Below are 56,940 nucleotides of genomic sequence, written 5' to 3' on the forward strand. Positions count from 1 at the left end.
TGGAGGGGTCGCGATGACCGTGCAGACGCAGAGGGCCGTGCTGGCGGGCGGATGTTTCTGGGGGATGCAGGACCTGATCCGCAAGCAGCCGGGCGTGACGGCGACCCGGGTCGGATACACCGGGGGGGACGTGGCGAATGCGACGTACCGCAACCACGGCACGCACGCCGAGGCCATCGAGATCCTCTTCGACCCCGAGAAGACCGACTACCGCGCGCTCCTGGAGTTCTTCTTCCAGATCCACGACCCGAGCACCAGGAACCGCCAGGGCAACGACATCGGCCTCAGCTACCGCTCGGCGATCTACTACGTCGACGACGAGCAGAAGCGGATCGCCGAGGACACGATCGCGGACGTGGACGCCTCCGGGCTGTGGCCGGGCAAGGTCGTCACCGAGGTGGAGCCGGTCGGCCCCTTCTGGGAGGCCGAGCCCGAGCACCAGGACTACCTGGAGCGCTACCCGAACGGCTACACCTGCCACTTCCCGCGCCCGGGCTGGAAGCTGCCCGTCCGCACAGAGGGCTGACGAGAAGACGGGACGGCGGCCCGGTACCCGCGGAAGCCATCGCACGAGGCTCCGCGCGGTGCCGGGCCGTGCCATGACGCGGATGGACGCCCCGGATGGCGGCGACGGACACCGTTCCTCAGGCTGAATCCGACCGGTCACCGGCCCGCACCGGGCCCAACGGGCTCGACCGCCCGCACCGGCCTGCAACGGGCCTCATCGGACTCGTCGGATCCAGGACAGCGCGGACTTTCCCGTCGAAGGAGCAAAGGCATGCCCCCCAGCAGCGCAAACGGTGCCTCCCGCCGTCGCAAGGACGCCGCCCCGCAGTTCACGGGCTCGGCGGAGCTCGCCGGAAGCCTGCAGGAGATCGTGGCCGATCTGGTCGAACTGCATCTGCAGGGCAAGCAGGCCCACTGGAACGTGGTCGGGCCCAACTTCCGTGACCTGCACCTGCAGCTGGACGAGATCGTCGACGACGCGCGGGAGGCGGCCGACACGATCGCCGAGCGGATGCGGGCCCTGGGCTCCTGCCCGGACGGGCGCTCCGACACCGTGGCGGCGACCACCACCCTCCCGCAGTTTCCCGCGGACGAGCAGAGCGTGGGCGCCGTGGTGGACCTCGTCACCGCACGGCTGCGCGCTGCCGTCGACACGCTGCGCCGCGTCCACGGCCAGGTCGACGGCGAGGACCCGGCCACCGCCGACCTGCTGCACGGGATCATCGAGTCCCTGGAGAAGCACGCGTGGATGGTCGGCGCGGAGAACCGTTCCGCGTGACCGGCGACCTGCCGCGGGCGACCGGAAGCACGGTGGCGTCACGCGTCCCGGCAGGCCCTGGCCCGGAACTGCGCCATGGAGACGGTGACCGCGGATTCGCCCCCGTCGTCCGAGACGTCGTCGTACAGGACCTTCCCCGGGGCCGGCCGGTCCCGGTCGGCCAGGGTGAAGGAGACGCTGCTCGACGACCAGGAGCTGTCCTTGGTCCAGCCGGAAGTGCGAGGGCCTCTCGGACGAACAACTGCGGCTGCGTCCCGTGCGGTCGCCGGCATTGACCCTGCTGGGGCTGATGCGCCATCTGCAGGGGGTCGAGCGGGCCTGGTTCCAGCGGACACTGGCCGGTACCACGCCTCGGTTCTTTCCCTGTCGCACCTACGCCACCGCCACGGCGGCGAGTGGTACGACGAGTCGGACGCCACGCCGGGCGGCGAGGTCCACGACGACTCCCGCGCGGCGTGCGAGGAGTCGCGGCAGGTGTTCGCGAAGGCGACCGCCGACCTCGCGCGCATCGTGCCGAACCCCGAATTCGGTGACACCGGTGTGCGGTTCGTCCTTGAGCACGTGACCGAGGAGTACGCCCGCCACGTCGGCCACGCGGATCTCCTCCGCGAGGCCATCGACGGCGCCACCGGCGAGTAGCCGACCACACCCGCACCGCGGACGTGACCGGCTGCCGGGCCGGCGCCCGGGTGGCCGCCTGGGCACTGGACCACTGCTTCCGGCCGCTCGCCAGGAACGGCACCCGGCCGCCCAGGAAGGACAGGCCCGCCGATCCGCAGTGCGGTGACGGCACCAGGGCGACGGCGAACCGGTAGCGGACCGGGGCCGCTCGTCAGGCGCTCAGCCGCTCCCGGTCGCCCATCACCACCACCGGGTGGAGGCGTGGATCAAGGGTGCGCAGCAGGGCCTTCATGCCGGACTCGGGAACGGTGACACAGGCGGACGTGCCGTCGCCGTGGTCCAGGTGCAGCCATATGCCGCCGCCCTTCTCCACTCCGTCGGGACGACTCCAGTCGAACGGGGGGACACCCGTGAGCCGGTTGTAGTTGATGGCGATGACGTAGTCGAAGTCGTGGACGTGGTCGTCGCCGTCCGCGATCATGGAGGCGAAGGCGTTGTCGTCGTACCAGTACTGCAGGCGGCTGCCCGGATCCTCGAGCGACCCTCCCGCGTCCGTCAGCGAGAACACCCCGACGGGACTGCGCTCGTCGTCCATGCGGTGGTCGGTCGTCCAGCCCAGTCTGCCGTTGTGCGCGGGCCAGCTGCCCGTGCGTTTCCAGGCAGTGCCCTTCTTCTCGTAGAGCACGACGGTGCTCTCGGCGGAGTCCGGGCCGGTGCCGTAGACGACCACGGCCTGGCGGGCGTCGGCCGGTACGCGCTTGCCCATGCGGCTGCCCACGCCCGGAAGGCGCGGGCCCGCTTGCGAACCCGGCGAGCCGGACGCCGCCGGGTTGTTGACACCCGGGGCGCCGACGTGAATGCTGCGCCCGTCGGTTCCGGAGCATGCCGCGGTGCCGGCCAGCAGCGCACCGCAGGCGAGAGCCACGGATATGGCGTGGCGCGCACCGCCGCGCCGCGCCGGAGGAGAACAGGGCCGTATCTCAGCAGATGTCCGCATGAGCAGGATCCTGTGCCGGGATGCCCCGGCATGCACCCCGAAGACGGCATCCGGCCTAGCGGCGGGGTTGCCCACTGCTGACAGGTCGGGGCAGCCCGGCGGAGAGCATGACCGGCACCCCCAGATCGGTTCGTTGAACCAGAAGGCCGTCGCGTGCTGTTGCTCCCGATGGGCTCGCTGGAAGGGAAGCGTCGAGCGGCCGACGTGATCGACTGTCGCGTCGATGATCGCACCGTGGTGATCGGGCAGGTCAGACATGGATCGAGAGGTCGACGCACGATCGGAGCACGATCGGGGACAGCTCCCGGGCGCCCCGGCAGGCCCGTCGGCAGCCGGTCCGCGGCCTGCCGCAGTCCGGGGCCGGACGGTCGGAACGATCAGCGCGCGGTGGTGGAGGCCGCGGTCATGCGGGTGGCAGAGGCTGCTCCGCCCAGACGGTCTTGCCGTCGTGGGCGTACCGCGTGCCCCACCGCTCGGTGAGCTGCGCGACCAGGAAGAGCCCGCGCCCGCCCTCGTCCGTGCTCAGGGCCCGCCGCAGGTGGGGCGACGTGTGGCTGGTGTCGGACACCTCGCAGATCAGGCAGTGCGTGCGGATGAGGCGCAGGGTGGCGGGGCCGGTCGCGTACCGGTAGGCGTTGGTGACGAGCTCGCTGGCCACCAGCTCGGTGGTGAAGGCCAGTTCGGACAGCCCCCACTCGGTCAGTTTCGCCGCGGTCAGCTCCCTGGCACGGGCGGCGGCGGTCGCTTCCAGGGGCAGCTGCCACGAGGCGACGTTCTCCGGTTGCAGCACCCGGGTGCGGGCGATGAGCAGCGCGATGTCGTCGTTGGGCCGGTGGTCCTTGGGCAGCAGCGCTTCGACCACGGTGTGGCAGGTCTGTTCCAGGGGTTCACTGACGTAGGTGAGACACGCGTGCAGGTTCTTCAGCGCGGCGTCGACGTCGCCGTTGCGGGCCTCCAGCAGACCGTTGGTGTACAGCGTGAGCAGGCTGCCCTCCGGGAGGTCGACCTCGTACGTCTCGAACGGCAGGCCCCCCAGGCCCAGTGGCGGCCCCGCGGGCAGCTCGAGCACGGTCACCTCGCCGTCCGGGCTGGACATCAACGGCGCCGGGTGGCCGGCGCGGGCCAGGGAGCAGCGCTGGGAGATCGGGTCGTAGACCGCGTAGAGGCAGGTGGCCCCGAGCACCTGCTCGATCGCCGTGTGGTTGTCTTCGGCGTTCGCCTCCAGCTCGGTGGCGAGCAGGCTGACCAGATCGTCCAGGCGCGCCACCACCTCGTCCGGTTCCAGGTCGAGGCTGGCCAGGGTGCGTGCGGAGGCCCGCAGACGGCCCATCGAGGCCGCGGCGTGGATGCCGTGGCCGACCACGTCTCCCACGACGAGGGCCACCCGGGCCCCCGACAGCGGGATCACGTCGAACCAGTCGCCCCCGATCCCCGGTTCACCGCTGGCGGGAAGGTACCGGCAGGCCACTTCCACGGCCGGCAGGTCGGACGCCACGCTGGGCAGCAGACTGCGCTGGAGGGTCAGAGCGGCGCTCTGCTGCTGGGTGAAGCGGCGCGCGTTGTCGATGCAGACGGCCGCCCGCGAGGTCAACTCCTGGGCCACCGCGGCGTCGTCGTCCTCGAAGGGCTCCGAATGGCGCGACCGCCACAGGCTCACCACCCCCAGGACGAGGCCGCGCGCGACCAGGGGCACCGCGATCAGCGAATGGACGCCGAGACCGGAGGCGATCTCGATCCGCCGCCGGTCCATGGCGTACCACTCGGGGCGGAGCGACAGCAGGCCTTCGAGGATCGGGCGACGCTCGGCCAGGCACCGCGCCTGCGCGGATTCCGGGAGCAGCGGGACCACTTCTCCCTCCTGGAACGGAACCCGGGGTTCCGGTGGCGCGAGGGCGGCGCGGAGCAGCGGACCTGCCGCGCCCGCAACGGGTTCGTCACCGAGCGTCACCGGCTTGAGGAGGTCCACCGAACAGTGGTCGGCCAGGCCGCGGACAGCCACCCTGGCCAGCTCCCGGGCGGTCTGCGTGACGTCCAGCGAGGTTCCGATCAGGCTGCTCGCCTCGTTCAGCAGGGCGAGCCTGCGTTGCGCCCGGTGGCGGTCGGTGATGTCCTGGATCGTCTCCGCCACGCCGAGAACCCGGCCCGAGGAGTCCTCCATCCGGAACGCCGAGACGGACACGATCCGTTCCCGGCCGGGATCGTGGCGTGCCCGGGCGGACTGCTCCGTGAAGATCAACGGCTCGCCGGTCTCCAGGACGTGCCGTACCCGCTCATCGGCCGGACCCGCGTCCTCGTCGACCATGAACTCGCGGGGGTGGCGGCCCACCGGTGCCTCGGCCGGAACGCCGCTCGCCTTCTCGATCGCACGGTTGACCCGGATCACCGTCCGGTCCGGGCCGTAGGTGACCAGGCCGATGGGGGAGCGCCGGTACAGGCCGTCCAGCAGCGCACGGTCCCGTTGCCAGGCGATGACCTCCGCGGCCGGCGCGCCGACCAGGAGCCACTCCCTGCCGCCCCCTTCCCGGGTGATCGCACGGGCCCGGAAACCCATCCGCACACGGTGTCCGTCGTGGTGCCGGACGGGCAGGACACCGAACCAGCCTCCCGCCTTCACGGCGTCCAGGACGACGGACCGCACGACGGGCAGGTCGACGGCGTCCACCAGGACGTCCTGCCACGCCCGGCCGAGTACCTTCCCGGCCGGATAGCCCAGCAACTCCTGCGCGCGTGCACTCCAGCCGACCACGGTGCCTCGATCGTCGAGCACGGCCGAGGCCCCACGCCCGAGGGCGAACGGGTCCTCGGGACTCTCGCTGAAATGCGTCGAGGGCATCCCCATGACCACCACCTTGCCTCCGTGCCTTCGATGGTCCTCCCCGTGCCCTCCGCCCGCGACTCTCTGCTCGACGCGCCGGAAACCGTAGGTGGCGGTGGGGGCCCGCGCGGCCTCACATCCGGGATCTCAGCACGTCGACCTCACAGCCCGGCGCGAACGGGTCGAAGCCGTGCTCGGCCAGCCAGCGGACTATCAGCAGGCTGCGCAACGACCACCACGCGTGGATCACGTCGAGGTCGACGTCGGCGCCGTAGCCGGCGAGGACGTCGCCGAGGTGCTCCTCGTGGCCGAGCGTGAAGGTGGCGAGGTCGTACAGGGCATCGCCCCGGCCCGCCTCGGACCAGTCGATGATGCCCGTGACCTCCTCGCCGTCGACGAAGACGTGCGCGATCTGCAGGTCGCCGTGCGTGAACACCGCAGGCCACGGCCGCAGAGCGGCCTCGGCGACCTGGCGGTTGCGGGTGACCAGGCCGGCGGGCAGGATGCCGTTGCGCACGAGCGACTCGCACTCGTCGTCGAGTTCCGCCGCCAGCGCGACGATGCTCCGGCCGGCCCGGCCGGGCCGGGCCGGCAGCGGCGCCTCGTGCAGTTCCCGGATGGCGGCACCCGCCGCGGCCCACGCCGCCGGCGAGCCGGTCGACGGCCCGCCCAGGCGCCCGAGCGTCGTCCCGGGCAGTGCGGCGAGCGCGAGCACGGGCGGCTTGCGCCACAGCACCTCCGGGGTCGGGACCGGCGCCAGAGCCATCGCCTCGACCTCGGCATCGACACGCGCCTGATCGGCGTCCACCTTCAGGAACACGTCGCCGACGCGCAGAGTCGCGCGCTCGGAATGGGCGACGACGACTCTGACCTCATCCATGGCCGACCAGTATCCCGGGGACGTCCACGGACGTCGCCGGGTTTTCCGCGTGCGATCACGCGGCTGTCCGTGCTCAGAGCCGGCTGTACTTGTCGATGTCCTCGGTGAACTCCTCGATCGTGTGCGGGGTGAGAGTCGGCCGGGTGTCAGCGATGGCGGCCATGTAGTCCTCGGTGGTGGCCGCTCGCCCCTGGCGATGCGTGACCTCGTACTCGAACGCCGCCTGTGCGCCCTTGCGGGCGGCGAACTCTATGTCGGCGGGGGTGAACAGCTCACTGGCCCCGACCAGCTGGCCGAGATCCACCGAGTCGCCCGCGGACCTGAGATAGCGGGCCCAGATCGCCGCGCGGGCGGTGGGGTCCGGCGGGCCGATGGGGATGACGTAGTCGAAGCGGCCCGGCCGCAGGAACGCCGCGTCGAGGGAGCGCACCGAGTTGGTGGCGCAGGCCAGCAGCCGCGCGTCGTGCTCACGGAAGACGGGGATGAGCTTGAGCAGTTCGTTGGTCACTCCGTGCCCGGGGTCGACCGCCTTCCCCGAGCGCACGCCGGCGATCTCCTCGACCTCGTCGATGAAGAGCAGCACGGAGTCCAGTTCCGCCAGGTCCGCGAAGGCCTCCCGCAGCGCCGCGGCCAGCCCCTCGCTCGTGTCGGCCGCGAGCCGGGAGGGGAAGAGCTCCACGAACGGCCAGCCGAGCCGCGAGGCCACTGCCTTGGCGAAACTGGTCTTCCCGGTGCCGGGCGGACCGAACAGGATGATCGACTTGGGTGGTACGACGCCGTAGCGGTCTGCCAGCGCCGGTTCGGTCAGCGGCAGCACCACCCGGCGTTCGACGATCTGCTTCTCCCGGTCCATGCCGGCCATGGCGTCCCAGAGCCCCTCGGGCAGCATGCGGCCGCCCAGCGCGGTCAGGACGTCGGCGTTGGCGGTGCCGGGCGGCTCCAGCTTCTCGAAGTAGGTCAGGTCGGCGCGGGACCGGTAGCCGGAGTTCTCCAGAGCCTTCGTCCCGGCGGCACCGGCCGGCAACAGGGCGCTGACGTGGCGCACGCCCAGTGCCCGCAGGCGCCGTTCCAGCTCGGTGAGGAGCGCGCTGCCGATCCCGCGTTCCCGCCAGCGTGCGGCGAGTGCCACCAGCAGGATCCATCCCCGCTTGTCGTGGGCCTGCGCCACGGCCATGCCCACCAGTTGGTCACCGACCACCGCGACCACCGCCGTCTGACCGGCCTTGGCCGCGGCCATCACCTCGGAGACCGGAAACACCCGGTGCTCGTCGGCCTGCCGGCTCTGGTCCCAGATCTGGATGGCCTGGTCGAGATCGTCGTCGTGATAGTCACGCAGATGCCAAGCGGGCATCGCCATCACCTCACCCGGCGCGGAACTCCCATTTTCCCCCATGGTGTGACGTGCGGCGAGCCTGATCGTCCGGACGACGGGCCGACGGGACCCGCGCGGGGTCGGGGAGCGCGCGGGCCGGGGAGCGTGTGGTCAGAACCAGTGCAGGCAGTGCGGTGGGCGGTCGGCGCGGAAGAGGGCGTCGGCGAGGGCGGCCGCGTCCGGGTGGTGGGCTTGGACGTGTCCGGCGCGTACGAGCGTGCTCGGGGCGGTGCCGCCGAGGTAGAGGGAGCCCAGGTCGCGCACGTCCAGGGAGAGGTCGGGCCGCCGGTCCGTGGGGACGCAGTCGGCCTTGCCGTCCCGGACGGTCAGCAGGTGGCGGCCGTGTTCGCCGAAGAACGGGTCGTTGACGTCGAGGACGAGCTCGCCGTCCGTGAACCAGCCGCGCGCGGTCAGGGCACGCGGGACGTCCAGCAGCCGTACCCAGAGCCAGTCGGTGTCGCCGCTCACCTCGCCGGCCCGGAAGTCGGCGAACTGCCAGCGCAGCGGGTGGCCGGGCGGGACGTGCTTGAACACGACCTGGGAGACCAGGTCGTGGCCGAGTACGAACCGGGCCAGGGCCGTGAAGACGGCGTCGTCGGCGGCGATGGTCTCATCGACCGTCAGCGTGCCGGACTCGATCGAGTAGCTGGCGTACCCGTCCGGGACGCCGTCGGCGCCCCGGTGGACGGCGAGGTAGCGCGGCGCCGGCGAGATCGGGGGCTGTCCCGCGCGCAACGCCCACCAGCGGTGCGGCCGGGACAGTGCGCCGGGCTGGGCGCGGCGGTACCGGTCGTACACCTCTTCCAGGATCTCGCCGCACTCGGCACGACGCAGTACCTCGACCGCCCCGTCGTCCGGCGCCCCGTCGTCCGGGCTGTTGTCCGGGCCGCCGGCCGAGCCTGGCGCCGGTGCGTCGGCCCCTGCGTGCGCCCGGGGTACGGCGAGGGCGGCACGGTGACGCGGCACCGTCAGCCGCCCCGTGTACGTCGCCGGTCCGTAGCCGAACCTGCCGTAGATCGGCGCCTCGGAGGCCAGCAGCACGGAAAGGAACTCCCCGCCGGCCCGCAGGTCGGCGAGCTGGTGCCGCATCATCGCGCTGAGCACGCCCCGGCGCCGGTGCGAGGGCAGGACGCCGACGGCGGTCACCCCGGCGGCCGGGACGAGGGTCCCACCGGGCAGGGTGAGCTCGAAGGCGTGCGTGGCCGCGGTGCCGACAGGCCGCCCGTCCGCCGCCACGGCGAGCAGACAGCGGTCCGTTTCCAGCGCCGACCACCAGAGCCCGCCGCCCTCGACCGGAGGTTCCGGGAAGAGCCCGAACGCGGAGTGCACCGTGTCGACGAAGACGTCGAGATCTTCGTCGGTCGTGGGACGGATCTCCATCGTTGCCGCTGCCTCCTCGGGATACCGGCACCACGACGCATGGTGTCCGGCCACAGTGCAGCGCCGACCCGTGGTCGGGGCAAGCGAATTACGGCCGGTGTCGCCGCCGATCGTGTCGAGCACGACGTCGACGCAAGATGCTCACCCAGACCCTCCGACGGCTCCAGGCACACGGACTCATCCGCCGCCACGCCTACGCCGAGGCGCCGCCCCGCGTCGAGTACGAACTCACCCCGCTCAGCGCGACGCTGATCGATCCGATCCACGTGCCGACCGAGTGGGCGAGGGCGAACGGCGACGCAGTACTCGATGCCCTCGACACCGATCCCGAGCCGGTCGCCCATCGCGACCGAGACCCCCGCGAGGGCACCGGCAGGGGCTCGGAGCAACTGTCAGGGCCTGCGGAACGGACCTGCACCGACCCAGCGGTGATAGGCGGCCATGTCGACGTTGCTGCCGCACACGATGGTGACCACGTGCCGGCCGACGAAGCGGTCGCGGTTCTCCAGGATCGCCGCGACGCCGAGCGCGGCTGACGGTTCGACGACGAGACCGGCGTGGTCGAGCAGCATTCGCATACCGGCGATGATCGAGGTCTCCCGGACCAGGACGGCGTCGTCAGCGACCAGGAGGAGGTCGTCCAGGACGGCCGGGATCGGATGCCGGCCGGCGACGCCGTCGGCGATGGTGTCGGTCGAGTCGGTGGTGACGACGCGCCGCCGGTGCCACGAGCGTGTCAGCGCCGGCGCGCCCAGCGGCTGGACACAGATCACCTCCACATCGGGTGCGAAGGCCTTCAGTACATGTCCTACGCCGGTTGCCAGCGCCCCGCCGCCCAGGGCGATCAGGACGGCGTCGACCGACGGCGCGGCGTCAACGAGTTCCAGGCCTATGGTTGCCGCGCCCTCGCAGGTCTCGATGTCCAGACTGTCCTCGACCAGCCGGATGCCGTCGCGGCGCGCGAGGGCCGCCGCCCGCTCGCGAGCCGTCTCGTGGTCGCCGTCCACCAGCTCCAGCCTGGCGCCCAGCGCGCGGATGCGATCGAGCTTGGCCACTGTCGCAAAGCGGGATGCGACCACGGTGACGTCGAGCCCCCGGCCGCGACCCGACCAGGCGAGGGCCTGGCCGAGGTTGCCCGCGCTGGCGCACACCACGGCCGGCGATCCTTGCTCGGCGAGCAGGGCTGCGACGACCTCGGTGCCCCGGGCCTTGAAGCTGCGGACCGGGTTCGCCGTCTCGAGCTTGATGCTCACCGTGCACCCGAGACCGGGTTCCAGCGCCTCGCAGCGGTAGAGCGGAGTATCGAGGAACATCGGGTCGATCACCCGGCGAGCCGCCCGGATCCGAGCAGTGTCGAGGCGCGTCTCCCGCATGGCACAGCAGCGTAGCGCCGCGGCTCGCCGCGAGTTGAGCCCAGTTCAGCACTCAGGCTTCAGCACTGCTACTGCGGCTACGGCCGGCTCGGCGTGTCCACAGCGACAGGTCACTGCTGGTCGCTATGGCAAGGGTCTGCCCCGAGGGCGAGAAGCCGACGGCACGCAGTTCGGAGTAGTTGGAGTGGAAGATGTGCCACCACCGCTCACCGTATGGACCGGAGTGGGGGAGTCCGCTGCCACGGGAGAGCAGGACACGCTCGTTGGGCCAGGCCGGGGCGACGACCTCCAGACGCCAGCCCCCCGCAGTCGTGGTGTGCAGTCCTCCCCCGTAGAGCCCGGCGATGCGCACTCTGCTTCCGGTAACCGGTCCCAGACCAGGACACGACAGATCGGCGTCTGAGTCAGGAGCGCTGTCCTCGGGAGCGGGGTCGCGGTCCCGGGCAGTCTTCTCCCCCGTGACGGCGTCGAAGAGGCCGTGACCGTCGTGCGAGACGACCATCACCAAATCGTCCCCGGTGTCCGGATGCGACGCGAAACCGATCCCGAGCAGTCCGCCGACAGGGGCGTAGGCGATGCGCTGCCAGGGCTCGGGCGCCGGCACCACGGGGGCCGCGAGGAGCCTTTTCCGCATTGCTTGCTGGTACGCGGAAAGTTCCGGCTCCCGGTCCGGCTGCTCGACCAGAGATTGCTTCTTCGTCCGCTTCCTCACGCAGCCATGATTCACGCTTCGGCGGCCCAGCCGCGCTCATAGACCTTTCGCCCAGCCGCCCACGCGGGGACCGTGCAACGTTGGCTCGATCCGCGCCCGGCCAGGGCGGGCCGAACAGTGGGCAGACGCATCCCGAACGCGGAGCAGGAAACGCGGGACGCGCGCGGCGAGCGGGATCCGCTCGTGACCCAACAGGGCGTCCGGCGTATGAGAGTCCTTCATGCGCCGGTGAACAACCCCAGCCCTCGCAGACGGCGCTGTCGGCGCCTCTCGTGCAGTGCCATGAGTCCGAGAGCGTGTCCTGTGCACGCGCCGGCGAGTGTTCCCTGCCCAGGGAACGGTCCGGCGGCGCGGAAACCGCGCACTGGTCTGCGTGTTTTCTCCGGCCCGGCCGAGTGGCAGGCGGTCGTCGATCACCGAGTCGACGGCGGCGACGGGCCGACATTCAGGGCGACTTTCGGTTGCCAGGCAACCTGAGCCGACTTCTTACCCTTTTCACAGATGGCACACAAGCACCTCCTCCCGTGCCTGCAAGACGTGCACGACTCGTCCCGACCAGACGCAGAAAGAGCACCCATGACCAGACACCACCCCAATGCCTTACGGCGTTCGGCGGTCATCGCCGCTGCCGCCCTCACCGTCGGCGCCGCCGGAACCCTCGCCGCGCCCGGCGCGGGAGCGGCGACACCGGCGGGCACGCCGAAGCTCGAACTGATCGCCGCCACCCCCGCGGTGACCGTCGACCGATGGGAGGGCGAGCCGGGGGTCTACCTGGACCTCGGCACTTACATCACGGTCGACGGGGGACCGTTCGAGCTTCGGGTGACGCGCAAGTCCTACAACGACCCCGTCGTCGCGTCGCAGGTGATCCACTCCGGCGGCCGGACGGTCACCAAGACCCTGCCGAAGGGCCTGGTGAACGACTTCTCGGGCCTGCCGGGCTTCCTCAAGGTCAGCATCAGCGACGCGTCGGGCGCGAAGAAGGTCGACACCACGCAGTCGTTCTGCCCGAACAACCGGGCGGGCCGGATCCGGCCGGATGCCCCGGCCACCTCGAAGTACCCCGACGGTTGCTCCGACAACCCGTTCGCGCTCGGTGGTGTGTGGGGTGTCGAGAAGGGCTGGGCGGCCGCCACATCCCAGGGCTTCCGTGGCGACGACGTGGTCGACCTGCCGGTCGGCGTCTACACCGCGAAGGTGTCGGTGGCGAAGAAGTATCGTGACCTGTTCGGAATACCGAACAAGACGCAGACCATCAAGGTGACGGTCCGCCAGCAGGACTCCGGCGGCGGCGAGGGCCTGGCCGGCGCCAAGCGCGGGCTGAAGAACGCGTCGAAGAGCCCGAAGCCGGCCGCCAGGCGTCCGGTCGGCAAGCCGGCCGTCGCCGCCGACATGCCCAAGCCCGACCTGCGCGCCCTCCCCGCGTACGGCATCGCGATCACCGACGGCGCCGAGGGCGGAGCGGGTGCCGTCGCCGGCAAGGACTACCTCGCATTCAGCGCCACCGTCTGGAACGGTGGCCCCTCGCCGCTGGTCGTGGACGGGTTCCGCAAGCCCGGCGCGGAGAAGATGGACGCGTACCAGTACTTCTACGACGCCAAGGGCAAGCAGGTCGGGTACACACCCACCGGCACCATGGAGTGGGACCCGCGGGAGGGCCACCAGCACTGGCACTTCAGCGACTTCGCCAGCTACCGGCTGCTCGGCGCGGACAAGAAGGAGATCGTCCGCAGCGGCAAGGAGGCGTTCTGTCTGGCCAACACCGACGCCATCGACTACACGGTGAAGAACGCCAACTGGCACCCGTACAACACCGACCTCGCCACCGCCTGCGGTGAGGAAACCGCCGTCTCGGTGCGCGAGGTGCTCGACGTCGGCAACGGCGACACCTACAGCCAGTACCGCCCCGGCCAGTCCTTCGACGTCACGGACCTGCCGAACGGCACCTACTACATCCAGGTCATCGCCAACCCCGACAAGCGGCTCAAGGAGCAGAGCACGGCCAACAACGTCACCTACCGCAAGGTCGTCCTCGGCGGCACGCCGGGCGCCCGCACGGTGACCGTGCCGAAGTACGGCCTCATCGACGCTCCCTGATCACCTGGCGGCGGGCGGGGGCAGACGCCTCCGCCCGCCGCCCTGCACCCTTGAGCGCGAGCGCCCGCAGGGCAGGGGCGACCTGTGTGCGCATCATGGAGGCGAACACCTCATGCTGTCCAACGAGGCGTCCCTGTGGGCCCCGCCGCATCCTGGTCGCCGACGTACCCGGGATCACGACTTCCGGATTCACCACGGACGGGGTCTGGAGGGGACGCTGCTCTGGGCCGAGGGGACTTACGAGCCGAACACCTGCAGTCTGCGGGGCACATACCCCCTCAAGTGGGAGACCTACTCCGAGCAGAGCGGAGCAGGCGGAGAGTTCCGCTACCTGGCGGTGTTCGTCGGTTCGTCGGCAGGCGGAGCCGACGACGCCACGGGTACGTAGCTGGTTCGAGGATGACTCTGCGAAGCACAACGAGTGGTCGCGGAAGCGTTTCGCGGTCCGTCGCGTTCCGCGTCACGGTCCTGTAGCAGCAGTCCGAGGAACCGGAAGAGGGCATGGACCGCCGTCTGGTTCTGTTCATCGTCCGATGACGCGGCTGCCGTAGGAGCCGTCCAGGCTGTACGCCGGGCCGTGTCCTGATCAGCTCCAGATGTTCCCCGGAGCTGAAGTCACCAGCGCGACGAGCGCTTGACACGGTCATCGGCAAGGGAATCGGTCATCCGCGGGAACCGGAGGTGGCCCCGTCGGGCAAGACGCGCCCTGGTTGGTCCCGAACGGGTCAATTGGCTTGACCCCCGTCCCGGCCACCCCGCAGTAGCCCGCCGGGTTCTTGTCGAGGTACTGCTGGTGCCGCTTGGGGAACCGGTGCTGCCACAGTGCGGACAGACGGATCAGGCTGTCATCCCCGTAGATGGGCAAGGAATGCGTCCTCAACGGGACAGGCGTGTTCCTGGGGCAGCAGTCGGTCGGACGAGTCCAGGTCACTTCGTCGCACAGCCGTGATCCATACCGCAGCGGTTTCGCCCGACACAGTTCCAGCAGCCGGGCAACGGCCCGGAGGGCTGGTGGTGCCGGGGCGCACTCACACCGAGCAGAGACATCACATGGCTTCCGTAGTTGCGCCACCCGCGGCGAGGCCGGTCGCGGTGGCCTGGAGCAGCCGGGTCAGGCGCGGCTCGAAGTCGGCAGCGAAGTGCCCCCAGCGCGGGTGCCGGGTGTACAGCTCGGCGAGGGTAGGGGTGGGGTGGGAGACCTGCCAGAGGTACGCGGTCTGCCCCAGCGCGACGGTGGTGAGGTCGCGGACCGCGTCTGCGGACATCGTGCCCGAGGCGGTCAGGGCGTCGATGATGGCGTCGTGCGCGGCGGAGGCGTTCGTCTTGTACCGGTAAGCGCGGTCGGTGCCTACGTCGCCCTCGAGACTGAGTGGCACATGGATGAGCAGGTCGCAGAAGAGCGGCTGTGCGGTGAGGGTGGCGGCCACCGCGGCGGCGGTGTCGGCCGGGGTGAGGTCTCGAACGCCGGCCAGGCGGGCGGTGAGCGTTTCCCGCCACTGCTCCCAGCCGCGTTCGGCTAGTTCGAGCAGCAATTCCTCCCTGCTGTCGAAGTAGCGGCGGATGGCGGAGGGGTGCAACCCGGCGGCCCGGGCGGCGGCGGCCAGCGTCAGGTGGCGAACCCCGCCCAGGTCGGCCGCCAGCGATCGTGCGGCGTTGAGCAGATCCTCCGCACGTGAACGTTTCGCTTCAGCGGAGCGTGCGCGGGATTGCATGCGACCGAGCGTAACGCACATCACGTGCGTTATCCCGGGTGCCCGGGTTACCGTAGATATAACGCAAGCTGATTGCGTTACAGACTTTTCCGTCCAGCGGTGTTCAGGCTGTTCGTGGCCCGACGGTGCAGTGCGGCGTCAGCTGCGTCGCTGCCACCAGCGCCGCTTCTGCTCGCCTGCCCGAGGACCGGTTCCGGCCCCATCAGGGGCTGACGTGCTGTGCGGCGGGAAGGCTTTCAAGGCGGAGCGGATGCGGTCGAAGGCGGCAATGGTGTGGTGGTCGCCGGCGGGGAGTGCCACTCCGACGCACACCAGCTTGAAACTGTCCTCGCCGAGGGGTGCGCCGATGAACACCGGTGCGCCCACACACCCTTGCGGCAGGTCTCCGATCCACCGGATGCCGCCGTCGCCTGAGCGTACGATCCGGCCGATCACGACAGCCTGCTCTCGGGAACCGTCCCCGTCGTTGACGTGACCCAGCAGGTAGGCCGCGACCGGCGACTCACCGAGGGAGGCAATGTCCTCTTCCGTGGCGGCGATGCCGTCGGTGATCTCGTCGGTCGTCCAGTGCCAGCCCTTGCGGGCGCCGTGCGCGTGCAGCCCGGTGGAGGGCATGACCGCCACCCCCACATCGCCGAGATGAGTCCACCCCTCCGCGAAGTCGAGCATCATCAGCTTCTCAGCGCTCATCACGGGTGCGCACAGTGCGGGGCGCAGAGTGAACTCAGCCAATTCGACTCGCGCCGGCTCACTGGCGGTCACGAGGTACTGCCGGATGACCTCGCCTTCGGAGGTCGTCTCCACCAGTTCGTTGAACCAGAAGGCCGTCGCGTGTTGTTCCTCTCGGTGGGCTTGCTGGAAGGGAAGCGTCGAGCGGCCGACGTGATCGACTATCGCGTCGATGATCGCACTGGAGTGGTCGGGCAGGTCAGACATGGGTCGAGAGGCTAACGCACGGTCGAAGACAGCTACCGGGAGGGATGGCACGGCCCCCCGCGCGCCCTCCGGTCCTCGCTCTTCGACGTCGGTGACGGGCAAGGGTCTGTCAACGCGGCTTGATGACCCACGTCACGCGGTCCCGTTTCCATGCGTGGAAACGGGACCGGCGAACCGCGGACACGCCAATCTCCGGGGATCGGCTTGCGGCCGGCAGATGTTGTCGGCCATTGATTTCGGAGGGGACGCGCCCCAGTCAGGTCGGCGGAAGCCGAGACTTCGTGGAGCCGGTTCGCTGCCGCACGATCCGGTCGAGAGGTGAGATCCACCGTCCTTGCCCGCTTCCCGGGCAATCCGCAGGGTCTCCTGAGTGAGGAGGCCGGCGACCCGAGCGGTACTGGGTGCCGACGTCGTTGCCCTGGCGGAAGCCCTGCGGTGGGGTACGCGCTCGCGGCCGGGTCAGGCCGGCTGAGGGGTCGGCGGCAGCAGTGCCCGTAGCGGGCCCGTGTCGGGGTGGTCGGCCAGCGCGGCGGCCACCGCGGCGTGCAACGCGGCCTCCGTGCCCGCCTCGCCGTCGAGGTCGGACGCGGAACCGGGCAGCCGTACCGCAGCCGGGCGCGACCAGGAGAACTCCCAGTGCAGCAGTGACCGCGCGCTGAACTCGGCCAGCACCATGCTCTGGAGCGAGTCGCGCAGCACCGGTCGTACGGACTCCCGGAACGCCGCGTCCTGCGTTGCCGCCCCCTGCTCCGACCGCGGCAGCCGCTCCGCCAGCTGCCACAGCCGGCCGTCGTCGATCAGCCGGAGCAGCGCGGGCAGCGTCGGCCGGTCCTCGGTGTGGGAGGCGAGCGCCCGGTGCAGCGGGGTGTCGAGCGCGGCCAGCCCCGCGGCCATCGACGAGCTCAGCAACTGCTCCCACTCCCGGGCCCGCTCGAACTGCCGTACCTCGTCGGTCAGCACGGCGTCCTCCAGCGCGGCCAGGGTCCGGGCCGGGTCGGCGAGCAGGGCGAGGGCCGGGCCGTCGTCGTCCGCGCCGCGGCCGTCGGCGGGCAGTTCCTCGATCCGCCGCACCCGGTCGGCGATCGGCGGATGGGAGTCGTACGGCGAGCCGGGTTCCGTCGGCAGTTTCTCCCGCAGCCCCGCCAGTTCCGTCTCGCGGGCCGTCAGCATCCGGCCGAAGCCGCCGAAGAACTGCCCCCGCGGCGGAAGCTGCCGGGCCGGCAGGCCGAGGGTCGCGTACGCGTCGAGGTAGAAGCCGTGGGCGGCGGACAGGACCGGGATCTCACGGAGCGCCGACGCCGTCGCGTCCCGGCCGGCGATCCGTGCGGCGGCCAGGTCGGCGGCGTACTCCTGCGCGCGGGCCGTCGACAGCGTGGCCCGCATGTAGAGCTTCGCGTACGCCGTGTAGACCGCCGCCATGAGCCGGTAGGTGAGGCCGGCACCGGCGGTGTCGATCTTCTTGGCCTGTCTGCCCTTCGCGGTGCGCCTCGCGGCGGCCTTCTCCTGCCGGGCGCGTTCGGCGGCCTCCTTGCCGTCGGCCCGCGCGTGGAAGTGCTCGACGGTCCGCGCGATCTGCACCCGGCCGCGCACGGCGAGCGCCGACAACCGGGTGTCTCCGCCGGTGAAGTGGCCGTACTCGTGGGCGAGTACGGCTTTCAGCCCGGCCTCGGTCAGCCCGGTCAGCAGCGGCACGCCCAGGTAGAGGCGGCGCGGCCCGGGGCGCAGGCCGAGCAGCCGGGGCTCCTCGCTGACCGCCGCGTTGACGTCACCGGTGAGGACGACGTCGCTCGGCGCGCGGGTGCCCGTGGCCGCCGCGAGCTCCCGCACCAGCGCCCACAGCCGGGGCTCGTCGGCCGCCGTGACCGGGAGGCCGGGCGGATCCTCGCCCCTGGGGGTGCGGAGCATGAACATGCCTCTGACGACCGGGATCGCGAGCAGCAGGGAGACGATCACGATCTTCCCGGCGAAGGCGTCGGGCGCCCACTTCACCGCCGCAATGTCGACGACGGCCGCCACCGCCAGCAGGACGAGGCTCAGCAGATGGAAACCGCAGAGCAGAACAAGGGCGCGCAGCGCCCGCAGAGTTGCGCCCATCGGGCAGATCCCCCCACAGGACCCCGGGCAACGGGGCCGACTACGACCAACGGAAGACGAACGGGAGTATGCAGGCGGCATGACAGCGCCGCGCACGGGTGGTGCGGAGTGGGGGACGCCGGAGTATGCCGCACCGCAGGTCAGAAGGGCAATTCAGCGCCCTGACGGTACCGCGCCCCAAAGGGGCGCGGGGCTGCATCCGCTGTGCGGCTGCCGCCACGCGGGCGCGAGCGACCCCCACCGGCCCGCACTCCACAGGCGGCCGTCTCCCTTGCCGGTGCCCTCAGCTGTGCAGCGTCGCCGGGCTGCCGCCGTTCGCCTCGTAGCCCGCCACCGCCAGGGCGCGGAAGAGGGCGAACTCGCCGGCCGGGTTCGCCGAGAGCGTCCAGGGCAGCGCCCCGACGTGCCCGTCGACGCGTATCAGCTCGCCCATGGCCTCCGCCCAGCGCTCCGAGCGGACCAGGAAGAAGACCAGCAGGTGACGGACGTGCGCGAGCATAGGGTCGTCCTGGCGGGCCGAGTGCACCGCGTGCAGGGCGCCGTGCACGGCCTTGGTGACGACCTCGCTCTGGTAGAAGCTCGCCACCAGGTTCACCTCGGGCAGGTGCTCGAAGACCGCGAACAGCGGCATCGCGGCCAGCAGCGAGCCCTGCGGGGCGCGGGCGGCGGCGGCCTCGGCGAAGGAGTACGCCAGCTCGCGCGAGCCGTGCCACTTCTCGCACCAGTAGTGCAGCGCCGCCAGGTGCGCCCCCATGTGCGTCGGAGCGCGGTCCAGGATTTTCAGCCACAGCTGCTCGAACTCCGGCTGCGGATAGTTCAGCCCGCGGGCCACCGACAGCTCGATGATGTACGGCACCGGGTCGCCGGGGGAGAGCAGCGCCGCCTGCCCGCAGGCGTCCCTGGCCTCCTCCATGATGATCCGGAAGTCGTCGGTGCCGGGCCTCGACGTCCGCCACGCCTGCTGCACCAGGAACTCCGCGTGGACGGCCGCGCCGCCGGCGTCCTTGGGCTGCTCGGCCCGCCAGACGCGGAGCCACTGGCCGCCCGGCGTCTCGCTGACCCCGCCCGGCCGCTCCTTGAGCTCCAGCGCCGCCGCGCCGGCGAAGGCCTGTACGCGCTGCCAGCGCAGCTCGCCCGCTGTCTCCGTGCCCGCGAGCAGCTGCGAGGCCGCCCGGTAGTCCTGGGTGTGCTGCACGACGTCGAGGACGTCCAGCAGGTCCTGGTCGGGACCGGGCATGCGGATGTCCAGGTCCTCCTCGCGCACGAAGCCGTAGTCCGCCGGGTCGGCGGCGTCCGGGTGGCTCGGGTGGACCTGCTCGATCATGCCGCGCCGCCGCCGCAGGACGGGGAGCAGCGCGAAGCTCAGCAGGAGCAGCGCCATCAGGGCCCAGAGAATCGCCATGCGTCAAGCGAACCAGACGGCGCCGACAATTGGCCAACCGGTGCCCTGACCTGTGGACAACCGACGGCGGGCCTGTGGACAACGCGCCGGGGCCGCCGGAGCACTAGGCTCGTCCACCATGAGCGACAGGCACCACATCAGTCAGCACTTCGAGACGCTCGCCATCCACGCGGGCAACACGGCGGACCCCCTCACCGGTGCGGTCGTACCGCCGATCTACCAGGTCTCGACCTACAAGCAGGACGGCGTCGGCGGCCTGCGCGGCGGCTACGAGTACAGCCGTAGCGCCAACCCGACCAGGACCGCCCTGGAGGAGAACCTCGCAGCCCTGGAAGGCGGGCGGCGCGGGCTCGCGTTCGCGTCCGGGCTGGCGGCCGAGGACGCACTGCTGCGCACGCTGCTCAGCCCCGGCGACCACGTGGTCATCCCGAACGACGCCTACGGCGGCACGTTCCGGCTGTTCGCGAAGGTCGTCTCCCGGTGGGGCGTGGAGTGGTCCGTCGCCGACACCAGCGACCCGTCCGCCGTGCGGGCCGCGATCACCCCGAAGACCAAGGCGGTCTGGGTGGAGACCCCCTCCAACCCGCTGCTCGGCATCACCGACATCGCCGCCGTCGCCCAGGTAGCCCACGACGCCGGCGCCCGGCTCGTCGTCGACAACACCTTCGCCACCCCCTACCTCCAGCAGCCGCTCTCGCTCGGCGCGGACGCCGTCGTGCACTCGCTGACGAAGTACATGGGCGGCCACTCGGACGTGGTCGGCGGCGCGCTGATCGTGTCGGACCAGGCGCTCGGCGAGGAGCTGGCCTACCACCAGAACGCGATGGGCGCGGTCGCCGGGCCGTTCGACTCGTGGCTGGTGCTGCGCGGCACCAAGACGCTCGCGGTGCGCATGGACCGGCACAGCGAGAACGCCACGAAGATCGCCGACATGCTGAGCCGGCACGCGCGCGTGACGCGGGTCCTGTACCCGGGCCTGCCCGACCACCCCGGGCACGAGACCGCGGCCAAGCAGATGAAGGCGTTCGGCGGCATGGTGTCCTTCCAGGTCACGGGCGGCGAGGAGGCGGCCGTCGAGGTCTGCAACCGCGCGAAGGTGTTCACCCTCGGCGAGTCCCTGGGCGGCGTCGAGTCCCTGATCGAGCACCCGGGACGCATGACCCACGCCTCGGCGGCCGGCTCCGCCCTGGAGGTGCCCGCCGACCTGGTGCGTCTGTCCGTGGGCATCGAGAACGTCGACGACCTGCTGGAAGACCTCCAGCAGGCGCTCGGCTGACGGTTTCACCAGTTGACGATGGGCGGAGTCGTCGTGGACGGCGGCTCCACCCACGGATGCACCGTTGCCGCCCAGACCGCGAACGCCACGGCCGCGGCGCAGAGCAGCAGCCACAGCAGGCGGCGGGCCCTGCGCCGGCGCCGCAGCATCCGGCCGCCCCGGCGCAGCACCTCGCCGTAGAGGTCGGGCGGCACCGGGGGCGGTGTGCGTTCCATGGCGCGCCGGGCCGCGGCCTCGCGTTCGACACGGTTCACGACGGCGCCACCTTCGCTCCCAGCACCGCGGGCGCCGCCTTCCGCGGCGGATGCAGCAGGGTGGCCGTCGCCCGCTCGCAGAGGGCGTGCACGCGCTCGGCGGGCAGGCCGAGCAGCGCCGCCGTCTGCTCCTCGGCGACCCCCTCGTACAGCCGCAGCACCAGGATCAGGCGCTCCCGGGGCGTGAGTCCGGCCAGGACGCTGCCCGGGTGCGGGCGGGTGCGGCTGAGCGGGCCGCCGTACTGGTGCCAGGCGGAGTTCGCGAAGCGCAGGGCGAGGTGCTGGCGGGACCGGTCGTACGGGTCCTCGCCGCGCAGCCGGTCCCAGCACGCGTACGTCTGCGCGAGCGCGAGGGTCAGCAGGCGCCGCGCGCGGGGGTTGGCGTCCGGGGCCTCGGCGGTCAGCAGGGTGGCCGCATGCAGCAGCCGTCCCGCCGCGCCCGCGACGAACGCCTCGAACTCCCGGGCCCGGCGGGCGTCCTGCAGCGCCTGCCGATCACGCACCGTCCCTCCCCGACTGTGGGGGCCCGGACACGGGTACGCCGGGGCCCGGTCTCATATGAGGCCAGGGTCGGGCCCACGGTCAAGAGCCGCGCGCCACGCGCACGTGGCGGATACGGCGGATGCCTGCGGGAAGTCCCGGAGATTTGGGACGCCCTGGAGGTGCGGGACGCCCGGGAGCTGTGAGACGCCCCCGAGTGCGGGACGCCCCGGCGGTGTCCGTGTTCGTCGGCGGTCAGGAGGCCGGCGGGGTGTCCGAGCCCGGCGGCACGGCCATCCGCGCGGACAGCGCGCTGTTGAAGCGGGTGAGCAGCGCGCAGAACGTCTCGCGCTCGGCCGGCTCCCAGTCCTGCGTCAGCTCCGCCATCAACTGGCGCCGCGACGAACGCACTTCCTCCAGCCGCGACAGCCCGCGCGGGGACAGCTGGAGCACCACGGCCCGGCCGTCCTCGGGGTGCGAGGTGCGCTTGACGAGCCCGGTGTCGACCAGCGGAGCCACCTGCCGGGTGACCGTGGACGAGTCGATCCCCATGCTCGCGGCGAGCGCCTTGACCCCCATGGGGCCTTCCTTGTCGAGGCGGTTGAGCAGCAGGTACGCGGCGCGGTCCATGGAGTTGCGCACCTGGCCGACGCCGCCGAGCCGGGTCTGTTCGGCACGTCGGGCGAACACCGCCACCTCGTGCTGCAGCGTGTCGAGAAGACCGCTGTCACCGACGGTCGTCATGTCCATCGACATTTCAGGTGTTGTGGGCATGGCGGGGGGCTCACTTCATGAAGAGTGCTGTGGTGGGGGACAGAGTACGCGGACAGGGGGCGAGCCGTACCGGCGCTGCGCAAACCGGTCTCGGAGGTTGGTCACACCCGCGCCGTCGGCCTGTGAACTGCGAGACTTGAGTCATGAGCTACCGCACGGCTGACTCCTTGCGCCCCGTCACCCTCGACGACGTGCGCGGCGCCCAGAAGATGCTCACGGGCGTGGCGCGGGCGACCGCGATGGAGGGCAGCAGGCACCTGTCCCAGCTGGTCGGCTCGCCGGTGCACCTCAAGTGCGAGAACCTCCAGCGGACCGGTTCCTTCAAGCTGCGCGGCGCCTACGTCCGGATCGCCGGGCTGCTGCCCGAGGAGCGCGCCGCCGGGGTCGTCGCGGCGAGCGCCGGGAACCACGCGCAGGGCGTGGCGCTGGCCTCGTCGCTGCTCGGCGTGCACTCGACGGTGTTCATGCCCAACGGTGCCCCGCTGCCCAAGATCAGCGCGACCCGGGAGTACGGCGCCGAGGTGCGGCTGCACGGCCAGGTGGTCGACGAGACGCTGGCCGCCGCCCAGGAGTACGCGGCCGAGACCGGCGCGGTGTTCATCCACCCCTTCGACCACCCGGACATCATCGCCGGTCAGGGCACGGTGGGGCTGGAGATCCTGGACCAGTGCCCCGAGGTCGGCACGATCGTCGTCGGGATCGGCGGCGGCGGGCTCGCGGCCGGGATCGCGGTCGCGGTGAAGGCGGTCAGGCCGGACGTGCGGATCGTCGGCGTCCAGGCGGCGGGCGCGGCCGCGTATCCGCCCTCGCTGGCGGCCGGGCACCCGGTCACGGTGGCGAACCCGGCGACGATGGCCGACGGCATCAGGGTCGGACGGCCCGGTGACGTGCCGTTCGCGCTCGTCCAGGAGCTGGTCGACGAGGTCCGCACGGTCAGCGAGGACCAGCTGTCCGCCGCGCTGCTGCTCTGCCTGGAGCGGGCCAAGATGGTCGTGGAACCGGCCGGGGCCAGCCCGGTCGCGGCGCTGCTGGGCGAGCCCGGAGCCTTCGCCGGGCCGGTCGTCGCCGTGCTGTCCGGCGGCAACGTCGACCCGGTGCTGCTGCAGCGGGTGCTGCGGCACGGCATGGCCGCGCAGGGCCGCTACCTGGCGGTACGGCTGCGGCTGACCGACCGGCCGGGCGCGCTCGCCACCCTGCTCGCGGTGCTGTCGGGGGTCGACGCGAACGTCCTCGACGTGAGCCACGTCCGCACCGACCCCCGCCTCGGGCTCGCGGAGGCGGAGGTCGAGCTCCACCTGGAGACCAAGGGCCCCGCCCACTGCACGGAGGTCGGCCACTCGCTGCGCGAGGCCGGTTATACGGTCATCGACTGAGGGCTGCGGCCGCTCGGGGCGGGGAAAGCCCAGTTCACCGCCTGTTCCTCACTCGTTCGGGGAAATCCGTCGACGAACGCGATACATCGCGTTATGGTGTGTCGCGTGGCCACCGCTGCTGCCCCTGCCCGCCGTCGCGCCGGTGGAAAACCATAGGCGGACCGACGGCTGCATACCTAGCCTTTTGCGCACCATCCCCGACGACGTGGAGACCCACATGCCAGGCGCCATCTATGCCGAAGGTCTGGTCAAGACCTTCGGCGACGTAAGGGCTTTGGACGGCGTCGACCTGGACGTCCCCGAAGGCACGGTCCTCGGACTGCTCGGGCCGAACGGCGCGGGCAAGACGACCGCCGTCCGCTGCCTGACGACCCTGCTCCGCCCCGACAGCGGCAAGGCTGTCGTCGCAGGCATAGACGTACTCAAGCAGCCGGACGCCGTACGCCGCTCCATCGGCCTGTCCGGACAGTTCGCGGCGGTCGACGAATACCTCACCGGCCGCGAGAACCTCCAGATGGTCGGCCAGCTCTACCAGATGCGGGCCAGGCAGGCCAAGGACCGCGCCGTCGAGCTGCTGGAGCAGTTCAACCTCACCGAGGCCGCCGACCGCCCCGCCAAGACCTACTCCGGCGGCATGCGCCGCCGCCTCGACCTCGCCGCCGCCCTCGTCGTCTCCCCGCCGGTGATGTTCATGGACGAGCCGACCACCGGCCTCGACCCGCGCAACCGCCAGCAGCTGTGGGAGGTCATCAAGCAACTGGTCTCCGGCGGCACGACCCTGCTGCTCACCACCCAGTACCTGGAGGAGGCCGACCACCTCGCCCATGACATCGCGGTCGTCGACCACGGCAAGGTCATCGCCCAGGGCACCTCCGACGAGCTCAAGGCCCGCACCGGCGGCGAGCGCGTCGAGGTCGTGGTGCACGAGCGCGAGCACATCCGGACCGCCGCGGAGGTGCTTGCCGGGTTCGGCAAGGGCGACACCACCGTCGAGGAGCACACCCGCAAGCTCACCGTCCCCGTCACCGGCGGCGCCAAGCTGCTCGCCGAGGTCATCCGCGAGCTGGACTCCCGGGGCATCGAGATCGACGACATCGCCCTGCGCCGCCCCACCCTCGACGACGTCTTCCTGTCCCTGACCGGACACGTCGCCGAGGAGAAGCCCGAGGGCAGCGGCGAGCAGAGCAAGAAGAACACCCGCAAGGACAGCCGCAAGGAGGCCGTGAAGTGAGTGCCGTCAGCGACACCGCACGGGTGCCGGCCGCCTCCGGCAACGCCCTGACCCAGTCGTTCCGCGACTCGATGGTGGTGGCGAGGAGAAACCTGATCCGGATGTCCCGGATTCCCGAGATGCTGATCTTCGGGCTGATCCAGCCCATCATGTTCGTGGTGCTGTTCACCTATGTGTTCGGTGGCTCGATCCAGGTCGGCGGCTCCAGTTCCACCCAGGCCTATCGCGAGTTCCTGATGGCCGGCATCTTCGCCCAGACCGTCACGTTCGCCACGGCGGGCGCCGGTGCGGGCATCGCCGACGACATGCACAAGGGCCTCATCGACCGCTTCCGTTCCCTGCCCATGGCGCGCGGCGCGGTCCTGACCGGGCGCACCCTCGCCGACCTGGTGCAGACGGCGCTCACCCTCGTCGTCCTGGCGGTCGTCGCCCTGATCGTCGGCTGGCGGACCCACGAGAACCTCGGCAAGGTGCTCGCCGGATTCGGCCTGCTGCTCCTGCTCGGGTACGCGTTCTCCTGGATCGGCGCGCTCATCGGCCTGTCCGTGCGCACCCCCGAAGCGGCGACCTCGGGCGGCCTGATCTGGCTGTTCCCGCTGACCTTCATCTCGAACGCTTTCGTCGACGCGAACAAGATGCCGGCCTTCCTGCGCCACATCGCCGAGTGGAACCCGTTCAGCGCCACCGTGCAGGCGAGCCGCGAGCTGTTCGGCAACCTCCCCCCGGGCTTCCAGGCGTCCGACGCGTGGCCCATGCAGCACCCGGTCGTGGCCTCGCTGATCTGGTCGGTCCTGATCATCGCGCTGTTCCGGACGCTGGCGGTCCGCAAGTACCGGCGTGCCGCCGGCTGATCGCGCCTCCCGCGGAAAGGCACGAACAAGCCCCCACTGAGAGGTGGGGGCTTCGTCGGTGCGCTCCCGGTGCGTGGGGGCTGCTGTCTGCTACCTGTTGTCTGCGTTCCGCCGCTTGGTGGTCTTCTCTCTTGGCTGATGGATGAGATCCGTGTCACCGTGCACGACTGCATTCGCTCCCTCCAGCATCCCGCGCCACGACTCCAGTCGGCCTCTTTCGGCCTCGCTCAGCTCTCGCCCCTCCCGCCTGCGCGCTTCCAGGCGGAGCATCGTGACCGGGTACTTCCACCGGTGCTCCTCCTTGACCTCCCACGGGATCAGGTCGTCGTTGCGCACGATCCGCCGTTCGAGCCCACGGCGCCGCCGGAAGTTCCCCCACATCGAGGGCACGGTGTCGATTCCGTACTTGCGTCTGTACTCGTCGATCATCCACTGGTACGTCCGCCCCTCCTCGAACCAGCGGATGACCTCCTGCTCGTTCTGGATCTTTCTGGCTGCCACGTGATTCCCCGCCATTGATGATCTTGATCGTTGATTACACTTCCACGACGCACAGCTTGGGGGCCCGATGAAGATCCAGGTCATCGCCTGCGACAGGGACCGCGAAGTCCCCGCTCGGACCTATGAAATCACCGTGAGTGACGGCAGGACGGTCAAGGCGGACCTCTGCGCCAGGCACGCGGAACCGATCGAGGCGCTGATCCGGGAGCTGGCCGGCGAACAGCCTGCCGAGGAGGCGCCTGCGAAGGCGCCGGCCAGGAAGAGCTCGTCGCGCAGACGCCCGGTCATCACCACGCTCGAGGAGATCGAGGCCCAGAAGAAACGGGGTGGAGGGCAGTCTGGGTGACTGACACCGTTCGCGACGTGTCCAAGTAGCACAGCCGAGGTGCGGTGTGGAACGTGAGCGTGCCGTGCGGCTCCGGCGCGGTGGTACCCCGGCGTCAGGCGGACGCCGGGGCGGGTGTCTGTGCGGGTCAGCCCGAGTAGGGCTCGGCCTTCAGGATCTTCACCGAGGCCTTCTTGCCGTTCGGGAGCTCGTACTCCGCATCCTCGCCCACCTTGTGGCCGATCACTCCGGTGCCCAGGGGGGACTGCGGGGAGTAGGTCTCGACGTCGGCGCTGGCGTACTCGCGGGACGCCAGGAGGAAGGTCATGGTGTCGTCCTCGTCGCCGTCGAAGGCGATGGTCACCACCATGCCGGGCGCGACGGCGCCGTCCGCGGACGCCGGGGCCTCGCCGACCTTGGCGTTCTCCAGAAGCTGGGTCAGCTGGCGCACACGGAGCTCCTGCTTGCCCTGCTCCTCCTTGGCCGCGTGGTACCCGCCGTTCTCGCGCAGGTCGCCCTCCTCGCGCGCGGCCGCGATCTTGGCGGCGATCTCCGTGCGCGCAGGACCAGACAGGTACTCCAGCTCGGCCCTGAGCTGGTTGTACGCCTCCTGGGTCAGCCAGGTGACGTTCTCGCTGGTCTGGGTCACAGGTGCTCCTCGTCGGTACTGGGAATACAAAGCATCGCCCTACCCGGAAGCATGTTCCTTCATGGAAGGGCGAAACCACGAGCCTAACAATTCAACGGCAGAAGGGGGAGGACATAAGCCATCAGAATCACGTCAACGCAGGTCAGCGCCTACGTATTCCGGCTGATGTCAGTCGGCGTGGCAGCCGAGCAGCTCCGCCGTGGTGCCCCGGGCCGTCGTACGCAGCGTGACCACACGGTCGATCTCGGTCGCCGACCCGGTGAAGCGGAAGTCCGCCCGGCCCACCTCGGAGCCGTCCGCCGCCTGGGAGCGCAGTGTGCAGTAACCGGAGGTGCCGGAGTCCTTGTGGACCTCCAGATGCACCTCGACCGCGCTGTTGGAGGCGTCGAAGGTGATGACCTGGGCGCTGATCTTGTTCTGCACCACGTAGTGGTAGGCCCAGTAGCCGACCAGGACCAGCAGCAGGGCGCCCAGCAGCGCACCGGCGACCCTGAGCTTGCGGTCGGCGCGCTCGTCCGAGGAGGTGCCGTAACGGCCCTCGGGCAGCCGCGTGCTCGCGGTACTCATGATCGTCCTCCGGACCCCGGAATTATTCGCCCTCCGATTCGGTCACTATAGAAGCCGCCGATTGCCCCTGAGCTACCGGGGCGCCGACTTACCAAGGATTGAGTCTTGACTGACCAGCTGCGACTGATGGCCGTCCACGCCCACCCCGACGACGAGTCGAGCAAGGGCGCGGCGACCATGGCGAAGTACGTGTCCGAGGGGGTGGACGTGCTGGTCGTGACCTGCACGGGCGGGGAGCGCGGCTCCATCCTCAATCCCAAGCTGCAGGGCGACAAGTACATCGAGGAGCACATCCACGAGGTACGCAAGAAGGAGATGGACGAGGCCCGCGAGATCCTCGGCGTCAAGCAGGAGTGGCTCGGCTTCGTCGACTCGGGTCTGCCCGAGGGCGACCCGCTGCCGCCGCTGCCCGAGGGCTGCTTCGCCCTGGAGGACGTCGACAAGGCGGCCGGCGAGCTGGTGCGCAGCATCCGCGCGTTCCGCCCGCAGGTGATCACCACCTACGACGAGAACGGCGGCTACCCGCACCCCGACCACATCATGACCCACAAGATCTCGATGGTGGCCTTCGAAGGCGCGGCCGACGCCGAGAAGTACCCCGAGGCCGAGTTCGGGCCGGTCTTCCAGCCGCAGAAGCTGTACTACAACCAGGGCTTCAACCGCCCGCGCACCGAGGCGCTGCACAACGCCATGCTGGAGCGCGGCCTGGAGTCGCCGTACGGGGACTGGCTGAAGCGGTGGAACGAGTTCGAGCGCACCGAGCGCACCCTGACCACGCACATCCCCTGCGCGGACTTCTTCGAGATCCGTGACAAGGCGCTGATCGCGCACGCCACGCAGATCGACCCGGACGGCGGCTGGTTCAAGGTGCCCATGGAGGTCCAGAAGGAGGTCTGGCCGACCGAGGAGTACGAGCTGGCGAAGTCGCTCGTCGATACCTCCCTCCCCGAGGACGACCTCTTTGCGGGCATCCGCGACAATGCCTGACATGAGCGCAAGCCTGGCACTGACGCACCTCGTCCCCCTCGCCAAGGAGGTCGACGAGAACAAGGTCACCCCCGGAGTTCTCGGCTTCATCGTCTTCGCGGTGATGGCCCTGGCGGTCTGGGGCCTGATGAAGTCCATGAACAAGCACATGCAGAAGGTCGACTTCAAGGAGCCCGCCCAGTCCGGGGCGGACTCCAAGGCGCCGACGGCCGACCCCAAGGGCTGACCGGCGTCACGTCCCGGCCGGCACCGGCACGCCCATCACCTCGCGGGCGTGCCGGCTGGGCACCATGCCCAGACGCCAGGCCTGCCAGCCCGCCTCCAGCTGCACCCCGCGCTCCAGGAGCAGGCCGTACGCCGCGACGTACTCGGCCAGCTTCCCGTCGCGCAGGGGGTGCTCGGCGCGGGCGAGCTGGGCCAGCTCCTCCTGGGCGACGGCGGTGCCGACCTCCACCCCGCCGGGCGCGGCGTACGGGAGCAGGGTGCAGCGCAGGAAGCGGGCCCAGTCCTCGCCGCGCCGGTCGCCGTACGACGTGAACAGGGCGACCGCCTCGTCGCACAGGGCGAGGGCCTGCTGGGTGCGGGTGTTGCCGGCGTCGACGACGGCCAGCTCCAGGCAGGTCCACGCCTCGCCGTGGACCACACCGATGCGCTGGAAGTCGGCGCGGGCGTCGACCAGCAGCTGGCGGGCGAATCCCGAGTTGCGCAGCGAGCCGGTCTGGGCCGCCCGCTGGTCGCGGGTCACCCGGGCCGAGTGGTGGCGGGCGCAGGCCAGGCCGTAGACGTCCCGCATCCGGGAGAACATCGTCCGCGAGCGCTCCAGTTCGCGGACCGCCTGGTCCAGGGTGCCGGTCTCCTCCAGGGCCAGGCCCAGGTAGTACACCGTCCAGGCCTCGCCGCGCGCGTCCTCGTTCTCCCGGTGCCGGGCCGCCGCCGCCCGCAGTCCGTCGGCCGCCTCGGATGCTTCACCGGCCACCAGCCGGGCGCGCGCCAGCTGGGTCAGCGCCCAGGCCTCGCCACGGGCGTCACGGGTACGGCCGTAACGGTCCAGTGCGGCCCCGAGCTCCCGCTCCGCCCGCGCCACGTCGCCCATCCGCAGCGCCAGCTGGCCGAGCTGGAAATGCGCCCAGGCCTCGCCGTGCACCGAGCCGCCCTCCCGGTGCAGGACCAGCGAGCGGGTGAGCAGGTCGAGGGAGTCCGCCAGCCTCGCCCGGTCGCGCTGCACCGCCGCCAGCGCGTGCATCGTCCACGCCCGGTCGGTCGCCAGCTCGGGGGCCGCCTGCAGGTCGAGGGCCTCCTGGAGCTTGGCGGCGGCCTCGGTGAGGTTGCCCTGGTGGTGCAGGGTGATCCCGAGCGAGCACAGCGCGCGGGCCGCACCGGCGTCGTGATGCGCCTCCAGGTAGAGGTCGACGACGGAGGTGAGGGTGGTGCGGGCCTTGTCCAGCTCGCCCAGCTGGCGGGCCGCGATACCGGTACGCCACTGCACCGACCGCACCAGCAGACCCTGGTCGACGGCTTGGGCGAGCTCGCTGATCTCACCGAGCCGGTAGAGGTCGCCGCGCAGCAGGCAGTAGTCGCACAGCGCGCCCAGCAGGTTCTGCACGGCCGCCTGGTCGACGCCCTCGGCGTGCCGCAGCGCCGCCGTGATGAAGCTCGACTCGTCGTCCAGCCAGCGCAGCGCCTCGTCGAGCGAGGTGAAGCCGTGCGGGCTGAACCGGTCCGAGCGGGTCGACATGTTGCCGTCGACCAGCCGCAGCACGGAGTCGGCCAGCTCCGCGTAGTTCACGATCAGCCGCTCCTGCGCCGCCGTACGGTCGGCCGGGGTCTCCTCGTCGAGGAGACGGGCCTGGGCGAAGGAACGGACCAGGTCGTGCAGGCGGTAACGGCTGCCGCGGACGTGGTCGATCAGGCCGGCCCGGGTGAGCGCGACCAGATGGCGGGTGGCCTCCGCCTCGTCGGCGCCGAGCAGGGCGGCCGCGGCCGCCGCGCCCATCGAGGCCCGGCCCGCCAGCGCGAGCCTCCGCAGCAGCCGCCGCGCGGTCTCCGACTGGTCGGTGTAGCGCAGCCACAGCACGCGCTCCACCGGCCCGACCGGACCGTACGCGCTCAGGTCCGTGGCCAGTTGGAGCGGTGAACGCGAGCCCAGCGACGAACCGGCCACCCGCAGTGCCAGCGGCAGCCCGCCGCACAACTCCCGGATCCGGTCCGCGGACTGCGCGTCGTACGGCCCCGACGCGTCCTCGGCCACCGCGTCCAGCAACTCCTCCGCGCCGGCCGCGTCCAGCGCCGCCACCGGCAGCCGGTGCACCCAGGCCGGCAGGTCGGCGGGCAGGTCGAGCTGGTCCCGGGCGGTGACCAGGACCAGGCTGTCGGAACGCTCCGGCACCAGCGTGCGCACCTGCTCCGGATCCGAGGCGTCGTCCAGCACGATCGTCACCGGGAGTCCCGTGAGGTGCTGGTGGTACAGCTCGCTCAGCCGCTTGACCTGCTGGTCGGCGGAGGAACGCTCCCGGAACAGCAGCTGTTCGCGCGGTGCGCCCAGCCGGTTGAGCAGATGCAGCAGGGCGTCCCGGGTGGGCAGCGGCGGCTCCTCCCGGCTGGCGCCGCGCAGGTCCACGACGACCGCGCCCCGGAAGAGGTCCTTCAGCTCGTGGGTGGCCCGGACCGCGAGGGCGGTACGGCCGGAGCCGGGCTCGCCGTGCAGGACCACGACGGTCGGCCGGGTCTCCGTGGCCGCCCGGGCCGCCTGCGCCCACTGCCGGATCCGCGCCAGCTCCTGGTGCCGGCCGGCGAACGGGCCGTCCGCGTCGGGGAGCTGGCCGAACGACTGCTGCAGCACCGTACGCCTGCGGGCCGCCGCGCTCTTGTCCGTGCCGCGCAGCCCCGGTCCCTGCTTCTTCGGTCCCGTGGAGGCGCTGAGCACCCGCTGCTGGTCGAGGAACGGCCGGATGCCCCGCACTTCCAAAGCGGTCAGCCACTGCAGCCGCAGCTGCTCGGGGCCGCCGGGCTGACCGGCCGCGCCGGCGTGGTGATGAGCGGCGGGCAGATGGGAGCCGGCGACCTTGACGACCGTGGCGGCCGCCCCGGCCACCCCGACGGCGACGCCCGCGCCGAGCGCCGTGGCCGCTCCGGTGCCCAGGGAGAGGTCGGCGACGGTGGCGGCGACCGCCGCGACGGCCGCGACCAGCAGGGGCGTTCCGGAACCCTCCTTCGCGTAGCGCCGGCCGAAGCTCGGCCGGCCCGCCTCCGTCTCGTCGAGGGCGTGGGTGTACGCCGCGTACTCCTCGGCGGCCGTGCGCTCCATCTCCGCCAGCCCGCCGCGCGCCCGGGACAGCAGCACCTGCCCGTCGACACGGCCGCCCGAACGGCGGACCTCCTCCTCCACGGCCCGCACCAGCAGCCGATCGGCTTCCGCCCGATGGGCGTCCCGCATGTCCCGTCCCCCTCCAGCGGCAACTCCTTTGTCCACAAGTGTCCTTGCGAAGGGTCGCGATGGCGAGGGGGCGGCGATCAGGGGTGGGTGAGGGTTCGGTGGTGGCCGCGGGTCACCGGGCGGCCGGACCGGGCTGGGCGGCGATTCGGCCCCACCCCTTGGACAGGGCCAGGTACACGCAGGCCGCCGCCAGGCCCGCCTCCGCCACGGCGCTGGCCAGCGCCACGAGCAACTCGGTGCCCACTGCCGACGTCGTTATGTCGAACCAGGCGTCCAGGACCGCCACCGATGCCGTCGCCGACGCCGTGAGCCGGGCCCGGGCGTCGCCGCGCAGGCCGAGTACCGCCGTCGCCGCGCACCCCGCCGCCATCAGGACGTCCAGACCGATCCAGGCCACCGCCCAGTTGTGCACCTCGGTCTTGGTGGGCAGCGTCAGCGCCAGCACCACCATCCACGGCACGAGCAGCACGGCGGACGATCCGAGAAGGATCAGTGCCCACCGCTTCAGCCGCCTCATCCGTTTCGCCTCTCGGGTCTGCACCACCGTTGACCGGTCCAACACCTGATCCCCCTCGCCTTGTTCCGGATGCGTGGCTGTGGAACCTGTGAATCGCCCGGGGTCCCCGCCCTTGCCCTTACGCTAGACCGCAGAGGAAATTCTGCAAAGGAAATTCGGCAGACTTCCGGGAAGAGTCGGGGAGGCTCAGGGATGTCTCAGGGTTCTCAGGGTTACGGTGACCGCATGACCGACGGCACGCCCCACGGGGCCGGAACACCCGAGCCCGCCGCACCCGCCGAGAAGGCCGCCGCCGGCAGGACGCCCGCCGCACCCGCCGAGCTGACCGGCCTGGAGCGCACCGCCCTCTACAAGTCCCTCGGCAACCCCCTGCGCCGCCGGATCCTCGACTACCTCGGCCGGCACGGCGAGGCGAACTCCACCGTGCTCGCCCGCGAACTCGGCGAGAGCTCCGGCACCACCAGCTACCACCTGCGCAAACTCGCCGAGCAGAACCTCGTCGCGGAGATCCCGGAGAAGTCCGGCGGCCGGGAGCGCTGGTGGCGGAGCGTGCCCTTCAGTCACACCACGCCGGACCCCGCGACGATGGCCCCGGACGAGTACGCCGCCGCCAGACAGCTCGCCGCGCTCAAGATCGATGTCGACACCGAGCTGTTCCGCCGCGCCCACCGCGAGTACCGCGGTCCGCAGGGGTGGGCGCAGGTGCAGCGGTACGGCACCTGGCTCACCCAGGACGAACTCCTCGCGTTCATGCAGGAGTACCAGGCCCTCCTCGGCCGCTACGCCCACTCCCGCGAGACCGCCACCGAGGGGGCGCGCCCGGTCGGCATGCGTTTCTACGCGGTGCCCGAGCCCGTGGGAGAGTGGGAAAGTGAACCGACTGGCCCATGAGACGTCCCCGTACCTCCTCCAGCACGCCGACAACCCCGTCGACTGGTGGCCCTGGTCGGCCGAAGCCTTCGAGGCCGCCCGGGCCGCGAACAGACCCGTCCTGCTGAGCGTCGGGTACAGCTCCTGCCACTGGTGCCACGTCATGGCCCACGAGTCCTTCGAGGACGAGGCCACCGCCGGATACCTCAACGAGCACTTCGTCAGCATCAAGGTCGACCGCGAAGAGCGGCCGGACGTCGACGCCGTCTACATGGAGGCCGTGCAGGCCGCCACCGGGCAGGGTGGCTGGCCCATGACCGTCTTCCTCACCCCCGACGCCGAACCCTTCTACTTCGGCACCTACTTCCCGCCCGCCCCCCGGCACGGCATGCCCTCCTTCCGGCAGGTGCTGGAGGGGGTCCGGGCCGCCTGGGCCGACCGGCGGGACGAGGTCGCGGAGGTGGCCGGGAAGATCGTCCGGGACCTCGCCCAGCGGGAGCTCGGGCACCAGGGCGGCCGGCCGCCCGGTGAGCAGGAACTCGCCCAGGCGCTGCTCGGGCTCACCCGTGAGTACGACCCGCAGCGCGGCGGATTCGGCGGTGCCCCCAAGTTCCCGCCGTCCATGGTGATCGAGTTCCTGCTCCGGCACCACGCCCGCACCGGTTCCGAGGGCGCGCTGCAGATGGCCGTGGACACCTGTGAGCGAATGGCCCGGGGCGGCCTCTACGACCAGCTCGGCGGCGGCTTCGCCCGTTACTCCGTCGACCGCGACTGGATCGTGCCGCACTTCGAGAAGATGCTGTACGACAACGCCCTGCTCTGCCGGGTCTACGCCCACCTGTGGCGGGCCACGGGGTCCGAGCTGGCCCGCCGGGTCGCCCTGGAGACCGCCGACTTCATGGTCCGCGAACTGCGCACCCCCGAGGGCGGGTTCGCCTCGGCGCTCGACGCCGACAGCGACGACGGGAGCGGACGGCACGTCGAGGGCGCGTACTACGTGTGGACGCCCGCCCAGCTCCGCGAGGTCCTGGGCGAGGACGACGCTGACCTGGCCGCCCGGTACTTCGGGGTCACCGCGGAGGGCACCTTCGAGGAGGGGCAGTCCGTGCTGCAACTCCCGCAGCAGGAGGGCGTGTTCGACGCCGAGCGGATCGAGTCGGTCAAGCGGCGTCTGCTGGCCGCGCGGGCCGGACGCCCGGCCCCGGGCCGGGACGACAAGGTGGTCGCCGCCTGGAACGGCCTCGCCGTCGCCGCGCTCGCCGAGACCGGCGCCTACTTCGACCGCCCCGACCTGGTGGAGGCCGCCGTCGGCGCCGCCGATCTCCTCGTACGGCTCCACCTGGACGACCGTGCGCGGCTCGCCCGCACCAGCCGGGACGGCAGGGTCGGCGCCAACGCGGGCGTGCTGGAGGACTACGGCGATGTCGCCGAGGGCTTCCTCGCGCTCGCGTCCGTGACCGGCGAGGGCGTCTGGCTGGAGTTCGCGGGACTCCTCCTCGACCATGTCCTGGACCGCTTCACCGACCGGGAGAGTCCGGAGACCGGCGCCCTCTACGACACCGCCGCCGACGCCGAGCAGTTGATCCGCCGGCCGCAGGACCCGACGGACAACGCCACGCCGTCGGGCTGGACCGCCGCCGCCGGTGCCCTGCTCGGCTACGCGGCCCACACCGGTGCCGAGGGTCACCGGACCGCGGCGGAAAGGGCGTTGGGGATCGTCGGGGCGCTCGGGCCGCGCGTGCCGCGCTTCGTCGGGTGGGGGCTCGCCGTCGCCGAGGCGCTGCTGGACGGTCCGCGCGAGGTCGCGGTCGTCGGACCGGACGCGACGGATCCCCGCACGGCCGACCTGCACCGTACGGCACTTCTGGGCACCGCGCCCGGCGCGGTCGTGGCCGTGGGGACGCCGGAGAGCGAGGAGTTCCCGCTGCTCGCGGGGCGACCGCTCGTCGGCGGGGAGGCGGCCGCCTACGTGTGCCGCAACTTCACCTGCGACGCCCCGACCACCGATCCGGAGCGACTGAGGGCGGCACTCGGCGGCTGAAGTCCGCCGAGCCCGCGCCCCTGCCGGGGCGCTGCGTTCGCTGTCTTGAAACATGCCATTTATCGGCCGAGTTCACGCTCTTCACATCACCCTCATAAGATCCACCCTGTGCTGTGACAGGTGTGACCTGCCGTCACGGTTGGGGCGGGATGGGTGTGAAGACTTTGTAAGTGAAATTTGCGCTTTGTGTGATCGGCGTTCACCCGCAAGCCCCTAGCATCGCTGGAGCAGTGCCCGGTTCTGTCGCATTTCGGACCGTGGCAGTCATGTCATGTGGGGGGAGAGCGCAACTTGTCCGAGTTCTTCGACCAGCTCTGGTCGTGGATCGTCGAGGCTGTGGGGGAGACGTCGTGGCGAGAGCTGATGCCGCTGGGGCTGGCCGGACTGTTCGTCTGGGCCCTGTGGTTGTACCGAGCGGTGCTCTCCCGGTTCGCCAAGCCGGTCGTGAACGCCTTCCGTACCAGCGTCTCCGTGGTGGTCCCGGCCTACCGGGAGGACCCGGAGATCCTGCTGGAGTGCCTGGAGACCTGGCTCGCCCAGGACCCGGCCGAGATCATCATCGTTCCTGACGTCGAGGACCACGAGGTACTGCACCGGCTGTCGCTGGTGGAGGACCCCCGGGTCCGGGTGCTCGCCTTCGAACACAGGGGGAAACGTTCCGCCCTGGGGGTCGGCATACGAGCCGCCACGAGTGAGCTCCTCGTCCTGGTGGACTCCGACACCCGCTGGGAGCCGGGGCTGCTGGACGCCGTCCAGATGCCGTTCGAGGACCCGGCCGTCGGCGGGGTGGGCACCCAGCAGAACGTCTACCAGCGCACCACCAGCGTCTGGCGCCGTATCGCCGACTGGCTGGTCAACCTCCGCTACTACGACTACGTTCCGGCCATGGGCCGGGCCGGTGCCGTGGCCTGCCTCTCCGGCCGTACCGCCGCCTACCGCCGCGAGGCGGTCGTGCCGGTGCTGGAGAACCTGGAGAACGAGTTCTTCCTCGGCCGCCGCTGCGTGGCGGGCGACGACGGCCGGCTGACCTGGCTGGTGCTCGCCTCCGGATACAGGACCGTGCACCAGTCCTCCGCGCGGGCGGTCTCCATGTTCCCGTCGTCCTTCCGGGCCTTCGTGAAGCAGCGTGTCCGGTGGAGCCGCAACTCCTACCGGTGCTACCTGACCGCGCTGTACAAGGGCTGGCTGTGGCGGGTCCCGCTGGTCACCAAGATAACGGTGCTGCAGATCCTGCTGACCCCGGTGACCATGGGCATGGCCCTCGGTTATCTGCTGACGAGCCGGCTGGACCTCAGTGCCCGCGGTGTCGTCCTCACCCTGATCTGGCTGCTGCTGGGCCGGGCCGTCCGCGGCTACTCGCACCTGCGCAGGCACCCGCAGGAGATCCTCCTGCTGCCGCTGACGGCCCTCGTGGTCATCATGATCTCGCTGCCGATCAAGCTCTACGCATTCGTCACCATGAACAAGCAGGGCTGGCTCACGCGCACCAGCAGCAGCATCGGGGGCGAGGGCCAGAGCGCGGCCACGCTCTCCGGAACCGCCGGCGGCGGCCAGAGCCACTCCGCCCTCCAGCCCGAGGTGATCTGACGCCGTGGCCACCCTCACGACGCTCCCCACGACGAAGAGAAGACCCGGCCCCGGCAGCCGGCTGCGCCGGGCCGGCGCCAGGACGGCGGCCCTGCTGGGCGCCTTCGCGGTGGCGGCGACGCTGCTGCTGGGCGCCTCGGCCACGGCCCACGCCGACGGGGACGCCGACAAGAAGCAGAAGCTGGCCGCCGAGGACGCGGAGACCCAGGCCGCGCTGGTCGCCGACGAGGACCACCGCCTGAACCAGGTACGGGCGTTCACGTCGGTGGCGCCCCTGCAGAGCACCAAGTGGACCGTGCCGTACCGGCTGGACACCGACAACGGCTACACCCTGGTCCTCACCGAGCGCAGCAACGCCTACACCATCGCCGACCTGCTGAGACTCGCCCCGCAGACCTTCGTGCGGCGCAAGGACGGCTCGTATCTGCTGACCGAGAACATCTACCTGAACGTCGGCGCCAAGCTGAAGCTGTCCAACCCCGGCGGCCTCACCCTGCGGATGGCCAGCAACCGCACCGGCTTCGTCTCCATCGTCTCCTTCGGCGGCGAACTCACCCTCCAGGGCACCGCCCAGGCGCCGCTGACCATCACCAGCTGGGACCCGCAGGCCAACAAGGCCGACAGCGACGTCCGGGACGGCCGCGCCTACATCCGCACCATCGGCGGCCAGTTCGAGATGACGCACGCCAAACTCGCGAGCCTCGGGTTCTGGAGCGGCCGTACCGGAGGGCTCAGCCTCACCGGCACCGACCGGCCGAACACCGGCTCGCTGGAGGACACCGGCCAGGTGCACGGCAAGACCGCGCGCGAACGGGCCGACCGGCAGGGCGAGCAGGACGACCAGAGCACCGGCAGCGGTGACGTCACGGCCATGCCGTCGGGCGAACTGACCACTCCCGACGCCCGGTTCTCGACCGGCGGCCTCTCCTACGTCTCCGGGTCGATCACCCACTCGACCATCACCGGCAACGCCTTCGGGATCTTCATCTCCAGTGCGACGGGGATCGAGATCAGCGACACGACCGTGGCGAACAGCCTGGAGGACGGGGTGGTCATGCACCGGTTCGTCTCCAGCTCGCTCGTGCAGCGCACGGTCGCCAAGGACAACGGCGGCGACGGCTTCATCCTCTCCCGGGCCACCCAGCAGGTGCGGGTCAGCGGCTGCACCGCCGAGGGCAACGGCGGCAACGGCTACACGCTCAGCGGCAAGCCCCTCGCCGACGGCCCCTCCGCCTCCGGGCAGGCCGTCGACAGCTACGGCTCCAACTCGGTCGCCAACAGCGTGGCCAAGGACAACGGCCGCTACGGCGTCGAGGTGCTGGGCGGTTTCGACGTCGGCGTGCAGAACAACCGCATCGAGGGCGGTGACATGGGCATCGTGGCGCGCCTGGCGGCGGACAAGGTGTCCATCACCGGCAACCGGCTGACCGGCCAGAACCGGCAGGGCATCTCGGTCCGCGACGGCGTCACCGGCGCCACCGTCACCGGCAACATCATCGACGGGCCGCAGACCGGCGTGTACGTCCGCGACTCGGCCGCCGAGATACGCGGCAACACCGTCCAGGACGCCACCAACCACGGGGTCAGCCTGGTCGGCGGGGTGGACGGCACCACGGTCTCCTACAACGTGATCGGCGGGGTCGGCCCCAGCGCGCTGGACTCCATCCGCTCCCACGGCGGTGCCGACATCAAGGAGAACCAGACCTTCGCCTGGTACGACACCAGCTCCTTCTGGGTCAGGGTCAAGCACTACGCGAGCCCGATGACGCTGCTGTGGACGGGCATCCTGCTCCTCATCCTGTTCTCGGCCGCCATGGGCCGGCGCAGGCGCCGGGCGGGCGGGCGGGGCGCGGCCATCGTGCACCCGTACTCCGACAAGGCGCCGCTGCCCTCCCCGCCGCCGGACGAGATCGCCGTGGCAGGCCGCCGCCGGGAGCCGGTGATGAGCGAATGAGCGACGACACCCCCCACACGCCCGCACCAGGTGACGGCGGTCCGGACGACGGTGGTCCGGGCGGCAGCGGCCAGGGTGACGGCGGCTCCACGGCCGTCGGCGGCGGCTCCGCGACGGGCGAGTCCGTCGCGGAGCGGGCGCGCCGGATCTGGCTCGCCGGCGGGCCTCCGCTGTGGGTGGCCTCGGCCGCCCTGGTGATCTCGGTGGTGGCGCTGATCGTGGCGGGGGTCTCGGCAGGCGACGACCGGGCCGTCGTGTACGGCGCCGGCCCCACCGCCGGTCCCACCATCCCGGTCGCCGAGCCCACGGACGACGGGGACGACACCGGCGACCCCGGTGCCACGGCCTCCGGCCCGGCACCGGGCGACACGGCGGCCACCGACGGGTCGGCCACCCCCACCCCCACCGCGACCGGCTCGGCCGCGGCCGTGGCCTCAGGGCCGGTGAAGTGCCCGGCCGCCACCGTCACCGTCAGCGATGCCAAGTCCCTGAAGGACGCGCTGGACCGTGCCCGGCCCGGTGACGTCATCAAGATGGCGGACGGGGTCTACTCGGACCGCTTCACCGCCACCACCCCCGGTACGGCGGACCGGCCGATCTTCCTGTGCGGCGGCCCCGGCGCGGTGATCGACGCCGGCGACGTCGACGGCGGCTACGCCTTCCACCTGGACGGCGCCAGCCACTGGCGGCTGATCGGCTTCACCGTGCGCAACGGCCAGAAGGGGGTCATGGCCGACAAGGTCCAGGGCAGCGTCATCCAGGGCCTGACCGTCGAGAACATCGGCGACGAGGGCATCCACCTGCGCGACTTCAGTTCCGGCAACGTGGTGGAGGACAACACCGTCCGCGCCACGGGCAAGCGCAAGGAGCAGTTCGGCGAGGGCATCTACGTCGGGTCCGCCCAGTCCAACTGGTGCACCGTCACCGACTGCAAGCCCGACAAGAGCGACGACAACGTGATCCGCGGCAACCACGTCAGCGACACCACCGCGGAGTCCGTCGACATCAAGGAGGGCACCACCGGGGGCTCCCTCATCGGCAACACCTTCGACGGCGCCGCCCTCAGCGGGGGCCACAACGACTCCTGGGTCGACGTCAAGGGCAACGACTGGCTGATCAAGGGCAACGTCGGCAGCCACTCGCGTGAGGACGGCTTCCAGACCCACCAGATCCTCGACGGCTGGGGCACCGCAAACGTGTTCCAGGACAACACCGCGCAGGTGGACGGCCCCGGCTACGGCTTCCACTTCGCACCCGTCGAGAAGAACAAGGTCACCTGCGACAACAAGGTCACCGACGCGGCGAAGGGCCTCGCCAACGTCGCCTGCTCCTCCTGACGTGACGTGACCAACGGGGCCCGGCCCGCACCCGGGCCCCGTACGGCCGCGGCTCCCTCTCCTTCACCCACTCCACCCACGCGCGTCCTCGGCATGCGCGCTTTCGGCCCGGAAATCCCCTCGGAGGCATCATGGACACTCTTCCCGCCGCCACCCACGGCACCGTCGGCACCGACGCTCCCCGTCTCACGGTCATCGGCACCGGGTACCTGGGCGCCACGCACGCCGTGTGCATGGCGGCGCTCGGCTACGAGGTGCTCGGCGTCGACGTGGACCCCGGCAAGATCAAGCTGCTGAGAGCCGGGGAGGTACCGTTCTTCGAGCCAGGACTGCCCGAACTCCTGGCCAAGGCACAGGAATCCGGCCGGCTGCACTTCACGACCAGCCTCGCCGAGGCGGCGGAGTTCGGCGACATCCACTTCGTCTGCGTGGGCACCCCGCAGCAGCCCGGCTCCTACGCCGCGGACCTCACCTACGTGGAGGGCGCGGTGACCGAGCTGGCCCGGCACCTGAACCGCCGTGCCCTGGTGGTCGGGAAGTCGACGGTGCCGGTGGGCACCGCGGCCCGCCTCGCGGAGCTGGTCCGCACCACCGCCCCGGCGGGGGACGCCGTGGAGCTTGCGTGGAACCCCGAGTTCCTGCGGGAGGGCTTCGCCGTGGAGGACACCCTGCACCCCGACCGGCTGGTGTTCGGCACCGAGTCCGCGTGGGCGGAGCAGCAGCTGCGCGCCGCGTTCGCGCCCGTCATCGCCCAGGGCACCCCGGTGGTGGTCGCCGACCTGCCGACCGCCGAACTGGTCAAGGTCGCCGCCAACTCCTTCCTGGCCACGAAGATCTCGTACATCAACGCCATGGCGGAGGTCTGCGAGGCCACCGGTGCCGACGTGCACCGGCTGGCGGAGGCGCTGGCCTACGACGACCGGATCGGCGGCCGGTTCCTGAAGCCGGGTCTCGGTTTCGGCGGCGGCTGCCTGCCCAAGGACATCCGGGCCTTCATCCACCGTGCCGAGGAACTGGACGTCGCGCAGGCGGTCGCCTTCCTGCGCGAGGTGGACGCGATCAACCAGCGCCGCCGGGCCCGCACCGTCGACCTGGTCCGCGAGCTGGTCGGCGGGGATCTCGCCGGGACGAAGGTGGCCGCGCTCGGGGCGGCCTTCAAGCCCAACTCCGACGACATCCGGGACGCCCCGGCGCTGGACGTCGCCGCCTCCCTGCACCGGGCGGGCGCCCAGGTGACGGTCTACGACCCGGTGGCGATGGACAACGCCCGCCGCGTCCACCCCGAGCTGGCGTACGGGACCGACGCGCTGCAGGCCGCCACCGGCGCCGACGTCGTGGTCCTGCTCACCGAGTGGACGCAGTTCCGGGAGATCGACCCGGAGGCCATGGGCGCGGTGGTCAACCGCCGCCGGGTCGTGGACGGCCGGCACGCCCTCGACCCCGCCCAGTGGCGCGCGGCCGGCTGGGAGTACCGGGCGCTGGGCCGCAACTGACCACGGGCCCGGGCCGGTTCGGGCTCAGGCGAACTCGGCGAGGGCGCGCGCCACGATGGCCTCCAGCTGCTGGTGGTGCGCGCCCTTCCAGTACGCGCGGCCGCACTCCGCGCACTGCGCGAAGACGTCGTACGACTTCTGTGTCCCGCCCTTCAGCTGGTCCGCAACCTCGTCCTTGGTCGCCTCCCTGAGCAGGCCGTTGCAGGCGGTGCAGCGGGTCCAGGGGCGCAGATCCGGGGCGAACCGGTCGAGGACGTCGCGGAGCTGGTCGTCGGGGCCGGTGCTGTAGACGTAGCCGCCCGCCCAGATTTCGCGGCGGCGCAGCAGGCCCCGGTCGCGGCTCAGCAGCACCCGCTTCTCGGCCGCCGAGCGGGCGGCGAGGGCCGGGTCGCCGATGTCCGTCGACTCGTACGCGGTGTCCACGCCGAGGAGGCGCAGCCGGCGGGCGAGGGTGCCGAGGTGGACGTCGAGGAGGAAGCGGAGCGGGGCGCCGGGGACGCGCTGGGGGCGGGTGACCGGGCGTACGGCCACCCGCTCGCCGTGCGCCGGGATGTGGGCCACGGGGACCTCTCGGCCGTCCACCACCAGGGCGCCCACCTCGGTCAGGGGGACGCCCAGGGACTCGATGACGTGACCGAGGGTCGAGACGCCGTCGACGGTGAGGGGGTGGACGCCGACGCGGCGGGCGTGCGGGACGAACAGGGCCAGCTCGGGGGCGACTTCGACCTGGATCTGGGAAGCGTTCACCTGGTCAGGATGGCACGGGGGACGGCCGTGACCTCAGTGGTTTTCCGGGGGCAGGCCGTGCTCGATGACGTCCAGGGCGCGGTCGACGAGGGCCTCGAAGTCGCCCTCGTGCTGGTTCTCCGCCCAGTACATCGAGACCTCCATCAGCCCGCCGACGAAGGACATCGCGTAGACCCGGACCTCCAGGCTGTCGGGGTCACGGCCGCTGCGCTCCCCGATGGCCTGGCAGAGCAGGCGGCCGGTGGACGACATGCTCTCCATCATCCGGGAGCGCACCGAGGGGACCTCGACCATCAGCCGGGTGCGCAGCCGGGAGACCACCGGATCGTCCTTGACGCCCAGCCGGATCGCCCGGTGCATCACGTGGCGGAGGGACACCGGCCACGGCTCGTCCGCGGGCCGCGCCCGGAGCTCCTCCAGGATGACCAGGTCGTACTCGTCCGTGAGGACGATGTCCTCCTTGGTCGGGAAGTACCGGAAGACCGTCGACGGCGACACCTCGGCCCGCTCCGCGATCTGCTCGATCGTCGTGGCGTCCCAGCCCTGCACCTCGACCAGCGCGTACGTGGCGGTGCGGATCGCCTCGCGGGTCTTGATCTTCTTGCGTTCCCGCAGGCCGGGCCGGGGGGAGGTGTGCGGTGCCGTCATGCCGGTCATTGTCCGGCATCTGCGGTGGCCGGAGCCACGTCAGGGGACTCGTTCCCTTCGGCTCGGCGGGCGAGGGGGGTGTTCGGCAGGAACGCGGCGGCCAGCAGGGCGGTGACGAGTGCGCCGATGCCGCACACCAGCAGGACCAGGCCCATGCCGTGGACGTACGACGCGTTCGCGGAGGCGACGAGGCGGGTGGAGCCCGTCTTCGCGGCGACCAGGTGGGCGGCGACCACCGACTCGCCGGCGGTGTGGCCGAGCGGGGCGGGCAGCCCGGTGACGTCGAGGCGGTCGCGGAAGGCACCGGCCAGCAGGCTGCCGAGCAGGGCGATGCCGATCGCGCCGCCGACCTGGCGCATCGTCATCAGCAGCCCGGAGCCGCTGCCGGCCCGGTCCGCCGGCAGGGCGCCGAGGGCGCCGTCCATGGAGGGGACCACCGAGAAGCCGAAGCCGAGGCCGGCGACGGACAGCCACAGCGCGGTGAAGCCGTAGCCGTCGCTCACCGAGGTACGGCTGCCGAGCAGGGCCGCGAAGGCGAGCACCACCAGGCCCGCGGCGACCACGGCGCGGGCGCCGAAGCGGGCGACGACCGGCTGGGCGGCCCGTGCGGCGACGATGAGGCCGCCCATCATGGGCAGCAGGCGCAGGCCGGTGCCGAAGGCGTCGTTGCCGAGGACCGTCTGGAGGTAGGGCGGCAGCACGAACATCAGGCCGGACAGCACGAACATCACCAGGGTCGCGGCGAGGGTGTTGAGCAGGAACCCGCGGTGGCTGAGGAGCTCCATGTCGAGCATCGGGCGCTCGGCCCGGCGTTCGCGCAGCACCAGAGCGGTGACGAGGACGACGGCGACGGCGAACAGGGCGACCGCTGGGGGTCCCCCCACGCCTTTCGGGCTGTGGGGGAGGGTCGCCCAGCCCCGGTCGGGGGCCTCGATGATCGCGTAGACCAGGGCGCCGAGGCCGATCGCGGTGAGCGCGGTGGAGAGGGCGTCGACTTTGGGGGAGGCGGGGTCGCTGGTCTCGGGGAGCAGGAAGACGCAGGCGGCGACGCCGATGGCGGCCATGGGCACGTTGATCAGGAAGACCGAGCCCCACCAGAAGTGGTTGAGCAGGAAGCCGCCGATGATCGGGCCGAGCGGGAGGCCGAGCGCCGAGGCGGCCGAGACGATGCCGACGGCGCGGGTGCGCTCGGCGGGCCCGAACAGCGAGGGCAGCACGGACATGGCGAGCGGCATCACCAGCGCGGCGCCGACGCCCATGGCGGCGCGGGCGGCGATCACCCAGTTCACGTCGCCGGCCAGCGAGCCCATCACCGAGCCCGCCAGGAAGACCAGCAGGCCCACGACGAGCATCCGGCGGCGGCCGAAGCGGTCGCCGAGGAGTCCGGCGGGGAGCATCAGCGACGCGAAGACGACGACGTACGCGTCCGCCATCCACTGCTGCTGGCTGGTGGTGGCGCCGAGTTCCCCGGCCATCGTCGGGAGCGCCACGTTGAGGATCGTCGTGTCGAAGCCGAGCACCAGCATGCTCGCGACCAGGGCGCCGAGGGCCCACCACCGGCGGGGGTTCTGGTGCCCCTCTTCAAGAGGAGTGACAGTAGCCATGAAATGAAAGTAACTCTCAAAATCTAGGGACTGTCAATGGCGAGTCGATGTCGTAACGTGGGCTGCGGGCACGAAAAAGTGGCCACGGCTCGGGAGCCGTGGCCACTTCGAGGAGCGGCGGTGGGGCTATGCGTGCTGGTAGGCCACCAGGGAGATGCCGACGTAGTGCACGACGAACGCGGCCAGCGTGAAGGAGTGGAACACCTCGTGGAACCCGAAGTACCGGGGTGACGGGTTCGGGCGCTTGATGCCGTAGATCACGCCGCCGGCGCTGTACAGCAGGCCGCCGACGATCACCAGGACCAGGACCGAGACGCCGCCGGTGCGCATGAAGTCGGGCAGGTAGAAGACCGCCGCCCAGCCCATCGCTATGTAGCAGGGCGTGTACAGCCAGCGCGGCGCGCCGACCCAGAAGACCCGGAAGGCGATGCCGGCGGCCGCCGCGGCCCAGATGCCCCACAGCAGCCACTGGCCCTTGGCGGCGGGGAGGAGCAGCAGGGTCAGCGGGGTGTACGTGCCCGCGATGATCAGGAAGATGTTGGCGTGGTCGAGTCTGCGCAGGATGCCGTCCATGCGCGGGCTCCAGTTGCCCCGGTGGTACAGCGCGCTCACGCCGAACAGCAGGCACGCCGTCAGGGCGTAGATCCCGCAGGCGACGCGGCCGCGCGGGGAGTCGGCGAGGGCGGTGAGGACGAGACCCGCCACGAGTACGGCCGGGAACATGCCCAGGTGCAGCCATCCGCGCAGCTTGGGCTTGACCTGTTGCGACAGGGAGGAGAGCGCAGCGGGACCGCGGCCGGCGGCCGGCGGTTCCGTGGGCGCGTCGGGGACGGACGCAGTCATGAAGAGCATCGTACCTACGGAACCGTAAGTTACGGATCAGTCTCGCTCGATGGCCGTCACGGAGTGGCCATCGTCTCACGGAGCCTCGGTTGCGCTCACATCGGTGAACAAAAAGACCTTGAGGCGAACTCAATATGGACGCAAAGAAACGCAGGTGGGCGCAGAAACCGTGGCCTTCCTCACGTCGCTCATCTGTGACTCCCTCTGGACAGATGGGTGATCGGGTCGGAGGATCAAATGAGTGCAGTCGGCACCGGATGAGCGGCTACGAAGCATCCGGGTCGCGGCCCCCACGGGGCAACAAGGCCTGAAACAGGGCCACAAGATCAAAAATCCCTCATTTAGGAGCAATCGTGGCGCGCGACATCGCGGCTCCCCCCGTCATCCCCACCAAACATCAGGAACTGATCTCGTGGGTCAACGAGATCGCCGAACTGACGCAGCCGGACAGCGTGGTCTGGTGTGACGGATCCGAGGCCGAGTACGAGCGACTGTGCGAAGAGCTCGTGGCGAAGGGCACCTTCAAGAAGCTCGACCCGATCAAGCGCCCCCACTCCTACTACGCGGCCTCCGACCCGACCGACGTCGCCCGGGTCGAGGACCGCACGTTCATCTGCTCCGAGCGGGAGCAGGACGCCGGCCCGACCAACCACTGGAAGGACCCCGCCGAGATGCGGGAGATCTTCTCGGGCGAGAAGGGCCTGTTCCGCGGCTCGATGAAGGGCCGGACGATGTACGTCGTCCCGTTCTGCATGGGCCCCCTCGGCTCGCCGCTGTCCGCCCTCGGCGTGGAGATCACGGACTCGGCGTACGTCGCCGTCTCCATGCGCACGATGACGCGCATGGGCCAGGCCGTCCTCGACGAGCTGGGCGAAGACGGCTTCTTCGTCAAGGCCGTCCACACCCTCGGCGCCCCGCTGGAGCCGGGCCAGGCCGACGTCCCCTGGCCGTGCAACCAGACCAAGTACATCTCGCACTTCCCCGAGTCGCGCGAGATCTGGTCCTACGGTTCCGGCTACGGCGGCAACGCCCTGCTCGGCAAGAAGTGCTACGCCCTGCGCATCGCCTCCGTCATGGCGCGCGACGAGGGCTGGCTCGCCGAGCACATGCTGATCCTCAAGCTCACGCCCCCGCAGGGCGAGTCGAAGTACGTCGCCGCAGCCTTCCCGAGCGCCTGCGGCAAGACGAACCTCGCCATGCTGGAGCCCACCGTCTCCGGCTGGACCGTCGAGACGATCGGCGACGACATCGCCTGGATGCGGTTCGGCGAGGACGGCCGCCTCTACGCGATCAACCCGGAGGCCGGCTTCTTCGGCGTCGCGCCCGGCACCGGTGAGCACACCAACGCCAACGCGATGAAGACGCTGTGGGGCAACGCGGTCTTCACCAACGTCGCGCTGACGGACGACGACGACATCTGGTGGGAGGGCATGACGGAGGAACTCCCGGCCCACCTCACCGACTGGAAGGGCAACGACTGGACGCCGGGCTCCGAGACCCCGGCCGCCCACCCCAACGCCCGCTTCACCGTCCCCGCCGCCCAGTGCCCGATCATCGCGCCGGAGTGGGAGGACCCCCGGGGCGTGCCGATCTCGGCGATCCTCTTCGGCGGCCGCCGCGCCACCGCCGTACCGCTGGTGACCGAGTCCTTCGACTGGAACCACGGCGTCTTCCTCGGCGCCAACGTGGCCTCCGAGAAGACCGCCGCGGCCGAGGGCAAGGTCGGCGAGCTGCGCCGCGACCCGTTCGCGATGCTGCCGTTCTGCGGCTACAACATGGGCGACTACATGGCCCACTGGATCGACGTGGCCAAGGACAAGGACCAGGCCAAGCTGCCGAAGATCTACTACGTCAACTGGTTCCGCAAGAACGACGAGGGCAAGTTCGTCTGGCCCGGCTTCGGCGAGAACTCCCGCGTCCTGAAGTGGATCGTGGAGCGCCTGGACGGCAAGGCGGAGGGTGTGGAGACGCCGATCGGCGTGCTGCCGACGCGCGACGCCCTCGACACCGACGGGCTCGACCTCGACGACAGCGACCTCGACTTCCTGCTGACCGTCGACAAGGAGGTCTGGCGGGAGGAGGCGGCACTCGTCCCCGACCACCTCAACACCTTCGGCGAGCACACGCCGAAGGAGCTGTGGGCCGAGTACCGGGCGCTCGTGGAGCGACTGGGATAAGCCGCCCTCCGTAAGGACTCCGCGGCCGGTTTGGATGTGCCCTGACCAGCGATCGTCACGACCGGCCGCGGTGTGAACCGGCGAGGCCGCGCACAACGGCGTGTGCGGCTCCCAGGCCTGCCGTCGTCCGCATCCGTCCGCCCCGACGGACGCGGCGACGGCAGGCCTTCGCCTGTGCGGGTGGGCCCGCGGTCGCCCGCCGGGGTGATTTCCTGCGGCCGGTGAGCGCAAGACGGCTCGTGGCGAGCCGACCTGTGGACCGGCGTCGCAACGCTGTCGCCCGTGTTCACACCTCGGGTTCGATCGTTCACACCTGGTGCTCGATCGCGCACGGCCCGGGCCGGAACCGTGGCAGCGCCCCCTGCTGGCGCTGCTCCTGGCCCTGCCCGGTACCGCGGTCGCCGCCCCCGGCGACCTGGACACCGCCTTCGCCGGCGACGGCACGGTCCTAACCGACTTCGGCGGCGACGACTCCGCCGCCGACGTGGCGGTGCAGTCCGACGGCCGGATCGTCGCCGCCGGCCAGGGCGGACCGGACTGAGTTTCTTCAGTTGCCGCGTTCTTCCAAGTAGCGCGTATGTGTCTCCTGGCGTCTGGCCTCTGTGTCCCTCAGGGCCGTCGCCAAGTGCTCCGCCTCCTCCTTGAGGATCGTGAGCTGGCGTTCCAAGTGGCGTTCCGGGGGCTCCTGGCCCGGTGTCAGGCGTGTCCACCACCTTGTGCGTACGAAGCTGTCGACCGCCTCCGGGATGTCCTGCCGTACGGTCCGTGAGAGGACGTGGACGCCCTCCGGGTCCTGGGCCAGCAGTTCGGCGGGCCGGCCGGGGTCCAGCAACGCGGTGAGCAGGTCGGTCAGTTCGGTGAGCCGGGTCTCCGTGGCGGCCGGCAGCCCGACCTCCGCCAGGTAGGTCTCCAGTCTGCGGAAGTCGGCCCGCACCTCCGCCAGCTGGGCGGAGGGCGTCGGGAAGTCCGGCAGCGGGGGGCGCTCCGGCGGGGCGATCAGCGCGCCCGCGCCGTACAGGCCGGCCACCACCACCGGCCAGTACGGGCCGGCCACGCCCGTGAACGTCAGGACCAGACCGAGCAGGCCGCCCGCCGAACCGGTGAGGTTCTTGCGGGACTCCAGGTAGGCGAGGGCCTTATTGGTAGCCACGGATCTCCTCGAAGGCGCCGTCCAGGGAGCCCTGCCGGCCGTCGAAGAGACGGCCGCCGGTCAGGGCGGCGATGTGCTGGAGTTCGGCACGGGAGGAGTCGCCGAAGAGGATGGGGAAGACGGGGATCTGCTGCCGGTCGGCGGAGAGCTGGTTGTAGAAGTCGTCGAAGTCACCGACCTTGGCGCCCGTGGTGTTCTCGCCGTCGGTCATCAGCACGATCGACGTGAAGGTATCCGCGGAGGGGTTCAGCTGGGCGTAGGCCTTCTCCAGGGAGGTGTAGATCGCCGTGTTGCCGTCGGCGTGCAGGGCGTCGGTGTCCTTGCGGATCGCGGCGAGGTCGGCCTTGTCGGCGACCACGTGGGTGCTGACGCTCTTCACGTCCGAGCCGAACGGCATCAGGGTGACCTCCTCGCGGTGGCGGAAGTCGCCGGTGAGGCCGGTGAGGGCCGCCTTCAGGCGGGAGAGGCGGTCGCCCTCCATGGAGCCCGAGGTGTCCAGGACGTAGACCGTGCGGGAGGGCCGGCGCAGGTCGTTCTCGTAGGCCGAGATGAGCCCGTCGGCCACCGACCTGGTGCCGGGGAAGGGGAGTTCGCGGCGGCGGCCGGTGTCCAGGCCGGCGGCCGGGGCCACGGAGGCCACGACCGGGCGGCGGTGGGTGGTGTCCGTGATGAGCTTCTGCACGGCCGCCGTCCGCAGGTCCTCCGTCACCCTGCGGACGTCCTCACGGGTGGCGGAGGAGGTCGAGGCCAGGGAGGAGAACGGGTAGTCGGCGGTGACCACGCCGTCCTTCGGACGGATCACGGTGAGACCGGAGATGCCCTGGAGCACCGACTCGTAGTTGAGCAGGGCGTCGACGTTGCCGCGCCGCCGGTAGGCCGAGGCCAGCCAGCCGGAGGAGCCCGAGGTCAGGGTCTGGCCCTTGAAGAACTTCCTCAGCCGGGGAGTCGCCCTGGTGACGTCGTCGTCCGTGAGCGCCGACTGGGCCCCGGAGAGCGCGGAGGCCACCGAGACCAGCGTGGCGAAGCCGGAGTTGGAACGGGCCGGGTCCGTCATGCCGTACGTCAGCCGGCCCGCTTCCACGGCCTGCTCGACCTGGGACCAGGTGACGTCGGCCGGTTTCCAGCCCAGCGACCGGACGGTGGCCGTCTTCACGCCGATCGCGACCGGGCTGGACATGATCGACGTCTCGGAGACGACCTTCCTCGCCGCCTCCGGGCGCAGCCGCAGGTAGTCGTCGGAGGACAGCCAGAGCGCGTCGTACCTGCCGTCCGCCTTCCCCCTGGCCAGCAGGTCGATGGCGTCCAGGGTGCCCATGTAGGTGGGCCGGACGGTGACCCCGGTGTCCTTGCGGACCCGGTCGAAGACGGCGGTCATGTCGCTGAGTTCGGAGGAGGCGAGGACCCGCAGGGTGCCGGGCTTCGGGGCCGTGGAGTCGTCGCCGTGGTCCTCGGAGGTGCAGCCGGAGAGGACGACGGCCGCCGTCGCGAGGAGGGCGAGGAGCGGGCGTCTGCTCATGCGAGGCCACCCTCCAGCGCGCTCTTCGAGCGGCTGCGCTCCAGGTAGGCGCTCGCCTGGTGGAGTTCGTCCGTGAGGGACTGCACGGTGTTCGCCATCGCCTCGGTCGCCTGGACCTTGTACGTGTCGATGGCGTCGAGGGTCCGGTAGATCTGCTGGAACGCGGCGCGCAGCGTCTCGGCGCCCACAGCCGGGTCGGCGGCGATGCGCTGGATCTCCCCGCTCTGGGTCGCGAGCATCTCGGCGTTGCCCCGGATCAGGTCCTCGGTCGTCCCGCGCAACGCGTTGACCTGCTCGATCACCTTCTTCTGGTTGTCCAGCGCGGAGGCCAGCATGACCGAGATCCGCAGCGCGGAGACGGTGGTGGTGGCGGCGCGCTCGACGCCCTTGATCAGCTCGTCGTTGTTGCGCCGTACGACGTCCATCGCGAGGTAGCCCTGTGCGGACACCGCGAGCTGGGTGAGCAGGTCCTGGTGCTTCTGCCGGACCGGGAAGAGCACGTCCGCCCGTACCGCGTCGGCCTCCTGGGGGTCCGTGAGCCGGACGACGTGCTGCTCGACGGCGGTGTCCAGGGCCTGGGTGAGGACGACGTACTCCTGGAGCTTGCCCATGGTCTCCCAGAGCCGCACCCGCTCCGTCTGCAACGCCGCGTTGTCCCGCCGCAGTTCGTCCTGGCCGCCGCGCAGCGACCCCACGATCTTGTTCAACGTCCCCTGCGCCGAGGCGTACTTGGCGACGTGGTCGCGGAGCCTGTTGCCGCCGGGCAGCCGGGAGAGGAACTTGCGGCCCTTGCCCGCGGGCAGGTCGCGCGGGTCCAGGTCCTCGACGACCCTGCGCAGTTCGACCAGCGAGCCGGCCACCTTGGCCTGGGCGTCACCGCCCTTGTCGGGCAGGCTGCGGACGGCACGCTCCAGCATGCGGTTGGACTGCGAGGCGGCGGTGCGCATCTCGCCGGCGCCGAGGCCGGTGATCTCGCCGACCTTGCTCGCGAACTCCGGCGAGCGGGCGTCCAGGGCGGCGAGGTCCCGGACGTAGTCGGAGGCCTTGCGCGCCATGTCCGTACGGACGCCGTCGTCGACGGGCACCAGCCCGCCGGCCTTCTCCCGCGGCACGGGCGCGACCGCCTCGGGCGGGGTCAGTGTGAAGACGTCCTCGCCGCTCAGCGTGGGCGGGTGCTCGCCGCTGCTCGGCCTCATCTTGTCGAAGTTGCTCACAGGGTCCCCCGGGTCAGCCGCGCGCCCGGCGGGCCATCTCGTGCAGCACCGCGGAGGTGGGCACGGGCGCCTGCCGGACGCCGGTCAGTGTCTGGTTGAGGTAGGCGGCGCGGTCGGCGGTGTCCCTGACGAACTCGGCGGAGTCGCCCTGGGGCCGGAAGCCGTGCTTGACGGCGAGCCTGCGCAGGGTGGGGTCGGTGCTGAGGAGTTCGCCGAGCTGCCGGCCGGCGTCGTCCAGCGGCACGATGGTGTGGTCGCTGTTGACCGTGGTGTCCGGGTAGAGGACGACGAGGTCGCCGGCGTCGTGCTGCTCCGCGAGCAGCGACACCACCTGCGACTCGTACAGGCACACCAGCGGGTTGCCGGCGCCGCTGATGAAGTCCCTGAACACCGAGTCGCTGCTGGGCTGCTGCGCCCCCTGCACGCTGACCAGCTGGTGCAGCAGCGGCGCGGTCCTCGCGACGTCGCCGTCGCTCGCCACGACCCTTCCCCCGTTGGCGACATAGGAGGCGGCGGCGAGGTACAGCGCGCCGGAGTTGGAGGTCTCCGGGTCGGTACTGGTGATGAACAGCGTCCCGGTCAGCTCCCCGTGGGCCTTCGCCCCCTTGAGCTGCTGCCAGGTCCGGTCGTGCCGGGCGGCGTCCAGGTAGGCGGCCATCCTCAGGGTCCCCTTGCCCTTGCCGTCGAGTACGGCGAGCCCGTTGGCGGCCAGCACCTGGGCCGCGCTGCGGTGGGCGACCACGACGAGGGGCGAGTAGAAGGGGCGGGGGAGGGGCTGCCGGGCGTGGTACTTCTCGGCCAGCGTGTCGGCCGGGGCCGAGCTGGACGGGAAGGCGAAGTCGTAGCCCTTCAGGTCCAGATCCTCCATGGCCCAGGATCCGGACGCCTCCGTCTTCACGGTGTAGCCCTTGGCGGCGAGGGCTTTCACCACATCGGGATCGGCGAAGAAGTCCGACTTCTCCGAACCGATCACACCGCGCACGGTCTTCGTTGCCGTGCCCTTGTCATCCCCTTGCCGGCCTGCGACGACGGCAGCCACCACGCCACCGATCAGCAGCACCGCGAGGACGATTCCCGCGATACGTCTCACGTGGGGGAGAGTGCTCCCGGAATCCCTCAGTCCTGGGTGGAACGGGTGAACGAGGGGTGAAGGGGGCGCCCCGGAACGAAACCGGAGCGCCGAAGTCCGCCGGGCGCCGTCAGGAGTGTCCTGTGGCAACCCGGTCCGCGCGTCGCTGCGGGAGCGCGCGGACCGGGGCCGTTCGGGGGTGGGTCAGCCGGCCGTGGTGAGTTCCGTGGCCGCCGCGTGGGCGTCCATGCGTTCCGCCGCGAGGATCGCGGCCGCGGTGTCCGCGCGGGACGCCGCGACCAGCAGGGCGCGGCCGGCGACGGCATGCGCGCGCTCGTGGAGCGCGGCCGGCTCCCGGGCCGCCGCCATGGATGCGCGGACCGGCGTACGCCCGCCCCGCAGCCGGGCCACCTGCTCGGCCAGCCGGGTCGCGGCGGCGTCGAGGTCGGTGGACGGCGTGAGTGCGCGCAGCTCGTCGGTGACGGCGAGCAGCGCGGCGAGGTGTCCGGCGAGCTGGATGTCCAGCTCCTCCTCGCGCGTCCGGTGGGGGAAGTCGGAAGAGGGGCCGGCCATCGTGCTGTGGACCGACTTGGTGCGGATCGGCTCGTACATGGGAGATGGCCTCCTGTGCTCTGACAGGAAGCCATCCTAGCTTAGATTTCGTCTAAAGTTGACCCGGGTCACGGAGGGTGGTCCGGCGGGTGCCTAGGGCTGCCCGTACCCGTCCAGGAACCGGCCGATCCGGGTGATCGCGTCCCGCAGATCGCCGACCGTCGGCAGGGTCACCACCCGGAAGTGGTCCGGCTCCGGCCAGTTGAAGCCGGTGCCCTGGACGACCATGATCTTCTCCTGCCGCAGCAGGTCGAGGACCATCTGCCGGTCGTCCTTGATCTTGAAGACCTGGGGGTCGAGGCGCGGGAAGAGGTACAGCGCGCCCTTGGGGCGGACGCAGCTCACGCCCGGGATCTGGGTGAGCAGGTCGTAGGCGAGGTCCACCTGCTCCTTCAGCCGCCCGCCCGGCAGTACGAGGTCGTTGATCGTCTGGCGTCCGCTGAGCGCGGCCACGACCCCGTGCTGACCGGGCATGTTCGCGCACAGCCGCATGTTCGCGAGGATCGTGAGGCCCTCGATGTAGGACTCGGCGTGCGCCCGGGGCCCGGAGACGGACATCCAGCCGACCCGGTAGCCGGCCACCCGGTACGCCTTGGACATGCCGTTGAAGGTGAGTGTGAGGAGATCCGGCGCGATGGCGGCGGTCGGGGTGTGCGTGGTGCCGTCGTAGAGGATCTTGTCGTAGATCTCGTCCGAGCAGACGAGCAGGTTGTGGCGCCGGGCGATGTCGGTCAGCCCGCGCAGCATCGCCTCGTCGTACACCGCGCCCGTCGGGTTGTTCGGGTTGATGATGACGATCGCCTTGGTGCGGTCGGTGACCTTGCGCTCGACGTCGGCGAGGTCGGGCATCCAGTCCGACTGCTCGTCGCAGCGGTAGTGCACGGCCGTGCCGCCGGACAGGGAGACGGCCGCGGTCCACAGCGGGTAGTCGGGGGCCGGGACCAGGACCTCGTCGCCGTCGTCCAGGAGGGCCTGCATCGCCATCACGATCAGCTCGGAGACGCCGTTGCCGATGAAGACGTGCTCGACGTCGGTCTCGATGCCGATGGTCTGGTTGTGCATGACGACCGCCCGCCGGGCCGCCAGCAGGCCCTTCGCGTCGCCGTAGCCGTGCGCCGAGGAGACGTTCCGGAGGATGTCCTCCAGGATCTCCGGGGGGCACTCGAAGCCGAAGGCGGCCGGGTTGCCGGTGTTGAGCTTGAGGATGCGGTGTCCTGCCGCCTCGAGCCGCATCGCCTCCTCCAGAACCGGACCCCGGATCTCGTAACAGACATTGGCGAGCTTCGTCGACTGGATCACCTGCATGCCGTGAGCTTACGGCGCGGTAACGCCCGCCGACCCGTGTTTTCCACCACTTGAGATGCAGGTGGGGGACGTCCGGGGGGCAGCCGGAGCCCGGGCGGGGCTCGGCGGTTTGGCCTGTTATCGCCGGTAGCTGTCTCAAAGGCCCCTCCCCTCCCTACAATCCGCGTCCATGCCGAGACCTGCCGAGGACGAGACCGGGGCGCCCAGCGTCTACCGACCCGAGGGTGAACCGGCCCCTGCCTACGAGGGGTACCGGGACCCGGCGGCCGCGCACGGCTGGCTCAACGCCTACGACGAGACGCGCGAGCTGCCGACGATCGCGCCCGCCGCGCCCGCCGCGCCCGCCGCGCCGGACGTGCCGGGCGCACCGGGTCCGGGCCGGGCGGAACGGCGACGGCAGGCGCGCGGGGCGCGCGGCCGGCGCGGCACGTACGTCGTCGCCGCGGCGGGAGCGGTGGGCGCCGCGTCCGTACTCGCGCTGATCACCGGCCTCCCCTTCTCCTCTTCCTCCTCGTCGCCGGCCGACGGCACACCGGCCGGCCAGAACCGCACGAAGCACACGACGGACGACTCGCCGGCCGCGGCGGCGCCCGAGCAGAGCCAGCGCACCGCGTCCGCCGCCCCGCCGACATCGGCCGCGCCGGCCGCCGCGCCTGCCACGACCGCCCCGCCGGCCCGGTCCGCCGCGTCCGCGAGTGTCGCCCCCGACGCCTCGCCGAGCGCCACCGCGACCCGCGGGGCGAGCACCGCGCCGTCGTCGACCGCCACGACCGGCACCCCCGCGCCGACTCCGACGGGCGGCGGCCACGGTTGGGGGCACGGGAGGGGTGGCGGCGGCAGATCCCATTAGGGAAGGCTCCGGGCCCGGACGCTGCCCAAGTCCTCGCCCAAATAGGTAAGTTGGCCCCTTCGGCGGAAGGGGCCGCATGGAGTTCTCGCTGCTCGACGACGAACCCGCCGGCGGATCGGACGGGGATCTGCCCGGCGCCGGACGGGCTGCCCGGCGGCCGGCGAAGCTGCTGCACGACTCCCGGTCGGCCACCCCGCTGACACTCGCCGTGGACGCAGGCAGCCGGGGCGGGCGGGCGGCGCTGCGCACACCCTCGGCGCCGAGTGGGTGGAGGCGGCCCCGCACCGGCCCCGGCGGATGCCCGTCGAGGCGGACGACGAAGAACACGGCGGAGCCGTCGAAGAGGCCCCCGTCCCGCCGGGCCGCCGGATCGGCGAACCCCGCGTCCCGTTCCGTTCCGCGTGTGACGTCGGACATCACTTGGTCCGCAGGACGGGTGGAGAGGATCCGGCCGGCTGCCGGGCAGCTCTGGGCCACCGGGACGTCCGGGCATGCCGACGCCGCCTGCGCGGAAATCCGCCAACGCCGTTCCTGAAACAGCTCCTTGCCCGTGCGGCCGCTTGGGTTGAGAATGTGCATGACAATCAGCGGGTGGCCGGAAGATCTCCGGTCACCCTCGTCGTATAGAGGGGACCCCCACATGAACAAGCCTCTCGTCGCCGCGCTCGCCTCCCTGGCCATCACCGGGATCGGCACGGCTCCGGCGGTCGCCGCGCCGCAGACGGCCAAGGCCGCGGCGGTGACCGTCAACTTCGCGGGCACCGTCTCGCTCAGCAACTGCTCCGGCTCCGTCATCCGCTTCCCGAACTCCGCGGACAGCGACCCGGCGCTGGTCCTCACCAACGGCCACTGCCTGGAAACCGGCTTCCCGGAGCCCGGCGAGGTCATCACCGGCCAGTCCTCCAGCCGTACCTTCGGGCTGCTGAACTCCTCCGGCACCAGGGTCGCCACGCTCCGCGCCAACCAGGTCGTCTACTCGACGATGACCGACACCGACATCACGATCTACCGCACCACCACGACGTACGC

At 71.3% G+C, this 56,940-nt stretch carries 51 protein-coding genes and 2 pseudogenes (1 of these 53 only partly in view); 24 read left to right on the forward strand and 29 right to left on the reverse strand.

The window, feature by feature from the left end:
• Window positions 1–13: 13 nt before the first annotated feature.
• The 4 genes and pseudogenes from msrA (at window position 14) to JF597_RS20115 (ending at window position 1,924) form a co-directional block, all read left to right on the forward strand.
• Window positions 14–526 carry a peptide-methionine (S)-S-oxide reductase MsrA gene (gene msrA, locus JF597_RS20100; protein ID WP_293996689.1) on the forward strand — a complete coding sequence of 171 codons (513 nt, stop codon included), beginning with the start codon at window positions 14–16 and terminating at the stop codon, window positions 524–526.
• A 252-nt stretch (window positions 527–778) separates the two neighbouring features.
• A complete protein-coding gene (locus JF597_RS20105; RefSeq protein WP_293996541.1) occupies window positions 779–1,285 on the forward strand; it encodes a DNA starvation/stationary phase protection protein in 507 nt (168 codons plus the stop codon).
• A 256-nt stretch (window positions 1,286–1,541) separates the two neighbouring features.
• Window positions 1,542–1,595: pseudogene (locus JF597_RS20110) on the forward strand (DinB family protein); the annotation flags it as partial.
• Window positions 1,596–1,648: 53 nt separating this feature from the next.
• Window positions 1,649–1,924, forward strand: coding sequence for a DUF664 domain-containing protein (locus JF597_RS20115; RefSeq protein WP_293996691.1), 276 nt, complete (start codon window positions 1,649–1,651; stop codon window positions 1,922–1,924).
• A gap of 193 nt (window positions 1,925–2,117) precedes the next feature.
• Here JF597_RS20115 and JF597_RS20120 read toward each other — a convergent pair whose 3' ends face one another.
• The 5 genes from JF597_RS20120 to JF597_RS20140 form a co-directional block, all read right to left on the reverse strand.
• Entirely contained in the window at window positions 2,118–2,831 is a 714-nt protein-coding gene (locus JF597_RS20120) for a hypothetical protein (protein WP_293996543.1), read from the reverse strand.
• Between the two features lie 475 nt (window positions 2,832–3,306).
• A complete protein-coding gene (locus JF597_RS20125) occupies window positions 3,307–5,742 on the reverse strand; it encodes a SpoIIE family protein phosphatase (protein ID WP_293996545.1) in 2,436 nt (811 codons plus the stop codon).
• Between the two features lie 109 nt (window positions 5,743–5,851).
• Window positions 5,852–6,598, reverse strand: coding sequence for a phosphotransferase (locus JF597_RS20130; protein ID WP_293996547.1), 747 nt, complete (start codon window positions 6,596–6,598; stop codon window positions 5,852–5,854).
• Between the two features lie 73 nt (window positions 6,599–6,671).
• Window positions 6,672–7,955 (reverse strand): bifunctional GNAT family N-acetyltransferase/ATP-binding protein, encoded by a 1,284-nt coding sequence (locus JF597_RS20135; RefSeq protein WP_293996549.1) that lies wholly within the window; start codon window positions 7,953–7,955, stop codon window positions 6,672–6,674.
• A 126-nt stretch (window positions 7,956–8,081) separates the two neighbouring features.
• Complete coding sequence (locus JF597_RS20140; protein ID WP_293996551.1) at window positions 8,082–9,350, reverse strand: GNAT family N-acetyltransferase; 1,269 nt, start codon at window positions 9,348–9,350, stop codon at window positions 8,082–8,084.
• Between the two features lie 131 nt (window positions 9,351–9,481).
• Here JF597_RS20140 and JF597_RS20145 point away from each other — a divergent pair.
• Window positions 9,482–9,700 (forward strand): annotated as a pseudogene (locus tag JF597_RS20145) (helix-turn-helix domain-containing protein); the annotation flags it as partial.
• 42 nt (window positions 9,701–9,742) lie between these two features.
• Here the strand turns inward: JF597_RS20145 and JF597_RS20150 are convergent.
• Both JF597_RS20150 and JF597_RS20155 read right to left on the reverse strand, forming a co-directional pair.
• Entirely contained in the window at window positions 9,743–10,723 is a 981-nt protein-coding gene (locus tag JF597_RS20150) for a pyridoxal-phosphate dependent enzyme (protein WP_293996553.1), read from the reverse strand.
• A 52-nt stretch (window positions 10,724–10,775) separates the two neighbouring features.
• The gene (locus JF597_RS20155) at window positions 10,776–11,435 is read right to left on the reverse strand and encodes a hypothetical protein (RefSeq protein WP_293996555.1); all 660 of its coding nucleotides are present in this window, start codon (window positions 11,433–11,435) and stop codon (window positions 10,776–10,778) included.
• Window positions 11,436–12,011: 576 nt separating this feature from the next.
• Between JF597_RS20155 and JF597_RS20160 the strand changes: the two genes are divergently transcribed.
• Window positions 12,012–13,532 (forward strand): lysyl oxidase family protein, encoded by a 1,521-nt coding sequence (locus JF597_RS20160; protein WP_293996557.1) that lies wholly within the window; start codon window positions 12,012–12,014, stop codon window positions 13,530–13,532.
• Window positions 13,533–13,644: 112 nt separating this feature from the next.
• Window positions 13,645–13,920 (forward strand): hypothetical protein, encoded by a 276-nt coding sequence (locus JF597_RS20165; protein ID WP_293996559.1) that lies wholly within the window; start codon window positions 13,645–13,647, stop codon window positions 13,918–13,920.
• Between the two features lie 658 nt (window positions 13,921–14,578).
• Here the strand turns inward: JF597_RS20165 and JF597_RS20170 are convergent.
• From JF597_RS20170 to JF597_RS20185, 4 genes are all read right to left on the reverse strand, one after another.
• Window positions 14,579–15,244 (reverse strand): TetR family transcriptional regulator, encoded by a 666-nt coding sequence (locus JF597_RS20170; protein ID WP_293996561.1) that lies wholly within the window; start codon window positions 15,242–15,244, stop codon window positions 14,579–14,581.
• Between the two features lie 138 nt (window positions 15,245–15,382).
• On the reverse strand, window positions 15,383–16,180 hold the full coding sequence (locus tag JF597_RS20175; protein ID WP_293996563.1) for a hypothetical protein: 798 nt from the start codon (window positions 16,178–16,180) through the stop codon (window positions 15,383–15,385).
• A 459-nt stretch (window positions 16,181–16,639) separates the two neighbouring features.
• The gene (locus tag JF597_RS20180) at window positions 16,640–18,274 is read right to left on the reverse strand and encodes a M48 family metallopeptidase (protein ID WP_293996565.1); all 1,635 of its coding nucleotides are present in this window, start codon (window positions 18,272–18,274) and stop codon (window positions 16,640–16,642) included.
• 283 nt (window positions 18,275–18,557) lie between these two features.
• A complete protein-coding gene (locus JF597_RS20185) occupies window positions 18,558–19,676 on the reverse strand; it encodes a hypothetical protein (protein WP_293996567.1) in 1,119 nt (372 codons plus the stop codon).
• 118 nt (window positions 19,677–19,794) lie between these two features.
• Between JF597_RS20185 and JF597_RS20190 the strand changes: the two genes are divergently transcribed.
• Entirely contained in the window at window positions 19,795–20,952 is a 1,158-nt protein-coding gene (locus JF597_RS20190) for a cystathionine gamma-synthase (RefSeq protein WP_293996569.1), read from the forward strand.
• A gap of 5 nt (window positions 20,953–20,957) precedes the next feature.
• Here the strand turns inward: JF597_RS20190 and JF597_RS20195 are convergent, their stop codons facing one another.
• The 3 genes from JF597_RS20195 to JF597_RS20205 form a co-directional block, all read right to left on the reverse strand.
• A complete protein-coding gene (locus JF597_RS20195) occupies window positions 20,958–21,206 on the reverse strand; it encodes a hypothetical protein (protein ID WP_293996571.1) in 249 nt (82 codons plus the stop codon).
• Window positions 21,203–21,709, reverse strand: coding sequence for a sigma factor-like helix-turn-helix DNA-binding protein (locus tag JF597_RS20200; RefSeq protein ID WP_293996573.1), 507 nt, complete (start codon window positions 21,707–21,709; stop codon window positions 21,203–21,205). The genes JF597_RS20195 and JF597_RS20200 overlap by 4 nt, the downstream gene beginning before the upstream one ends.
• Before the next feature lie 232 nt (window positions 21,710–21,941).
• The gene (locus JF597_RS20205) at window positions 21,942–22,442 is read right to left on the reverse strand and encodes a MarR family transcriptional regulator (RefSeq protein WP_293996693.1); all 501 of its coding nucleotides are present in this window, start codon (window positions 22,440–22,442) and stop codon (window positions 21,942–21,944) included.
• A gap of 161 nt (window positions 22,443–22,603) precedes the next feature.
• Between JF597_RS20205 and ilvA the strand changes: the two genes are divergently transcribed.
• The 3 genes from ilvA (at window position 22,604) to JF597_RS20220 (ending at window position 25,915) form a co-directional block, all read left to right on the forward strand.
• Window positions 22,604–23,833 (forward strand): threonine ammonia-lyase, encoded by a 1,230-nt coding sequence (gene ilvA, locus JF597_RS20210; protein ID WP_293996575.1) that lies wholly within the window; start codon window positions 22,604–22,606, stop codon window positions 23,831–23,833.
• A 217-nt stretch (window positions 23,834–24,050) separates the two neighbouring features.
• Window positions 24,051–25,064 (forward strand): ATP-binding cassette domain-containing protein, encoded by a 1,014-nt coding sequence (locus JF597_RS20215; protein ID WP_293996577.1) that lies wholly within the window; start codon window positions 24,051–24,053, stop codon window positions 25,062–25,064.
• Window positions 25,061–25,915, forward strand: coding sequence for an ABC transporter permease (locus tag JF597_RS20220; RefSeq protein WP_293996579.1), 855 nt, complete (start codon window positions 25,061–25,063; stop codon window positions 25,913–25,915). The genes JF597_RS20215 and JF597_RS20220 overlap by 4 nt, the downstream gene beginning before the upstream one ends.
• 90 nt (window positions 25,916–26,005) lie before the next feature.
• On the opposite strand, the gene JF597_RS20225 is transcribed toward JF597_RS20220, so the two are convergent.
• Window positions 26,006–26,416 carry a hypothetical protein gene (locus JF597_RS20225; RefSeq protein WP_293996581.1) on the reverse strand — a complete coding sequence of 137 codons (411 nt, stop codon included), beginning with the start codon at window positions 26,414–26,416 and terminating at the stop codon, window positions 26,006–26,008.
• 67 nt (window positions 26,417–26,483) lie between these two features.
• On the opposite strand from JF597_RS20225, the gene JF597_RS20230 reads away from it, so the two are divergent.
• Window positions 26,484–26,762 (forward strand): hypothetical protein, encoded by a 279-nt coding sequence (locus JF597_RS20230; protein ID WP_293996583.1) that lies wholly within the window; start codon window positions 26,484–26,486, stop codon window positions 26,760–26,762.
• A 127-nt stretch (window positions 26,763–26,889) separates the two neighbouring features.
• Here the strand turns inward: JF597_RS20230 and greA are convergent, their stop codons facing one another.
• Together greA and JF597_RS20240 are read right to left on the reverse strand one after the other, a co-directional pair.
• Window positions 26,890–27,390, reverse strand: coding sequence for a transcription elongation factor GreA (greA, locus tag JF597_RS20235; RefSeq protein WP_293996585.1), 501 nt, complete (start codon window positions 27,388–27,390; stop codon window positions 26,890–26,892).
• 168 nt (window positions 27,391–27,558) lie between these two features.
• Window positions 27,559–27,957: a DUF4307 domain-containing protein gene (locus JF597_RS20240; protein WP_293996587.1), complete on the reverse strand. Its 399-nt coding sequence runs from the start codon at window positions 27,955–27,957 to the stop codon at window positions 27,559–27,561.
• Window positions 27,958–28,062: 105 nt separating this feature from the next.
• Here JF597_RS20240 and mca point away from each other — a divergent pair, with 105 nt between their 5' ends.
• Entirely contained in the window at window positions 28,063–28,944 is an 882-nt protein-coding gene (mca, locus tag JF597_RS20245; RefSeq protein WP_293996589.1) for a mycothiol conjugate amidase Mca, read from the forward strand.
• Window positions 28,937–29,170: a hypothetical protein gene (locus tag JF597_RS20250; protein WP_293996591.1), complete on the forward strand. Its 234-nt coding sequence runs from the start codon at window positions 28,937–28,939 to the stop codon at window positions 29,168–29,170. The genes mca and JF597_RS20250 overlap by 8 nt, the downstream gene beginning before the upstream one ends.
• Before the next feature lie 6 nt (window positions 29,171–29,176).
• On the opposite strand, the gene JF597_RS20255 is transcribed toward JF597_RS20250, so the two are convergent.
• Both JF597_RS20255 and JF597_RS20260 read right to left on the reverse strand, forming a co-directional pair.
• On the reverse strand, window positions 29,177–32,377 hold the full coding sequence (locus JF597_RS20255) for a tetratricopeptide repeat protein (protein WP_293996593.1): 3,201 nt from the start codon (window positions 32,375–32,377) through the stop codon (window positions 29,177–29,179).
• A gap of 112 nt (window positions 32,378–32,489) precedes the next feature.
• Window positions 32,490–32,894, reverse strand: a complete 405-nt coding sequence (locus JF597_RS20260; protein ID WP_293996595.1) for a hypothetical protein — start codon at window positions 32,892–32,894, stop codon at window positions 32,490–32,492.
• A 225-nt stretch (window positions 32,895–33,119) separates the two neighbouring features.
• Here JF597_RS20260 and JF597_RS20265 point away from each other — a divergent pair, with 225 nt between their 5' ends.
• The 6 genes from JF597_RS20265 to JF597_RS20290 all read left to right on the forward strand — a co-directional run bounded on the left by JF597_RS20265 (window position 33,120) and on the right by JF597_RS20290 (window position 42,176).
• On the forward strand, window positions 33,120–33,785 hold the full coding sequence (locus JF597_RS20265; protein ID WP_293996597.1) for a helix-turn-helix domain-containing protein: 666 nt from the start codon (window positions 33,120–33,122) through the stop codon (window positions 33,783–33,785).
• Window positions 33,766–35,805 carry a thioredoxin domain-containing protein gene (locus tag JF597_RS20270; protein ID WP_293996599.1) on the forward strand — a complete coding sequence of 680 codons (2,040 nt, stop codon included), beginning with the start codon at window positions 33,766–33,768 and terminating at the stop codon, window positions 35,803–35,805. The genes JF597_RS20265 and JF597_RS20270 overlap by 20 nt, the downstream gene beginning before the upstream one ends.
• Window positions 35,806–36,096: 291 nt before the next feature.
• Entirely contained in the window at window positions 36,097–37,392 is a 1,296-nt protein-coding gene (locus JF597_RS20275) for a glycosyltransferase family 2 protein (protein WP_293996601.1), read from the forward strand.
• A 4-nt stretch (window positions 37,393–37,396) separates the two neighbouring features.
• On the forward strand, window positions 37,397–39,346 hold the full coding sequence (locus JF597_RS20280; RefSeq protein WP_293996602.1) for a right-handed parallel beta-helix repeat-containing protein: 1,950 nt from the start codon (window positions 37,397–37,399) through the stop codon (window positions 39,344–39,346).
• A complete protein-coding gene (locus JF597_RS20285; protein ID WP_293996604.1) occupies window positions 39,343–40,683 on the forward strand; it encodes a right-handed parallel beta-helix repeat-containing protein in 1,341 nt (446 codons plus the stop codon). Before JF597_RS20280 ends, JF597_RS20285 begins: the two co-directional genes overlap by 4 nt.
• A gap of 131 nt (window positions 40,684–40,814) precedes the next feature.
• Complete coding sequence (locus JF597_RS20290; protein WP_293996606.1) at window positions 40,815–42,176, forward strand: UDP-glucose/GDP-mannose dehydrogenase family protein; 1,362 nt, start codon at window positions 40,815–40,817, stop codon at window positions 42,174–42,176.
• 24 nt (window positions 42,177–42,200) lie between these two features.
• On the opposite strand, the gene JF597_RS20295 is transcribed toward JF597_RS20290, so the two are convergent.
• The 4 genes from JF597_RS20295 to JF597_RS20310 all read right to left on the reverse strand — a co-directional run bounded on the left by JF597_RS20295 (window position 42,201) and on the right by JF597_RS20310 (window position 46,018).
• Window positions 42,201–42,923, reverse strand: a complete 723-nt coding sequence (locus JF597_RS20295; RefSeq protein ID WP_293996609.1) for a Mut7-C RNAse domain-containing protein — start codon at window positions 42,921–42,923, stop codon at window positions 42,201–42,203.
• A gap of 33 nt (window positions 42,924–42,956) precedes the next feature.
• Complete coding sequence (locus JF597_RS20300) at window positions 42,957–43,571, reverse strand: TetR family transcriptional regulator (protein ID WP_293996611.1); 615 nt, start codon at window positions 43,569–43,571, stop codon at window positions 42,957–42,959.
• Window positions 43,572–43,576: 5 nt separating this feature from the next.
• Window positions 43,577–45,175, reverse strand: coding sequence for an MFS transporter (locus tag JF597_RS20305; protein WP_293996613.1), 1,599 nt, complete (start codon window positions 45,173–45,175; stop codon window positions 43,577–43,579).
• Between the two features lie 126 nt (window positions 45,176–45,301).
• The gene (locus JF597_RS20310; protein WP_293996615.1) at window positions 45,302–46,018 is read right to left on the reverse strand and encodes a hemolysin III family protein; all 717 of its coding nucleotides are present in this window, start codon (window positions 46,016–46,018) and stop codon (window positions 45,302–45,304) included.
• A gap of 353 nt (window positions 46,019–46,371) precedes the next feature.
• Between JF597_RS20310 and JF597_RS20315 the strand changes: the two genes are divergently transcribed.
• Both JF597_RS20315 and JF597_RS20320 read left to right on the forward strand, forming a co-directional pair.
• The gene (locus JF597_RS20315; protein WP_293996617.1) at window positions 46,372–48,195 is read left to right on the forward strand and encodes a phosphoenolpyruvate carboxykinase (GTP); all 1,824 of its coding nucleotides are present in this window, start codon (window positions 46,372–46,374) and stop codon (window positions 48,193–48,195) included.
• Window positions 48,196–48,511: 316 nt separating this feature from the next.
• Window positions 48,512–48,736, forward strand: coding sequence for a hypothetical protein (locus JF597_RS20320; protein ID WP_293996619.1), 225 nt, complete (start codon window positions 48,512–48,514; stop codon window positions 48,734–48,736).
• A 6-nt stretch (window positions 48,737–48,742) separates the two neighbouring features.
• On the opposite strand, the gene JF597_RS20325 is transcribed toward JF597_RS20320, so the two are convergent.
• The 6 genes from JF597_RS20325 to JF597_RS20350 all read right to left on the reverse strand — a co-directional run bounded on the left by JF597_RS20325 (window position 48,743) and on the right by JF597_RS20350 (window position 55,061).
• Window positions 48,743–49,345 (reverse strand): hypothetical protein, encoded by a 603-nt coding sequence (locus JF597_RS20325; RefSeq protein ID WP_293996621.1) that lies wholly within the window; start codon window positions 49,343–49,345, stop codon window positions 48,743–48,745.
• Window positions 49,332–50,861 carry a substrate-binding domain-containing protein gene (locus tag JF597_RS20330; RefSeq protein ID WP_293996623.1) on the reverse strand — a complete coding sequence of 510 codons (1,530 nt, stop codon included), beginning with the start codon at window positions 50,859–50,861 and terminating at the stop codon, window positions 49,332–49,334. The genes JF597_RS20325 and JF597_RS20330 overlap by 14 nt, the downstream gene beginning before the upstream one ends.
• Window positions 50,858–52,057 (reverse strand): toxic anion resistance protein, encoded by a 1,200-nt coding sequence (locus JF597_RS20335; protein ID WP_293996625.1) that lies wholly within the window; start codon window positions 52,055–52,057, stop codon window positions 50,858–50,860. Before JF597_RS20335 ends, JF597_RS20330 begins: the two co-directional genes overlap by 4 nt.
• Window positions 52,058–52,088: 31 nt before the next feature.
• Window positions 52,089–53,165 carry a substrate-binding domain-containing protein gene (locus JF597_RS20340; protein ID WP_293996627.1) on the reverse strand — a complete coding sequence of 359 codons (1,077 nt, stop codon included), beginning with the start codon at window positions 53,163–53,165 and terminating at the stop codon, window positions 52,089–52,091.
• A 183-nt stretch (window positions 53,166–53,348) separates the two neighbouring features.
• Window positions 53,349–53,756, reverse strand: coding sequence for a hypothetical protein (locus JF597_RS20345; protein ID WP_293996629.1), 408 nt, complete (start codon window positions 53,754–53,756; stop codon window positions 53,349–53,351).
• Between the two features lie 93 nt (window positions 53,757–53,849).
• The gene (locus JF597_RS20350) at window positions 53,850–55,061 is read right to left on the reverse strand and encodes a pyridoxal phosphate-dependent aminotransferase (protein ID WP_293996631.1); all 1,212 of its coding nucleotides are present in this window, start codon (window positions 55,059–55,061) and stop codon (window positions 53,850–53,852) included.
• Between the two features lie 169 nt (window positions 55,062–55,230).
• Here JF597_RS20350 and JF597_RS20355 point away from each other — a divergent pair, with 169 nt between their 5' ends.
• Window positions 55,231–55,911 carry a hypothetical protein gene (locus JF597_RS20355; protein ID WP_293996633.1) on the forward strand — a complete coding sequence of 227 codons (681 nt, stop codon included), beginning with the start codon at window positions 55,231–55,233 and terminating at the stop codon, window positions 55,909–55,911.
• 640 nt (window positions 55,912–56,551) lie between these two features.
• Window positions 56,552–56,940: the 5' end (the start) of a trypsin-like peptidase domain-containing protein gene (locus JF597_RS20360; protein WP_293996635.1), read on the forward strand. 445 nt of this gene lie beyond the right edge of the window; the window shows 389 of its 834 coding nt (coding positions 1–389); its start codon is at window positions 56,552–56,554; its stop codon lies off the right edge, out of view.

The organism is Streptomyces sp. (genome assembly GCF_019510245.1).
In the GTDB taxonomy this organism is placed as follows: domain Bacteria; phylum Actinomycetota; class Actinomycetes; order Streptomycetales; family Streptomycetaceae; genus Streptomyces.

Coding starts and splice junctions, on each gene's coding strand:
- msrA (WP_293996689.1), top strand. CDS start 14: ATGACCGTGCAGACGCAGAGGGCCGTGCTGGCGGGCGGATGTTTCTGG.
- JF597_RS20105 (WP_293996541.1), top strand. CDS start 779: ATGCCCCCCAGCAGCGCAAACGGTGCCTCCCGCCGTCGCAAGGACGCC.
- JF597_RS20125 (WP_293996545.1), bottom strand. CDS start 5,742: ATGGGGATGCCCTCGACGCATTTCAGCGAGAGTCCCGAGGACCCGTTC.
- JF597_RS20130 (WP_293996547.1), bottom strand. CDS start 6,598: ATGGATGAGGTCAGAGTCGTCGTCGCCCATTCCGAGCGCGCGACTCTG.
- JF597_RS20135 (WP_293996549.1), bottom strand. CDS start 7,955: ATGGCGATGCCCGCTTGGCATCTGCGTGACTATCACGACGACGATCTC.
- JF597_RS20140 (WP_293996551.1), bottom strand. CDS start 9,350: ATGGAGATCCGTCCCACGACCGACGAAGATCTCGACGTCTTCGTCGAC.
- JF597_RS20150 (WP_293996553.1), bottom strand. CDS start 10,723: ATGCGGGAGACGCGCCTCGACACTGCTCGGATCCGGGCGGCTCGCCGG.
- JF597_RS20160 (WP_293996557.1), top strand. CDS start 12,012: ATGACCAGACACCACCCCAATGCCTTACGGCGTTCGGCGGTCATCGCC.
- JF597_RS20165 (WP_293996559.1), top strand. CDS start 13,645: ATGCTGTCCAACGAGGCGTCCCTGTGGGCCCCGCCGCATCCTGGTCGC.
- JF597_RS20170 (WP_293996561.1), bottom strand. CDS start 15,244: ATGCAATCCCGCGCACGCTCCGCTGAAGCGAAACGTTCACGTGCGGAG.
- JF597_RS20175 (WP_293996563.1), bottom strand. CDS start 16,180: ATGTCTGACCTGCCCGACCACTCCAGTGCGATCATCGACGCGATAGTC.
- JF597_RS20180 (WP_293996565.1), bottom strand. CDS start 18,274: ATGGGCGCAACTCTGCGGGCGCTGCGCGCCCTTGTTCTGCTCTGCGGT.
- JF597_RS20185 (WP_293996567.1), bottom strand. CDS start 19,676: ATGGCGATTCTCTGGGCCCTGATGGCGCTGCTCCTGCTGAGCTTCGCG.
- JF597_RS20190 (WP_293996569.1), top strand. CDS start 19,795: ATGAGCGACAGGCACCACATCAGTCAGCACTTCGAGACGCTCGCCATC.
- JF597_RS20205 (WP_293996693.1), bottom strand. CDS start 22,442: ATGTCGATGGACATGACGACCGTCGGTGACAGCGGTCTTCTCGACACG.
- ilvA (WP_293996575.1), top strand. CDS start 22,604: ATGAGCTACCGCACGGCTGACTCCTTGCGCCCCGTCACCCTCGACGAC.
- JF597_RS20215 (WP_293996577.1), top strand. CDS start 24,051: ATGCCAGGCGCCATCTATGCCGAAGGTCTGGTCAAGACCTTCGGCGAC.
- JF597_RS20230 (WP_293996583.1), top strand. CDS start 26,484: ATGAAGATCCAGGTCATCGCCTGCGACAGGGACCGCGAAGTCCCCGCT.
- JF597_RS20240 (WP_293996587.1), bottom strand. CDS start 27,957: ATGAGTACCGCGAGCACGCGGCTGCCCGAGGGCCGTTACGGCACCTCC.
- JF597_RS20250 (WP_293996591.1), top strand. CDS start 28,937: ATGCCTGACATGAGCGCAAGCCTGGCACTGACGCACCTCGTCCCCCTC.
- JF597_RS20255 (WP_293996593.1), bottom strand. CDS start 32,377: ATGCGGGACGCCCATCGGGCGGAAGCCGATCGGCTGCTGGTGCGGGCC.
- JF597_RS20260 (WP_293996595.1), bottom strand. CDS start 32,894: ATGAGGCGGCTGAAGCGGTGGGCACTGATCCTTCTCGGATCGTCCGCC.
- JF597_RS20265 (WP_293996597.1), top strand. CDS start 33,120: ATGACCGACGGCACGCCCCACGGGGCCGGAACACCCGAGCCCGCCGCA.
- JF597_RS20285 (WP_293996604.1), top strand. CDS start 39,343: ATGAGCGACGACACCCCCCACACGCCCGCACCAGGTGACGGCGGTCCG.
- JF597_RS20290 (WP_293996606.1), top strand. CDS start 40,815: ATGGACACTCTTCCCGCCGCCACCCACGGCACCGTCGGCACCGACGCT.
- JF597_RS20300 (WP_293996611.1), bottom strand. CDS start 43,571: ATGACGGCACCGCACACCTCCCCCCGGCCCGGCCTGCGGGAACGCAAG.
- JF597_RS20305 (WP_293996613.1), bottom strand. CDS start 45,175: ATGGCTACTGTCACTCCTCTTGAAGAGGGGCACCAGAACCCCCGCCGG.
- JF597_RS20310 (WP_293996615.1), bottom strand. CDS start 46,018: ATGACTGCGTCCGTCCCCGACGCGCCCACGGAACCGCCGGCCGCCGGC.
- JF597_RS20330 (WP_293996623.1), bottom strand. CDS start 50,861: ATGAGCAGACGCCCGCTCCTCGCCCTCCTCGCGACGGCGGCCGTCGTC.
- JF597_RS20335 (WP_293996625.1), bottom strand. CDS start 52,057: ATGAGGCCGAGCAGCGGCGAGCACCCGCCCACGCTGAGCGGCGAGGAC.
- JF597_RS20345 (WP_293996629.1), bottom strand. CDS start 53,756: ATGTACGAGCCGATCCGCACCAAGTCGGTCCACAGCACGATGGCCGGC.
- JF597_RS20350 (WP_293996631.1), bottom strand. CDS start 55,061: ATGCAGGTGATCCAGTCGACGAAGCTCGCCAATGTCTGTTACGAGATC.
- JF597_RS20355 (WP_293996633.1), top strand. CDS start 55,231: ATGCCGAGACCTGCCGAGGACGAGACCGGGGCGCCCAGCGTCTACCGA.